General features: G+C 40.3%; 66 protein-coding genes and 3 pseudogenes (2 of these 69 only partly in view). 23 read left to right on the top strand and 46 right to left on the bottom strand.

The genetic code is table 11. The features are described 5' to 3' along the window. Window positions 1-71 carry the start of a S41 family peptidase gene (locus ACWIUE_RS01300; protein ID WP_454134152.1) on the bottom strand. It extends 1276 nt beyond the left edge of the window, so 71 of the gene's 1347 nt are visible here — the first part of the coding sequence; its start codon is at window positions 69-71; the stop codon falls past the left edge of the window. 345 nt (window positions 72-416) lie between these two features. Between ACWIUE_RS01300 and ACWIUE_RS01305 the strand changes: the two genes are divergently transcribed. Next, entirely contained in the window at window positions 417-1151 is a 735-nt protein-coding gene (locus ACWIUE_RS01305; RefSeq protein WP_454134153.1) for an outer membrane beta-barrel protein, read from the top strand. Here the strand turns inward: ACWIUE_RS01305 and ACWIUE_RS01310 are convergent. Then, a complete protein-coding gene (locus ACWIUE_RS01310; protein ID WP_454134155.1) occupies window positions 1060-1437 on the bottom strand; it encodes a hypothetical protein in 378 nt (125 codons plus the stop codon). The two genes, ACWIUE_RS01305 and ACWIUE_RS01310, sit on opposite strands and share 92 nt — an antisense overlap. Before the next feature lie 97 nt (window positions 1438-1534). Beyond that, entirely contained in the window at window positions 1535-2509 is a 975-nt protein-coding gene (locus ACWIUE_RS01315) for a L,D-transpeptidase Cds6 family protein (protein ID WP_454134157.1), read from the bottom strand. A gap of 137 nt (window positions 2510-2646) precedes the next feature. On the opposite strand from ACWIUE_RS01315, the gene rplU reads away from it, so the two are divergent. The 3 genes from rplU to obgE all read left to right on the top strand — a co-directional run bounded on the left by rplU (window position 2647) and on the right by obgE (window position 4433). Next, window positions 2647-2958, top strand: a complete 312-nt coding sequence (gene rplU, locus ACWIUE_RS01320) for a 50S ribosomal protein L21 (protein ID WP_454134159.1) — start codon at window positions 2647-2649, stop codon at window positions 2956-2958. Between the two features lie 23 nt (window positions 2959-2981). Beyond that, window positions 2982-3245 carry a 50S ribosomal protein L27 gene (gene rpmA / locus ACWIUE_RS01325; RefSeq protein ID WP_454134161.1) on the top strand — a complete coding sequence of 88 codons (264 nt, stop codon included), beginning with the start codon at window positions 2982-2984 and terminating at the stop codon, window positions 3243-3245. A gap of 147 nt (window positions 3246-3392) precedes the next feature. Next, window positions 3393-4433 carry a GTPase ObgE gene (obgE, locus tag ACWIUE_RS01330; RefSeq protein ID WP_454134163.1) on the top strand — a complete coding sequence of 347 codons (1041 nt, stop codon included), beginning with the start codon at window positions 3393-3395 and terminating at the stop codon, window positions 4431-4433. A 102-nt stretch (window positions 4434-4535) separates the two neighbouring features. Here obgE and mnmA read toward each other — a convergent pair whose 3' ends face one another. Both mnmA and ACWIUE_RS01340 read right to left on the bottom strand, forming a co-directional pair. After that, a complete protein-coding gene (gene mnmA, locus ACWIUE_RS01335) occupies window positions 4536-5570 on the bottom strand; it encodes a tRNA 2-thiouridine(34) synthase MnmA (protein WP_454134164.1) in 1035 nt (344 codons plus the stop codon). Window positions 5571-5910: 340 nt separating this feature from the next. Beyond that, a complete protein-coding gene (locus tag ACWIUE_RS01340; RefSeq protein WP_454134166.1) occupies window positions 5911-6822 on the bottom strand; it encodes a methylenetetrahydrofolate reductase in 912 nt (303 codons plus the stop codon). A gap of 154 nt (window positions 6823-6976) precedes the next feature. Between ACWIUE_RS01340 and ACWIUE_RS01345 the strand changes: the two genes are divergently transcribed. Next, the gene (locus ACWIUE_RS01345) at window positions 6977-8629 is read left to right on the top strand and encodes an N-6 DNA methylase (RefSeq protein WP_454134168.1); all 1653 of its coding nucleotides are present in this window, start codon (window positions 6977-6979) and stop codon (window positions 8627-8629) included. A 60-nt stretch (window positions 8630-8689) separates the two neighbouring features. Here ACWIUE_RS01345 and ACWIUE_RS01350 read toward each other — a convergent pair whose 3' ends face one another. From ACWIUE_RS01350 to ACWIUE_RS01390, 9 genes are all read right to left on the bottom strand, one after another. After that, the gene (locus ACWIUE_RS01350) at window positions 8690-10180 is read right to left on the bottom strand and encodes a hypothetical protein (RefSeq protein ID WP_454134169.1); all 1491 of its coding nucleotides are present in this window, start codon (window positions 10178-10180) and stop codon (window positions 8690-8692) included. Continuing rightward, window positions 10096-10707: a hypothetical protein gene (locus ACWIUE_RS01355; RefSeq protein WP_454134170.1), complete on the bottom strand. Its 612-nt coding sequence runs from the start codon at window positions 10705-10707 to the stop codon at window positions 10096-10098. Before ACWIUE_RS01355 ends, ACWIUE_RS01350 begins: the two co-directional genes overlap by 85 nt. Further along, entirely contained in the window at window positions 10700-11191 is a 492-nt protein-coding gene (locus ACWIUE_RS01360; protein WP_454134172.1) for a GtrA family protein, read from the bottom strand. The genes ACWIUE_RS01355 and ACWIUE_RS01360 overlap by 8 nt, the downstream gene beginning before the upstream one ends. Beyond that, a complete protein-coding gene (locus ACWIUE_RS01365) occupies window positions 11175-12410 on the bottom strand; it encodes a glycosyltransferase (protein WP_454134174.1) in 1236 nt (411 codons plus the stop codon). The genes ACWIUE_RS01360 and ACWIUE_RS01365 overlap by 17 nt, the downstream gene beginning before the upstream one ends. Beyond that, entirely contained in the window at window positions 12388-12594 is a 207-nt protein-coding gene (locus ACWIUE_RS01370; RefSeq protein WP_454134176.1) for a glycosyltransferase family 2 protein, read from the bottom strand. Before ACWIUE_RS01370 ends, ACWIUE_RS01365 begins: the two co-directional genes overlap by 23 nt. An 85-nt stretch (window positions 12595-12679) precedes the next feature. Beyond that, a complete protein-coding gene (locus ACWIUE_RS01375; RefSeq protein WP_454134177.1) occupies window positions 12680-13717 on the bottom strand; it encodes a 4-hydroxythreonine-4-phosphate dehydrogenase PdxA in 1038 nt (345 codons plus the stop codon). An 88-nt stretch (window positions 13718-13805) separates the two neighbouring features. After that, window positions 13806-14573: a pyridoxine 5'-phosphate synthase gene (locus ACWIUE_RS01380; protein ID WP_454134179.1), complete on the bottom strand. Its 768-nt coding sequence runs from the start codon at window positions 14571-14573 to the stop codon at window positions 13806-13808. Further along, window positions 14567-15574 carry a phosphoribosylformylglycinamidine cyclo-ligase gene (gene purM / locus ACWIUE_RS01385; protein ID WP_454134181.1) on the bottom strand — a complete coding sequence of 336 codons (1008 nt, stop codon included), beginning with the start codon at window positions 15572-15574 and terminating at the stop codon, window positions 14567-14569. The genes ACWIUE_RS01380 and purM overlap by 7 nt, the downstream gene beginning before the upstream one ends. A 45-nt stretch (window positions 15575-15619) precedes the next feature. After that, entirely contained in the window at window positions 15620-17215 is a 1596-nt protein-coding gene (locus ACWIUE_RS01390; RefSeq protein ID WP_454134182.1) for a sensor histidine kinase, read from the bottom strand. Between the two features lie 169 nt (window positions 17216-17384). On the opposite strand from ACWIUE_RS01390, the gene ACWIUE_RS01395 reads away from it, so the two are divergent. After that, window positions 17385-18971 (top strand): inorganic phosphate transporter, encoded by a 1587-nt coding sequence (locus ACWIUE_RS01395; protein ID WP_454134184.1) that lies wholly within the window; start codon window positions 17385-17387, stop codon window positions 18969-18971. A gap of 275 nt (window positions 18972-19246) precedes the next feature. On the opposite strand, the gene ACWIUE_RS01400 is transcribed toward ACWIUE_RS01395, so the two are convergent. Beyond that, window positions 19247-20446: a replication-associated recombination protein A gene (locus tag ACWIUE_RS01400; RefSeq protein WP_454134185.1), complete on the bottom strand. Its 1200-nt coding sequence runs from the start codon at window positions 20444-20446 to the stop codon at window positions 19247-19249. Here ACWIUE_RS01400 and ACWIUE_RS01405 point away from each other — a divergent pair. From ACWIUE_RS01405 to ACWIUE_RS01435, 7 genes and pseudogenes are all read left to right on the top strand, one after another. Next, complete coding sequence (locus ACWIUE_RS01405; protein WP_454134187.1) at window positions 20437-20601, top strand: hypothetical protein; 165 nt, start codon at window positions 20437-20439, stop codon at window positions 20599-20601. The genes ACWIUE_RS01400 and ACWIUE_RS01405 overlap by 10 nt on opposite strands. A gap of 254 nt (window positions 20602-20855) precedes the next feature. Then, a complete protein-coding gene (locus tag ACWIUE_RS01410; protein ID WP_454134189.1) occupies window positions 20856-21434 on the top strand; it encodes a hypothetical protein in 579 nt (192 codons plus the stop codon). A gap of 268 nt (window positions 21435-21702) precedes the next feature. Beyond that, window positions 21703-22425: pseudogene (locus tag ACWIUE_RS01415) on the top strand (DUF3944 domain-containing protein); the annotation flags it as partial. Between the two features lie 506 nt (window positions 22426-22931). Beyond that, complete coding sequence (locus ACWIUE_RS01420; RefSeq protein ID WP_454134191.1) at window positions 22932-23069, top strand: hypothetical protein; 138 nt, start codon at window positions 22932-22934, stop codon at window positions 23067-23069. Continuing rightward, entirely contained in the window at window positions 23047-23382 is a 336-nt protein-coding gene (locus tag ACWIUE_RS01425) for a hypothetical protein (protein ID WP_454134193.1), read from the top strand. The genes ACWIUE_RS01420 and ACWIUE_RS01425 overlap by 23 nt, the downstream gene beginning before the upstream one ends. 9 nt (window positions 23383-23391) lie before the next feature. Further along, window positions 23392-24210 carry a hypothetical protein gene (locus tag ACWIUE_RS01430; RefSeq protein WP_454134194.1) on the top strand — a complete coding sequence of 273 codons (819 nt, stop codon included), beginning with the start codon at window positions 23392-23394 and terminating at the stop codon, window positions 24208-24210. 20 nt (window positions 24211-24230) lie between these two features. After that, the gene (locus ACWIUE_RS01435; RefSeq protein WP_454134195.1) at window positions 24231-24419 is read left to right on the top strand and encodes a hypothetical protein; all 189 of its coding nucleotides are present in this window, start codon (window positions 24231-24233) and stop codon (window positions 24417-24419) included. A gap of 24 nt (window positions 24420-24443) precedes the next feature. On the opposite strand, the gene ACWIUE_RS01440 is transcribed toward ACWIUE_RS01435, so the two are convergent. Next, window positions 24444-24779 carry a hypothetical protein gene (locus tag ACWIUE_RS01440; RefSeq protein WP_454134197.1) on the bottom strand — a complete coding sequence of 112 codons (336 nt, stop codon included), beginning with the start codon at window positions 24777-24779 and terminating at the stop codon, window positions 24444-24446. 32 nt (window positions 24780-24811) lie between these two features. Here ACWIUE_RS01440 and ACWIUE_RS01445 point away from each other — a divergent pair, with 32 nt between their 5' ends. Continuing rightward, window positions 24812-24961: a hypothetical protein gene (locus ACWIUE_RS01445; RefSeq protein WP_454134199.1), complete on the top strand. Its 150-nt coding sequence runs from the start codon at window positions 24812-24814 to the stop codon at window positions 24959-24961. A 151-nt stretch (window positions 24962-25112) separates the two neighbouring features. On the opposite strand, the gene ACWIUE_RS01450 is transcribed toward ACWIUE_RS01445, so the two are convergent. From ACWIUE_RS01450 to ACWIUE_RS01460, 3 genes are read right to left on the bottom strand one after another with little or no spacing between them, the layout of a single operon-like run. Further along, the gene (locus tag ACWIUE_RS01450) at window positions 25113-25463 is read right to left on the bottom strand and encodes a heat shock protein transcriptional repressor HspR (protein ID WP_454134200.1); all 351 of its coding nucleotides are present in this window, start codon (window positions 25461-25463) and stop codon (window positions 25113-25115) included. 36 nt (window positions 25464-25499) lie between these two features. Further along, a complete protein-coding gene (locus ACWIUE_RS01455; RefSeq protein WP_454134201.1) occupies window positions 25500-26414 on the bottom strand; it encodes a DnaJ C-terminal domain-containing protein in 915 nt (304 codons plus the stop codon). Then, window positions 26359-26634, bottom strand: coding sequence for a hypothetical protein (locus ACWIUE_RS01460; protein WP_454134202.1), 276 nt, complete (start codon window positions 26632-26634; stop codon window positions 26359-26361). The genes ACWIUE_RS01455 and ACWIUE_RS01460 overlap by 56 nt, the downstream gene beginning before the upstream one ends. Here ACWIUE_RS01460 and ACWIUE_RS01465 point away from each other — a divergent pair. From ACWIUE_RS01465 to ACWIUE_RS01480, 4 genes are all read left to right on the top strand, one after another. After that, entirely contained in the window at window positions 26619-27323 is a 705-nt protein-coding gene (locus ACWIUE_RS01465; protein WP_454134204.1) for a hypothetical protein, read from the top strand. The genes ACWIUE_RS01460 and ACWIUE_RS01465 overlap by 16 nt on opposite strands. Before the next feature lie 104 nt (window positions 27324-27427). Further along, the gene (locus tag ACWIUE_RS01470; protein WP_454134206.1) at window positions 27428-28396 is read left to right on the top strand and encodes a hypothetical protein; all 969 of its coding nucleotides are present in this window, start codon (window positions 27428-27430) and stop codon (window positions 28394-28396) included. Next, a complete protein-coding gene (locus tag ACWIUE_RS01475) occupies window positions 28341-28697 on the top strand; it encodes a hypothetical protein (RefSeq protein WP_454134208.1) in 357 nt (118 codons plus the stop codon). The genes ACWIUE_RS01470 and ACWIUE_RS01475 overlap by 56 nt, the downstream gene beginning before the upstream one ends. Before the next feature lie 37 nt (window positions 28698-28734). After that, the gene (locus tag ACWIUE_RS01480) at window positions 28735-28938 is read left to right on the top strand and encodes a hypothetical protein (protein WP_454134209.1); all 204 of its coding nucleotides are present in this window, start codon (window positions 28735-28737) and stop codon (window positions 28936-28938) included. 7 nt (window positions 28939-28945) lie between these two features. Here ACWIUE_RS01480 and ACWIUE_RS01485 read toward each other — a convergent pair whose 3' ends face one another. The 9 genes from ACWIUE_RS01485 to ACWIUE_RS01525 form a co-directional block, all read right to left on the bottom strand. Then, window positions 28946-29221 carry a hypothetical protein gene (locus ACWIUE_RS01485; RefSeq protein WP_454134211.1) on the bottom strand — a complete coding sequence of 92 codons (276 nt, stop codon included), beginning with the start codon at window positions 29219-29221 and terminating at the stop codon, window positions 28946-28948. Between the two features lie 35 nt (window positions 29222-29256). Continuing rightward, on the bottom strand, window positions 29257-30426 hold the full coding sequence (locus tag ACWIUE_RS01490; protein ID WP_454134213.1) for a pyridoxal phosphate-dependent aminotransferase: 1170 nt from the start codon (window positions 30424-30426) through the stop codon (window positions 29257-29259). A gap of 46 nt (window positions 30427-30472) precedes the next feature. Next, a complete protein-coding gene (gene hemB / locus ACWIUE_RS01495) occupies window positions 30473-31447 on the bottom strand; it encodes a porphobilinogen synthase (RefSeq protein WP_454134215.1) in 975 nt (324 codons plus the stop codon). 19 nt (window positions 31448-31466) lie between these two features. Continuing rightward, a complete protein-coding gene (locus ACWIUE_RS01500) occupies window positions 31467-32717 on the bottom strand; it encodes an ArsS family sensor histidine kinase (RefSeq protein WP_454134217.1) in 1251 nt (416 codons plus the stop codon). Between the two features lie 75 nt (window positions 32718-32792). Continuing rightward, entirely contained in the window at window positions 32793-33461 is a 669-nt protein-coding gene (locus tag ACWIUE_RS01505) for a response regulator transcription factor (protein ID WP_454134219.1), read from the bottom strand. Beyond that, entirely contained in the window at window positions 33439-33984 is a 546-nt protein-coding gene (locus ACWIUE_RS01510; protein WP_454134220.1) for a CiaD-like domain-containing protein, read from the bottom strand. Before ACWIUE_RS01510 ends, ACWIUE_RS01505 begins: the two co-directional genes overlap by 23 nt. Next, the gene (locus ACWIUE_RS01515; protein WP_454134222.1) at window positions 33974-34216 is read right to left on the bottom strand and encodes a hypothetical protein; all 243 of its coding nucleotides are present in this window, start codon (window positions 34214-34216) and stop codon (window positions 33974-33976) included. Before ACWIUE_RS01515 ends, ACWIUE_RS01510 begins: the two co-directional genes overlap by 11 nt. After that, complete coding sequence (leuB, locus tag ACWIUE_RS01520; protein WP_454134224.1) at window positions 34209-35309, bottom strand: 3-isopropylmalate dehydrogenase; 1101 nt, start codon at window positions 35307-35309, stop codon at window positions 34209-34211. Before leuB ends, ACWIUE_RS01515 begins: the two co-directional genes overlap by 8 nt. A 20-nt stretch (window positions 35310-35329) precedes the next feature. After that, entirely contained in the window at window positions 35330-35833 is a 504-nt protein-coding gene (locus ACWIUE_RS01525) for a 3-isopropylmalate dehydratase small subunit (protein WP_454134226.1), read from the bottom strand. Window positions 35834-35898: 65 nt separating this feature from the next. Between ACWIUE_RS01525 and ACWIUE_RS01530 the strand changes: the two genes are divergently transcribed. Continuing rightward, window positions 35899-36423 (top strand): hypothetical protein, encoded by a 525-nt coding sequence (locus ACWIUE_RS01530; RefSeq protein WP_454134228.1) that lies wholly within the window; start codon window positions 35899-35901, stop codon window positions 36421-36423. A gap of 7 nt (window positions 36424-36430) precedes the next feature. Then, window positions 36431-36571 (top strand): hypothetical protein, encoded by a 141-nt coding sequence (locus tag ACWIUE_RS01535; RefSeq protein ID WP_454134230.1) that lies wholly within the window; start codon window positions 36431-36433, stop codon window positions 36569-36571. Window positions 36572-36622: 51 nt separating this feature from the next. Here ACWIUE_RS01535 and ACWIUE_RS01540 read toward each other — a convergent pair whose 3' ends face one another. The 4 genes from ACWIUE_RS01540 to ACWIUE_RS01555 all read right to left on the bottom strand — a co-directional run bounded on the left by ACWIUE_RS01540 (window position 36623) and on the right by ACWIUE_RS01555 (window position 41725). After that, window positions 36623-37213, bottom strand: coding sequence for a zeta toxin family protein (locus ACWIUE_RS01540; RefSeq protein WP_454134232.1), 591 nt, complete (start codon window positions 37211-37213; stop codon window positions 36623-36625). Between the two features lie 4 nt (window positions 37214-37217). Further along, the gene (gene cysS / locus ACWIUE_RS01545) at window positions 37218-38741 is read right to left on the bottom strand and encodes a cysteine--tRNA ligase (RefSeq protein ID WP_454134234.1); all 1524 of its coding nucleotides are present in this window, start codon (window positions 38739-38741) and stop codon (window positions 37218-37220) included. Then, complete coding sequence (locus ACWIUE_RS01550) at window positions 38728-40896, bottom strand: lipid II flippase MurJ (RefSeq protein ID WP_454134236.1); 2169 nt, start codon at window positions 40894-40896, stop codon at window positions 38728-38730. Before ACWIUE_RS01550 ends, cysS begins: the two co-directional genes overlap by 14 nt. A gap of 199 nt (window positions 40897-41095) precedes the next feature. After that, window positions 41096-41725 (bottom strand): type II secretion system protein, encoded by a 630-nt coding sequence (locus ACWIUE_RS01555; RefSeq protein WP_454134238.1) that lies wholly within the window; start codon window positions 41723-41725, stop codon window positions 41096-41098. A gap of 166 nt (window positions 41726-41891) precedes the next feature. Here ACWIUE_RS01555 and ACWIUE_RS01560 point away from each other — a divergent pair, with 166 nt between their 5' ends. Beyond that, window positions 41892-42077 carry a hypothetical protein gene (locus tag ACWIUE_RS01560; RefSeq protein ID WP_454134240.1) on the top strand — a complete coding sequence of 62 codons (186 nt, stop codon included), beginning with the start codon at window positions 41892-41894 and terminating at the stop codon, window positions 42075-42077. A 453-nt stretch (window positions 42078-42530) separates the two neighbouring features. Here the strand turns inward: ACWIUE_RS01560 and ACWIUE_RS01565 are convergent, their stop codons facing one another. The 4 genes from ACWIUE_RS01565 to ACWIUE_RS01580 all read right to left on the bottom strand — a co-directional run bounded on the left by ACWIUE_RS01565 (window position 42531) and on the right by ACWIUE_RS01580 (window position 46852). Continuing rightward, on the bottom strand, window positions 42531-43799 hold the full coding sequence (locus ACWIUE_RS01565) for a homoserine dehydrogenase (RefSeq protein ID WP_454134242.1): 1269 nt from the start codon (window positions 43797-43799) through the stop codon (window positions 42531-42533). Window positions 43800-43933: 134 nt separating this feature from the next. Further along, entirely contained in the window at window positions 43934-45130 is a 1197-nt protein-coding gene (locus ACWIUE_RS01570) for an LL-diaminopimelate aminotransferase (RefSeq protein ID WP_454134244.1), read from the bottom strand. A 28-nt stretch (window positions 45131-45158) separates the two neighbouring features. Next, window positions 45159-45974 (bottom strand): hypothetical protein, encoded by an 816-nt coding sequence (locus ACWIUE_RS01575; protein ID WP_454134246.1) that lies wholly within the window; start codon window positions 45972-45974, stop codon window positions 45159-45161. Further along, window positions 45968-46852 (bottom strand): hypothetical protein, encoded by an 885-nt coding sequence (locus tag ACWIUE_RS01580; protein ID WP_454134248.1) that lies wholly within the window; start codon window positions 46850-46852, stop codon window positions 45968-45970. Before ACWIUE_RS01580 ends, ACWIUE_RS01575 begins: the two co-directional genes overlap by 7 nt. Window positions 46853-47227: 375 nt before the next feature. Between ACWIUE_RS01580 and ACWIUE_RS01585 the strand changes: the two genes are divergently transcribed. After that, window positions 47228-48736: a hypothetical protein gene (locus ACWIUE_RS01585; protein WP_454134250.1), complete on the top strand. Its 1509-nt coding sequence runs from the start codon at window positions 47228-47230 to the stop codon at window positions 48734-48736. Here the strand turns inward: ACWIUE_RS01585 and ACWIUE_RS01590 are convergent. Then, window positions 48708-48842 (bottom strand): hypothetical protein, encoded by a 135-nt coding sequence (locus tag ACWIUE_RS01590; RefSeq protein WP_454134252.1) that lies wholly within the window; start codon window positions 48840-48842, stop codon window positions 48708-48710. The genes ACWIUE_RS01585 and ACWIUE_RS01590 overlap by 29 nt on opposite strands. A 35-nt stretch (window positions 48843-48877) precedes the next feature. On the opposite strand from ACWIUE_RS01590, the gene ACWIUE_RS01595 reads away from it, so the two are divergent. After that, complete coding sequence (locus ACWIUE_RS01595) at window positions 48878-49117, top strand: hypothetical protein (protein ID WP_454134254.1); 240 nt, start codon at window positions 48878-48880, stop codon at window positions 49115-49117. Here the strand turns inward: ACWIUE_RS01595 and ACWIUE_RS01600 are convergent. The 9 genes and pseudogenes from ACWIUE_RS01600 to ACWIUE_RS01640 form a co-directional block, all read right to left on the bottom strand. Next, window positions 49074-49931 carry a TrmH family RNA methyltransferase gene (locus ACWIUE_RS01600; RefSeq protein WP_454134256.1) on the bottom strand — a complete coding sequence of 286 codons (858 nt, stop codon included), beginning with the start codon at window positions 49929-49931 and terminating at the stop codon, window positions 49074-49076. The two genes, ACWIUE_RS01595 and ACWIUE_RS01600, sit on opposite strands and share 44 nt — an antisense overlap. Beyond that, a complete protein-coding gene (gene rsmI, locus ACWIUE_RS01605) occupies window positions 49918-50748 on the bottom strand; it encodes a 16S rRNA (cytidine(1402)-2'-O)-methyltransferase (RefSeq protein WP_454134258.1) in 831 nt (276 codons plus the stop codon). Before rsmI ends, ACWIUE_RS01600 begins: the two co-directional genes overlap by 14 nt. Before the next feature lies 1 nt (window position 50749). Beyond that, complete coding sequence (rpmE, locus tag ACWIUE_RS01610) at window positions 50750-50953, bottom strand: 50S ribosomal protein L31 (RefSeq protein ID WP_454134260.1); 204 nt, start codon at window positions 50951-50953, stop codon at window positions 50750-50752. Between the two features lie 93 nt (window positions 50954-51046). Beyond that, window positions 51047-51316 carry a glycosyltransferase gene (locus ACWIUE_RS01615; RefSeq protein WP_454134262.1) on the bottom strand — a complete coding sequence of 90 codons (270 nt, stop codon included), beginning with the start codon at window positions 51314-51316 and terminating at the stop codon, window positions 51047-51049. A gap of 8 nt (window positions 51317-51324) precedes the next feature. Then, a complete protein-coding gene (locus tag ACWIUE_RS01620; RefSeq protein ID WP_454134264.1) occupies window positions 51325-52581 on the bottom strand; it encodes a glycosyltransferase in 1257 nt (418 codons plus the stop codon). A 74-nt stretch (window positions 52582-52655) separates the two neighbouring features. After that, window positions 52656-53459: a glycosyltransferase family 2 protein gene (locus tag ACWIUE_RS01625; protein ID WP_454134266.1), complete on the bottom strand. Its 804-nt coding sequence runs from the start codon at window positions 53457-53459 to the stop codon at window positions 52656-52658. A gap of 891 nt (window positions 53460-54350) precedes the next feature. Continuing rightward, a pseudogene (locus ACWIUE_RS01630) lies at window positions 54351-54663 on the bottom strand (glycosyltransferase family 2 protein); the annotation flags it as partial. Between the two features lie 111 nt (window positions 54664-54774). Further along, window positions 54775-55047, bottom strand: a pseudogene (locus ACWIUE_RS01635) (glycosyltransferase family 2 protein); the annotation flags it as partial. A gap of 42 nt (window positions 55048-55089) precedes the next feature. Continuing rightward, window positions 55090-56107, bottom strand: the 3' portion of a protein-coding gene (locus ACWIUE_RS01640; RefSeq protein ID WP_454134267.1) for a glycosyltransferase family 4 protein. 284 nt of this gene lie beyond the right edge of the window; only the last 1018 of its 1302 coding nucleotides appear in the window; its start codon lies beyond the right edge, outside the window; the stop codon is at window positions 55090-55092.

Raw genomic sequence — 56107 nt, forward strand, 5'->3', positions numbered from 1 at the left:
TTGCCTACCAAAATCGCACTTACAATAAAAGCAGTGCCAAAACCTGCGAGTAAAAATCTGTAATATTTCATTTTAGTCCCTAATGTGTGTGATTTAAGAGCCATTGCTCATTACAAAATTTAGATTCAAAGGCGGGATTTTACCACAAATAAAGTTTAAATTTAATTAAAATTTTGCTTTATTTTGCATAAATTTTCACTTTGTCAAAATGGCGTTAAAAAATCATTAAATATTGGACGATATATCGCCTACATTTATTTAAGGGGTTTGTAAGAAAATATGGCGGGCGTTACGGGTAGGCTATTTGCTCCACTTGATTTGATTGTCAAAGCATTGCTAATTTTTGCGCTGGGGGGGGCATTTTAGGCAATGCACTCGTTGCCAAAGAGCCTACAAATTGGCTTTTTGGCTTTGGAGTGGGTGCTGGACTTAGCACGATTGAGCAAAAATATTCAGATTCTGCGTTTGTCAAAAATATAGGCAATGGTGCTTTCAATCAAAATCAAGTCATAACCGCGACAAGCGCAAAGGATTGGGGCGTTGCGTGGGAATTTTTAGTCGGCTACAAGCATTTTTTAAATGATTGGGTGGGATTTCGCTACTATGGAAATATAGGGATTCAGCATTATCAACCCGTATCATTTGCTTCTAACAAGCAAGAAATTGGCTTTGTGGATTATACGCTAAATGCGGACTTGCTAATCGACTTTTATGAGACGACGCACTGGGCTATTGGAATGCTAGGCGGAATGGGCTTTGGCGGGACTAGCTTTGATAAAAATGCCGTTAGCAAATATCTAGCGCAATATAATTCGGCTGGACAGCCCATTGGCTTGGCAGATGACGCAAAGCATTTTTTTAATGTGAATGCTTCTGTGGGGCTTCGCGCTGTGATTTTTCAAAAGATTCGGCGCACGGGAGCTAGAGTCTGTGATGATTTCGTCAATGGTAAGCGCGTATGCCGTGTGCCTATCTTTTACATAGGACATAATATCGAGATAAATGCGAAATTTCCATTGCTTGACTACAAAGCTACGCCAAACCCTGATGTAATTAGGGCTAATGGTGGTGGCACGAATTTTGCCGACCGCCCGGGATATACGATAAATAATCCGTATAGGATAACGATTCGCTATATCGTGGATTTTTAAAAACGCGATTGTCTCGTGGCAGATTTCGCGGGAGTTTGAAAAATTCTCGCTCGATGGACTCCCAAGTCCTATCTTCGCTCGAATTTTTCGGCACAACCCACGAACTCCACTCACGATACTTCCGCGCTAGATTTGTGTGAAGAATCCAAAATATTTCGTCATTGCGAGATTCTGCGAAGCAGAATCGTGGCAATCCATACATTAGATTCTGTGATTTTTGCGTGTGATTCTGTGAAGTTTTTGTGTAAGATTCTGCGATTTTCGTGCGAATCGCAGAATCTCGCACAGATTTTTGATTTAGATTCTATGAAATGCGTATTATAGATTCTGCGTTTTTCGTGCTAGATTCTGCGAAATCGCAGAATCTACTCGCTTTTATCGCCCTATCGCTCTACTAAAATTTTCATTTTATTCGCACTCACCACCACATACAGCTCTTTTGTGCCGTTAAATTTATATCCACCCTTTGCTTTATAGTCCTCCAAAAAGCGCACACGATACAAATCTAGCCCCGATTCGTTTGGATATGGCGCAATATTTATGTCGCTAAAATCGATTGTTTTGCTCTCATTTTTAGCAAACACGCTTTTCTTAAAGTCCCTAAACTGCGCGATTTTCATACCATCAAAGCGCGTGAAATTCTCATCATAAAAGCTCAAATACGCCTCCAAATCATTCTTTACCCACGCATCGCGCCACACAAAAAGCCCTTGCAAAATCACCGCTAGGGCGTCTTTGGAGGTTTCTTTGACTTCGTTTGGATATGTGATAAGAATCGCCTTTTTGTAATCAATCGCGCTCTCATAGCCCAAAAGCGTCTTATTATCAATCGCAATGCAACCTTTGGTAAATTTGTCTCTATCGCCATTTAGGGGCAATCCGTGAATCCAAATCCCGCCACCCGTCTTTTTTTGCAATCTATCATAGAGATTTGGATATGAAGTCGCAAACGCCAAAGGTCCGTAATATTGGTCTAAATTCGTCAGTTTATGTGTCAAATCATACGCGCCAATCGGCGTTGCCAAATCGCCCTCTTTAAATTTATCGCTTTGTTTTGAGCCAAAAATCGCATTTGTTTTGTTTAGCAAGTTTATTTTGTCGCCTTTAATTTCATAAAGGGCGAGATTCTGCGATTTTTTAGAAGCGACAAAAATAAAATTCATATTTTCAAAATATCCAAAACTTGTGTCTTTTTTTGCAAGATAATTGCTCCAATAATTTTTGTCTAAAAAGTATTTTTCAAGTGTGGATTTTATGTTTGCAATCCCGCCTTTGCGGTATTCATCGACTAAATTGTAAATGTCATTTGCGCCTAAATTCACACAAAAGATAAGCCCTAAAAATGCAAGTTTTTTCATCGCAGTCCTTTACGAATCGGTGTTAATTTTTAAAAAAATGCGAAATTATACTATAAATTATAAACTTTTTAAGAAAAAAATAAACCAAATTATTATAAAATTCACGCTTTTTAATTTCAAAATTGAAGGACAAGCCAATGCAAGCAATATTTAAGAATGGAGGCAAACAATACAAGGCGCAAGTAGGGGACATTCTGCTACTTGATAGATTAGACCTTGAGCCAAAATCAAGCATTGAAATTACGGAAGTTTTAGCGATAGTAGAGGGCGAGAAAATCGCCGTTGGGACGCCATTTGTGGCGGGTGCTAAAGTTAAAATCGAAGTTATCAATCACGGGCGCGGAAAAAAAGTCATCACTTTTAAAAAGCGCAGACGCAAGGACAGCAAGACGAAGCGAGGATTTAGACGCGACTTTACACGCGCTAGAATCGTGGATATTAGCAAGTAGAAATTTATAGAAAGGATTAAGGTATGGCACATAAAAAAGGACAGGGTAGCACCCAAAACAACCGCGATTCAGCGGGACGCAGACTTGGCGTAAAGAAATTTGGCTCGGAGTTTGTCCGCGCAGGAAATATCATCATTAGGCAACGAGGCACGAAAATCCACGCAGGAAGCAATGTCGGACTTGGCAAAGACCACACGATTTTTGCGCTAGTTGATGGCGTGGTTAGCTTTTCGCGCAAGGACAAAAATCGCAAAAAAGTCTCCGTCATCGCAAGCGAGGCAAACTAATCATATTTTGCAAAGTGTCGCAAAAGTCCGCTAGATTCTGCGAATTTAGTGAGATTTGCAGAATCTTATGAGATTTAAGTGCGTGAATTGCGCTAGATTCTGCGATTTGTGGATTTAGATTCTGCGAGTTAAATATAAGAATGCAAAATGTTTGTTGATAGCGTTGATATTTTTGTGAGTTCTGGCAATGGAGGCGCGGGGGCGGTTAGCTTTCGGCGCGAAAAATTCGTCATTCAAGGCGGACCTGATGGCGGAGATGGCGGAAAAGGCGGCGATATAATCTTTGAAGTCGATAATAACGCCGATACGCTTTCAAAATTTCGTGGCAAAAAGCACTATAAAGCCCAAAACGGCGCACAAGGGAGCAGTCGCAACTGCAAAGGCAAAAACGGCGCAAATCTCATCATAAAAGTCCCGCTAGGCACGCAGATTTTTGATTTTGAGGGCGATAAACTAATCGCAGATTTGGATAGGACAGATTCGCAACTCACGCTTTTAGTCGGCGGAAAAGGCGGACTTGGCAACGCAAGATTTAAAAACGCCACGAATCAAACGCCCACCTACGCGCAACGCGGGATAAAAGGGCAGAGTTTGCATATCAAATTAGAGCTAAAACTAATCGCCGATGTGGGGCTAGTGGGCTTCCCAAATGTCGGCAAATCCACGCTAATTTCAACGCTATCAAACGCAAAGCCCGAAATTGCGGATTATGAATTTACCACGCTAATCCCAAATTTGGGCGTTGTGGAAGTGAGCGAATTAGAATCGTTTGTGATGGCGGACATTCCGGGCATAATAGAGGGCGCAAGTATCGGGCGGGGGCTTGGATTGCAATTTTTAAAGCATATCGAGCGGACGCGATTTTTGCTATTTGTGCTAGACTCCACGCGCCAAAATAGCCGTCAAAATAGCCACCAAAATAATAGTTTGGTAGCGCAGTTTGAAAGTTTGCGAGGCGAATTATCGAAGTTTTCAAGCGAACTTTTTAGCAAAAATTTTGGCATTGCCATTTCAAAAAGCGACATTGCAGAGCAAATCAATGCGAATTTTTTGCGCGACATAGCGGATTTGGAGGCGCATTTGAATGCTTTGCAAAACCCACAAAAATTTATTTTGCAAATTTCAAGCATTCAAAAAAGGGGACTAAAAGAGCTAACTTTCGCACTATTTGAGGCGATAAAGGCGTGATTTTAGCGAAACTATATAAATGATAGCGGACTTTTGTGTCCGTAAGCAAACGAAGTGCAGTTTCTTTCAGTAAATACAAATTGTGCCTACAAACACGTGAATCTAAATTGACGACTCTATAAACCCACCTCCCAACACAATATCATCTTTATAAATCACCAGTCCCTGCCCGTTTGCTACGCCATACACGGGCTCTAATAGCGTTGCGCGAATCTTATCGCCACTAAATGCCAGATTTGCGCGAACCGCGTTGCTACGATAGCGAATCTTTATGCGATACTCGCCGTCCTCTAAATCACACGGCATAAGCGACTTTGCGCGTATTTCGCGTTTTAGCAAGTCCGCCTTGTCGCCTACGATGATTTCATTGCGCCCCGCGTCAATTTTTACCACATACTGCGCCTTTAAGGACAGCGGAATGTCTAGTCCCTTGCGTTTGCCGATGGTGTATTGCATATAGCCTTTGTGTGTGCCGATTTGTTCGCCTTGCAAGTTGCGAATCGCGCCTTTTTGCTCGATATTTAGCTCATTTTTTAGCGTGTCAATGTAGTCTTTTTCCACAAAGCAAATCTCTTGCGAATCTTTATAGTCCGCTAACTCCCCAAACCACGACATTTTGGCAAATGCTTCTTTTTTGACATTTTCTTTGAGTTTGTCGCCAAGCGGGAAAATGAGCCTATCTTTGGCAAACTGCGAGATTCCAAAGAGAAAATAGCTTTGGTCTTTGCTTTTATCCACTGCCTCTTGAATGTAGTTTTTGCCCTGTATGCGCTTGATTTGCGCATAATGTCCGCTTGCGATGAACTCACAGCCCAACTCCAAAGCCTTTTCTAATCCAAGCCCAAATTTTATATTTGGATTGCACATCGCGCAAGGATTTGGCGTCTGCGCGTTTTTATACGAAGCTATAAAATAATCATAGACTTTTACCTTAAATGCCGTTCGCAAGTCGATGACGCGAAAATCGATATTTAGATTCGCCGCGACTTTTTGGCATTTTTGGATAAAAAAATCGTGTTTTTTGTCGTTGTTGTGTAGCTTCAAATAAATGCCATAAACTTCGTAATTTTGGCGCAATAAATACGCGCTGTATGAGCTATCTATGCCACCGCTCATAAGCAAGGCAACTTTTTTCATTATAAATCCTTGTGATATTATTTAACCCGCGTATTGTAGCAAAATGATTTAAGATTATTGTATAATTTCGCTCGAGGTTGCACTAGAGAGTTGCGACCTCCCTAGTGTAGCCTCAAATCCAAAAAAGGAGGTGAGGCTATGAAAAGCAAGATTTCCAGAAAAATCTTGGTAGTAATTATACTAGTATTTTTTGTGCTAGTCAATAGGTGCTATTAAGATAAGCCAAGCCACTAGATTCAAGCGACTAGTGGCGGGTCTTGCTTGAACTCTCTAGCTTGGCTAATTTGTAAAGCATTGCTTCTTTGGCGGGGCAATTTGTTCTGGGGTATGCAATTTCGCATTATACTACAATCTGTTCTGCTATTTCTATCTTATTTCCGCACATAAAGTGAATCTTTGGGTGCAAAGCGGAGATTTCTTTATATAAATTTTTACTTAATTCAACTCCGATTCTGCGCTCAATCTCCAAATCCCCATTTGCGTCCCGTAGCGCGTCAATCCACGATTGTGGCATAAAACAGCCCGGTAATTTGTGATATAAAAATTCCGCCGTTTTTAGGCTAGTTATTGGATAAAATCCAAAGATTAACTTCGCATTTGTGCCTAAATCAGCGTTGATTCGTGCCATCATCGCAAGTAAATCTTTGGCGTTTTTGGCGTCAAAAATGGGTTGCGTGATTAGCGCAAGTGCGCCAAGCGCGATTTTTTTGCGCATTTTTTTGGCGATATTTTCCATATCATTTGCGTAAGCATTTGCCACAGATAGCGGGTAGATTCTGCGCCCAAAATCCTTGATTTTCGCACCGCCCAAATCCACGCCGTTATTTAGTGCGCGGATAATTTCAAGTAGCATAAAGCTATTGCCCTCAAAAACCGCCTTTGCTTGTGGATTGTCGCCTAATTTTATCGGGTCGCCACGAAGCACAAGAAAGATTCGCACTTCAAATTCATTTAATCCCAAAATCTCGCCTTGAATCGCAATGGAATTTTTATCTCTCGCGCTTATCGTGCAAATGGCGGGTTTGTTTAAAAAATTTTGGACTTTTATGCTTGCTAAAATCGCGCTATGTTTTAGCCGTGAGAGTGGCGAATCCGTGCATACAAAGGCATCGATTTCCCCAAAAACCGCGCTTTGTTTTATGCTTTTCAAAATTGATTCGACACTAAATGCCTTTTGCGGGACGATTTCATAGCTTAAAAACGCAGAATCTCCAAGCATTTTTTCCATCACTAAATCCACTTTTTCCTTCAAATCAAATCCTTTTTGGCGTCTTATATTTCTAACATCAACCGCCATAAATTTACGATAAATTACAAACACAAATCGTATTTGATAAATTTTAATTCGCAATTCTATAATAAAAATTATATAATATCAAGTTAATTTCACTTTTCAAAGGACGCAAATGCAACAAATGCTACTTATGTTTAACTATCTCAAACGCTATCACAGCGACATTTTGGATGTGCTTTGCATTGCGCTTGGGTTTATAAATCTCAAAATCCACGCGCCAGATGACATTCGCATTTTGCTAAATCGCGCCAAAAAGCGCAAAGAAATCGGATTTGATATAAATATCGCCTTGCAGAATCTGCTTGGAAATCTCTATGTCGCGCCAAATAATAATGTAAATTTCATTAAGATTCTGCGAATGGTAGATGAGATAAATCCCACAAATAGCGATATTGAGAGTTTTATCAACACCATCTCACAAAAGCAAACGATAAATAAACTCTACGCATTTTCCACGCCATTAGAAATCAATCATCTAATCGCAGATATTTTGGATTTGAGCGAAAATGATGAGATTTATAATCCCTGCTATGGGATTGGTTCGCTGTTTCTCGCACTCACGCACAAAGCACGGCATTTTAGCATTTATGGCGAGGAATTAGATATGCAACTAGACCGCGTGGCGCGACTGATTTTAAAGGCGATAAAAATTGATGCGAGTAATTTATTTGTCAATAATATTTTAAAAAAGCAGATTTTCCCGCCAAATCGCAAGTTTAGCAAGATTATCTGCCACCCGCCACGCGATATTTATATAGGCATTTTGGATTTGAAGCATAATGAGCGATTCGCGCAGTGGGGACTTATCACAAAAAGTGTGCCTGAACTTAGTTTTATAATAAATGGCATTTCGTATTTGAGGGACAAGGGCGTTTTTATTTTGCGAAATCAAATACTCAAAAAAACTTCGGTGGAGGAAAAGTTTAAGGAAATCCTTTGCCAAAAGTGCCTAATTGAGGCGATTATCGAACTGCCAAATAATATTTTCCCTCACGATAGCGCGGAATTTTCGCTGATGGTGATTTCAAAAAATAATGATGGCATTTTGCATATTGATGCGTCAAATTTCCACAAAAAAGAGGGGAAATACAATCACTTAACAAACACACAGCAAATTTTAGAGATTCTGCGAAATAGGCAAAATTCGCAGTATTCTAAATTCACGCCGTATTCGCAAATTGACATTGATGATTTGCGCGTGCAAAACTATCTTTTGCAACAAAAGAAAACGCCAAAGCACAGCATAAAAAGCATCGGGGTAAAGATTTTTCGTGGGGTGCGGATTTACAGCACAAAAGAGTCAAACGCGCAAAGTTACACGAACATCGGCATTGTGAATTTTAATGAATATGGATTCATCGACTGCGAGGCGATTGAGGCGCATATCGGCGATAAAGATAAGATTGAGAAAAATAAATTACGCGCATTTGATGTGCTTTTGTCCTTGCGCGGGGTGCATCCAAAGATTACGATTGTAAATAAAAGCAAAAATCCAATGGTGGCAAACGCCGGCATTATCGTGCTTCGCGCAAAAAGCGAGGATGAAGCGTATGGATTATTTTGCTTTTTGTTTAGCAAAAGGGCGCAGAATCTCTTGCGCGATTTGTGCGTAAAAAGTGAGCGAAAAAGTATCAATATAAATGAACTTTATGATATCGAAATCCCGCAGGACTTTGCGCGTGGCGCAAAAGAGAAGTTTATGGAAATAAACAAAATAGGAAGCGAGATTATAAAACTGCATAAAAAAATTGAGAATTTGCGCTAGATTCTGCGATTTTTGCATAAAAACGCAGAATCTATGATTTTTTTGTGCGCATTGCAGAATCTATGAGTTTTTATTACATTTCGCAGAATCTGCTATAACCGCCACGAAACCTACAAGCGCAATTATGCTAAAAATCGCCACAGGACTCATATAACGCGAATGTGTAACGATTGCCATACCAGCGATGATTGTCGCACTTGCAAATGCGGTAAGCGCACTTGCAAAGGTAAAGATTAGCAAAGATTTATCGCACTCACATTTGCGCCACCGCACAATCAAAAATCCACTTGTTACAAACAACACAAACCCCAAAGCCACGAAAATAGCGTGATTTAGCACGGGCAGATTTTCATAAAGAAACGAATAGATTTTCTCTCTCACGGGGCTAAAAGTAATGCTCCATTCATTTTTGGGATAGTTTTTAAGCGACTCTGTGCGCCATTTATCTGGCTGTTGTTGAATTGTTTGTGGCGATTTTACAACAGAGCGAACAAAGCCATTTATATCATCATCGCGTGGATTTTGCCACCACATTGCTTTGAAAAATCGTGCTTCGTGCATTGTATAATTTATAGGGTGCTTTAAAATGGCTTTTATCCACGAAAATGTCAGTCCATTTAGCGTGCCATAGCCAAACATTTTCCCACCAAATCCACTATACAAATCGCCATTTAGTGGATTGCTACGATAGGCTTTTTTGACATCATCAAAATTTGCACCCTTTTCATACCACAAATCTTTAAAGCAAGATTTATCATCGCTAGGCACACAAGCTCCAGCGATTTGCAATAAAAGCAAATGATTTTGCGGATTTGAACCTTTGGAAAAAGCTTTTGGAAAACCACTTACAATCGCCAAACACAAAATCGCGCTTAAAATGATGAGTTTTGCGCTGAATTTGCAAAATATCGCAGAATCTAAACCACGATTTTTTAGCCATAAATAAATAATGATAAAAAATGCAGGGAACGCGCTAAAAATGGCATTATGTCGCCATAAAAGTCCTAAAAATAAAAGCACAAATATTAAAATCCAAAGCAGAGTGCAAATCTTTTTGCCTACAAATTCCCCTGCCAAAATCAAAAATAAAATAATGCTATACGCACAAAAGATAAAATTTGCCATCAAAATATAATTCATCGAAATAAAATTACCCAAATAAATATTACCGACAAATGCGATAAGTAGCGGAGCAAGGCTAAAAATGCTTTTATATCGCAGATAAAATCCAGCAATCAAAAACCAAATCCCCAAATAAAGCATTAGATTATTTAGCAAAAAGAAATAAAATGTGTGTGTGCCAAAAATTAGCGATAGAAGCCCAATAAATAGGGAGTTTGTAATGGGTCCATAATTGCTCGTATCAAAATTTAGCACACGAAAAGTATCAGAATCCATTATAAATCCCGGAAATCCTAGCCAAAAGCTAAAAGCGCAAATCCCAGCACATAGCGCAAATGCAAATCCTAAAAAGGCGTAGTCTTTGCGTGTGAGTGCGATTTTTTGCATAGATTCAAGGCGTTTTGGTGGCAAAGAGCGCAATAAATCCACACACACACACGCCACAGCGCAAAAAATACCATTACAAAAACTAAAATATTGACAAAATACCTTACCAAACTTCGCATTAGCGGATAAAAATCCACTTTGTATTCTACAACGCCAAGCGATTCAAGTCCCAAAGCTCCCAAATCCTGCGTGGAGTTAAAAAATACATTGCGCCCACCATAGCTAAAATCTTTAAATGTGCTCGAATCTATCTTATCATTCCACGCAAAATTTAGAGCATTTACCTTTGAGATAGATTGAGAACGAAGCAAAGCCGCAAGGCTTTGAAATTGTATCCGCGCTGTGTAGCTAAACTCGCCCTTAATTTCGTTGCGCTCTAGCGCAGTTTTTTGCTCGTGCAAGGACATTTTCGCGCTGTAAATCTTGCCACTTGTGGCGATATTTAGCGCACACGCGCCTATTATTCCCACCGCAAAAATCGCACTTAAAACGATTAAAAAGACTTTTAGCCACTTTGGAAGTGCGAAAAGTGATTTTAGATTCGCCATTTTTGTCCTAAAATTACTCATTTTTTCGTCCTTTTTTTGAGATTTGATGTGAATTATTGCCCACCCCCAAACCCCCTCCGCAAGGGAGGGGGTTTTTGGGATTTTGACTACGATATACGAATCGCTTTCTTGCAAAAAAGCTATAAAATGCCACCAAAAACGAAGCGATGATTTTGCCAAGCATTGCATTTGCGCCAAAAAACTCCACACAAAGCCACAAAATCACGCTATTTAGTGCGATTCCAAAGATATTGATTGCATAAATCGCACTTATTTCACGCCCCAAACTCAAATGCGAACACCCAAAAATCGCCCTTTTATACACAAAGAGCCCAAGCGCAGAGATTGCCACAAACATTATGACACTTGAAATTAGATAGTGAATCTGTGCGATAAAAGTAAGCACGTAAAATCCCGCCCACTCGCAAAGCGTAAGGATTCCGCCCAAAATCAAATACAGTGCGAATTGTCGCTTTGTGGAGTGCATTTTAGTTTCGCTTGTCATTGCGAGAATCGCATAGCGATTCGTGGCAATCTATGTTTGATTCGTGGATTGCTTCGGGCTGTCGCCATCGCAATGACGAATCTGTGCCCTTATTTGCCAAATAAAAAAATCGCCTATTTTCCCTAATCCCGCGCACAACCAAATGTGCCAAAAGTCCCGCGATTCCAAGCACCACGCCCACTACGCCAAATCCCACACAGACAAACGCCGTAGGGAAGCGTGGCACTTTTGAAGTCTGCATAAACTCTACCACCAAAGGCACACCAAGCGCAAATGCGACTATAAAACACGCAAATGACGCGATTCCAAAGACAAATAATGGGCGTTCGGTAAAAAATAGTTGCATTATCATCGATAAAATCTTAAATCCGTCCCTAAATGTGCGGAGTTTTGAGAAGCTACCTGCAACCCGTGAGCGATAAGGTGCTGTGATTTCACCGATACGCAAACCGCTTTGAAGTGCAAAGACGCTGAGCTCTGTCTCAATCTCAAAGCCTTTGCTTGTGGCGGGGAATGTTTTGACAAAGGCGCGTGAAAAAATGCGATAGCCACTTAATAAGTCCTTTAAGCTAACGCCAAAGAGCATTTGCGCGATTTTGGTAAAAAGTGCGTTGCCAAAGCTATGCCCCTTGCGGTAGAGATTCGCGCTATCTGCGCTTCGGGCAATATTTAGCATATCTAAATTTTGTTCTTTAAAGATTTGCAATGCGCGGGGCAAAATGCTCGTATCGCACTCCAAATCCGCATCAATCATTATATAAATATCAGCTTCTATGAGTGCAAACGCATCGGCGATAACCGCGCCTTTGCCTTGCGTGGGAGTGGAGCGAAGGTAAAGTTTGGCGCGATTGTCTTGTGGTGATAAATCGGGGAGATTTGCCACTCGCTTCGTCAATCCGTAGGATTTGCGAGCGAAGCGAAGCAACCATTGACTATCAGTCTTATTTCCTTGCTCGTGGCTGCACAACCCCGATTTCTCACTCACAATACTTCCGCGCAAGTCATAATTGTCATTACGAGATTTGCTTGCAAACCCTGCATCGCGTAGCGATTCGTGGCAATTCGCAGAATCTCTATTTCGTGCAAAGGCTGAATCGAATTGTTCCCCCTCCCTTGCGGAGGGGGCTAGGGGGTGGGTAGAATTTAATTTAGATTCTGCGATTTTTGTTTGATTCGCAGATTCGGCATTATTGCATTTAGGCGATTCCCCCCCCCCCATAATCTGTTTGTGTTTGCGCGATTTGCGCTATTTTTGTTCTAACCAAATCCGCGCTTTTGTCCGTAGAATTATTATCAAAGACATAAATTTTAGCATTCGGCAAAGTCGCAAATATTTCATCGATGACTGCAACAATGCTTTTCTCTTCGTTGTAACAGGGGATAATCACAGCGATATTTTTCATCTTTCTCTCCAAAAATTGCGATTATAGCAAAGATTCTGCGAATTTGCTAGTGGGATAAAATACCTTGTGCGAAGCGCAACATATTTCAATGCTTTGCAATAAATCTTACCGCTTCTTTATAGCTGTCTATCCCTGCAATCCCCTTGTATGCTATGTCAAAGCCTGTGCCGTGCTCGACAGAGACGCGCAGGATTGGGATTCCTAGCGTTACATTGATACTTTTTTCTGCGTATAGGGCTTTTAGGACGCTTAATCCTTGGTCGTGATACATTGCGACAAAGACTTTGAATTTCGCGCGATTTTGGGCGCGAAACGCCGAATCAGGCGCAACTACGCCTTTATAAACTTTTGCGCCAATCGCCTTATTTGCCGAAGCAAGCGCATTTTGGATAATCTCATCTTCGCTCCCCAAAACTCCGCCATCCCCCGCGTGTGGATTTAGCCCCAAAACAAGCGCGGATTCAAAGCTAAAATGCGCGTGAAATGAAAGCAAAAAATCCCGCACCGCATTAAATTCGATATGCGAAGCCACCGCATTTAGCGGGATATGGTCGGTAAAAAGCGCGACAAACATTTCATCACACCCTAGCATCATAATGCCATTTTGGCGCGAATATTGCGAATCGCTGTGCGAATCTTGTGAGTTTTTGCGCAAAGTTTGCGAATTTTTAGCCAAATCACTCCGCGAATCTGCACTTTTTGCCCCAAAATGAGCGCGTAAAAACTCCGTATGCCCGACAAAATCAATCCCAGCGCATTTCCACGCAAATTTGTTAATCGGTAGCGTTAAAATGGCGTCCATCTCGCCACTCTCTACCGCGCTCACGCCTTGCGTAAAGCTCACAAAACTATATTCGCCACTCTCTTTGGTGGCGGTGGATGGGCAAATCAGCGTGTTTTTGGCAATCGATTCGCGCAAATTGTTAGAGCAAAAAGGGGCGATTTCGCGCACTTCAAAATCGCGTGGAATGTCGTATTTTAGCAACTTTGACGCACATTCAATCACGCTCAAATCCACAAAATACACAGGCTTTATGATTTTGCTAATCTCACTATGCGCTTTTAGCGCGATTTCCGCGCCCACGCCGTTTATATCGCCTATGCTTATGGCAACTTTTTTCAAATTTTCCCCTTTAAATGTCGTAAATTGCGATAGATTCTCGCTTTTAGATTCGTATAATCGCCAAAATCACTCACAATTCGCACAAATTTTAGGTGCGAATCAAATCTAACATTTCTTTAATAGCTCGCTCAAACCCCACAAATACCGCTCTTGCGACAATCGAATGCCCGATATTTAGCTCTGTGATTTCATCTATCGCCACAATCTCACGCACATTTTGGTAGTTTAGCCCGTGCCCTGCGAAAACTTCAAGCCCTAATTGCTTTGCTTTTTTTGCCGAATCACGCAATTCTTTTAATGAATCGCTTAAATTTTGCGCTAGATTCTGCGAATCCATTTCGATTCGATTTGGAGTGCGATTTAGATTTGTGTTTTTTGCCAAATATAGATTTGCAAATTTGCCCGTGTGAAGCTCGATAGCGTCCGCCCCAAGCGACTTTGCGAACTCTGTGTCAGCAATTTTTGCATCGATAAAAAGCGAAACTTTTATGTTAGATTCGCGCAGTTTTGCAATCGTAGGGCGTAGATTTTCGCCTAGCTTCAATCCGCCCTCTGTGGTGATTTCCGCGCGATTTTCAGGCACAAGCGTAACGCTGTGTGGCTTTTGCGCTATCAAAAAGTCGATAATCGCGCTATTTGTGCTTGATTCGACATTCACGGGCAAGGGCGCAGATTCGATGATACGGCGCACATCAAAGTCGCTTATATGCCGTCTATCCTCGCGCAGGTGGATTGTTATTTGGTGCGCCCCCGCATTTTTTACCGCAAAAATCGCCTCTAATGGGTCTGGCTCATTTATTTTCCGCGCCTCACGCAAAGTCGCAATGTGGTCGATATTTACGCCTAATCTTACCATAGCTCTACCCCGCTTCCTTGCACTATTTCGCCGATTATGTAGCCGTCTGTTTTGCTTATCACAAAGTCCGCATTGTCCTTGTCTGCGACTAAAATCATTCCCACGCCCATATTAAATGTGCGATACATTTCGCGTGAATCTACGCGCTGTGCGATGATTTTAAAGATTTCGTGCGTGCGAATCGCGCTTTTTTCTACCTTTGCGCCGATATTTTTGCCAAAAATGCGTGGCAGATTTTCCACGATTCCGCCCCCTGTGATATGCGCCAAAGCCTTTATTTTGCCACTCACGCGCAAAAAATCGCTCACATAAATTTTTGTAGGTTTTAGCAAAATATCCACAAGTTTTTCGCCTCCCACTTCATCATCAAACTTCATCTTTAAGGCGTTGAAAAGCACTTCACGCACGAGCGAGTAGCCATTTGAGTGAATGCCACTTGAAGGGAGCGCGATTAAAATATCGCCTTTTTGCAAAGCGCGGGGCGTTTCTATGTCGCTTCTATCGGCGATTCCTACTGCAAATCCCGCCAAATCAAAGTCGCCTTTTTTATACATACTAGGCATTTCCGCGCTCTCTCCGCCGATAAGCGCACATTTTGCTTCCTTGCAACCCTCTGTTATGCCACCTATCACGCAAAGCGCGGCGTCTTTATCCAAATGCCCTGTGGCGTAGTAGTCCAAAAAAAACAGCGGTGTGGCGAAGTTGCAAATCAAATCATTCACACACATTGCCACTAAATCAATGCCGATTGTATCGAATCGCCCCGCGTCTATGGCGATTTTTAGCTTTGTGCCTACGCCATCTGTCGCGCCTAAAATCACGGGATTTTTGATATTTTTTAGCAAATCGCTATCTAGCGCGTAAGCTCCCGCAAATGAGCCGATTCCGCCCACCACGCGCTTATCAAAGGTGCTTTTTGCGAGTGCCTTTATCCCGCCTACAAGCGCGTTGCCCTCATCGATATTTACGCCAGAGTCCTTGTAGCTGATATTTTTTGCCATATTTTTGCCTTTTTTTGAAATTTTATATGAGATTGAGCGCAGAATCTACTTAGATTCTGCACCAAAGGTTACAAAATCCCCCCCCCCAACTTCATTTTTTATGCCGTCTTTTGGGAGAGTGATTTCAATCCTAAATCCATCCTCCGTATTCATCGCCATAATCTCGCCATAAAGCAAATCTTCGACAAAAATCTTACACGCACTAAGTCCAAGTCCTGCCCTGCCGGCGCGAGTTGTGTAAAACATATCGAAACTTCGTTTGAGATATTCTTCCTCGATGCCACCGCCATTATCCTCGATACTCAAAAGCACGCTGTAATCGTTCAAATCCTCTAATTGCACATTTATCTGCCCGTAAAAATTGCTTCCCTTAACGATGCTTATATGCTCTAACGCGTTGCTAAATATCGTGACAAGCACCGCTTTTAGCGCGTTTTTATCGCAGTAAATGCTGTGAGTTGCTGTTTTTTGCGTGAAATTTATGTGGTTATTGTTGATTAGCGATTGCGGGAAAATTGTCTTTTTTGTGGTGGCGATGAGTTCAGCGATATTTACCATTGTTTTAATGTCTGTTTGACTATAAAAATGTATGCTTTGATTTATGGAGTCAATGATTGCGTTATGCAAATCGGCGATTTTGATGAGTTCGCCTCGCAGTTCGTTGTGATGGTTTGCAAACTCATCGATATTGCTTTTAATTAGGCGCAGAATCTCGTTTATTTTATTTAGCGTCAAATAAAGCATTTGGATTTTTTGCATTCGCTCATTTTCCTTAATCTTTATAATGCGCTCTCTATCGCGCTTTCTTATGTGCTCTTTGCGGATTGAAATATTGCGAATGCTTAAATTTAGCAGAGTTTTATTATTTAGCGTAAAAATATTTGCGTAAATCTCCACAGGCAGTGCTTCATCGCCCATTAGCGTTTCAAATAAAATGGGTTCTTTGCCAATCCCATCAAAGATAATATCCACCCGCTTTTTCTCGCTATTATTAAATAAATCCAAAAACGCAGAATCTGCCCCTTTTGGCGAGATTAGATTATAAAAACTAGGACTTGCCACATAAAGCGCGCCAATTTCGTCATTTTTAATCTCATATAGCGCAAGTGCGTCATTGATATTATCAAATGCCGTTAGGATATTTTCGCTTGTGCCGACATTTTTCATCATCTCACTGCTTAAAAATGCCAAAATATCATCGATTGCTAGTTCAACTATCAAATGCCCTACAACTTCGCCTTTGGTGCTGATATTTCCCTTAAATGTGTAAAAAGTCTGAATTTGATTGTCAATTTTTGCTTTGATGATTTTTGAGTTTTCAAAATTAAACTCTTTGATAATATCGCCTAATTTTGAGTTCATCCGCCCATTACTAACCAAATCCACGCCATTTATATCCGTGATACGCACGGAAAATGGAATTAGCGATAGCAGTTTTTCAAACACATCTGCGCGGATTTTAAAACCTGATAGATTTAGGATTTTATGCTTATTTTCACGCTTATAAATATAAAATGCCACAACGCTAAAAATAAACAAAAGCAGCGCACTAAAAATATCCACGCTAAATAAATACACGCTAAAAACTACATTCAGCGCGAAAAATAACGGAGCGGATTTATCTAATGTCAATCGTTTCATATTCGCCTATCTTTTTAAAAAAATTCTGCGTATTTTAGCGGAAAAATTATAATTTTGACTTTAAAATTGCTAGATTCTGCGAAAAAATTTTGGCAGATTCTGCGAAAAATTAAGCAGATTCTGCGTTTGAATGTGCTAAAATCTTTGCATTTCTAAAAGGGGTAGGAATATGGATATAAAAAATTTTAAGCAAATCGAAAATGCCACGCAGTTTGGCGTGAAAGATGTCCGCAAAATCGGCATTGTGCTAATCTTTATGTTTTTTGCGTCATTGTTTGCGGTGCTTTTTAGCGAGGCGAGTAATCACATTTTGCTAATTGTTAGCGTGGTTATCGGTATGTATATGGCGATGAATATCGGGGCAAACGATGTCGCAAACAATGTCGGTCCCGCCGTTGGTTCAAAGACTATGACAATGCTAACTGCCATAATCATCGCTGTGATTTTTGAGGCAAGTGGCGCAATTATCGCGGGGGGCGATGTTACAGATACGATTCGAGGTGGGATTGTCGCACAGAGCGCATTTAGCGACAAAAATATTTTCATCGCCGTAATGCTCTCCGCCTTAATCGCTTCTGCGCTGTGGCTAAATATCGCTACTTTCGTAGGTGCGCCCGTCTCCACCACGCATTCAATCGTAGGCGGGATTATCGGCTCATCAATCGCTGCGGGGGGATTTGGCGTGGTGCATTGGGGCGTTATGCTAGGCATTGCCGCAAGTTGGGTGATTTCACCTGTGATTGGTGGCGTGGTGGCGGCGTTATTTTTGATTGCCATCAAGCGCACCATAACTTACAAGCAAGATAAAGTCACCGCCGCAAAAAAAGTCGTGCCGATTTTGATTTTCATCATCTCATTTGCCTTTATTTTGTATCTAATGCAAAAGGGATTATCACGCGTGATTCAGTTGCATATATTCGCACAGCTTGGCATTTCGCTAGGTTTATCAATCATCATTTTTGCGATTACAAAACCGCTAATTATAAAAAAAGCAGATTCACTAGGTAGCACAAAGACGACTATTACAAAGGACGCAATCGGCGACTTTTTCACTATACCGCTAATCTTTGCTGCGGCGTTGCTTAGCTTCGCACACGGAGCAAGCGATGTATCAAATGCCATCGGACCGCTTGCCGCGATAAATGAAGCAATTAGCAGTGCGGTAGATTCTGCGATTAGCGCAAAATCTGCCACGCCACTTTGGATAATGATTTTAGGCGGACTTGGGATTTCAATAGGACTAGCACTTTATGGACCGCGTCTCATTCGCACGGTGGGGAGCGAAATCACAGAGCTAGATAAAATCCGCGCATTTTGCATTGCGCTCTCCGCTTCAATCACGGTGCTTGTGGCAAGCGCGCTAGGACTGCCTGTAAGCTCCACGCACATCGCTATTGGCGCGATTTTTGGCATAGGATTTTTACGCGAATACCTAAAAGGCAATTATAAAAAGATGGAGAATGAGATAATCCAAGCGCACAGGGGCAAAGACGCGCTTGTGGTGCAGAGATTTTTAGATGAGTTTAAGGGGGCGAGTATCGAGCGAAAAACGCAGATTTTAAAGGATTTGAAGACAAAAAATTCGCCATTTAATAAAAAGGACAAAAAGGCGCTGAAAAAAAGCGTAAAAGATGAGCTAGTAAAGCGCAGTGCGATTAAAAAAATCATCGCTTCGTGGCTCATCACCGTGCCTGTGAGCGCGATTGTAAGCGCAGTGGCGTATTTTATCATCGTGCAGTTTGCGGATAAGTTTTAGATATTGCGTTTTATATATCGCAGAATCTTGGGGTAGATTCTGCGAATTTTTGACTTTTTTCACACTAGATTCTGCGAAATTTTGACTTTTTCGCACTAGATTTTGCGAAATCGCAGAATCTAGCGGGATTTTTCGCACGAGAGATTCTGCGAATCAAATAAAAAAAACGCAGAATCTACTCTAAAATCGCAGAATCTGCCGTATTTTTACAAAATCTATCGCCCCTTAATTCGCGCAAGTCGCTTTAAAATTTGCCCCTTGATTCACGCAAATTTTTAATTTTTGCCCTTAATTTTCGCCAACCACTCTTTTAGCGTTTTTTCAAAGCCTATGTCGCTAAATTCTACGAATTTTGCATTGACATTTTTTGGCAAATACTCTTGCTCTACAAATCCGCCAAATGCGCCACTTGTAGAATTGTGCCTATCGTGCGGATAGCGGTAATTTTTGCTAAATGGTTTGATATGCTCTGGGATTTCTAGCGTGGGGTGCGCTTTTACAAACTCTAACGCGCTATCAATCGCCTTATACGCGGTGTTTGACTTTGGCGAAGCGGATAAATAAAGCACACATTGCGCCAAAATTATGCGCGATTCAGGCTGACCTATTTTTGCAACGCTCTGCATTGTGCTATTTGCAAGATTTAGCGCGTTTGGATTTGCATTGCCTATGTCCTCACTTGCGAGTATCACAAGCCTCCGTGCGATAAACTCCACGCTCTCACCCGCATTTATAAGCCTAGCCAAATAGTAAATGCTGGCATTTTCATCGCTCCCGCGAATGCTCTTTATCATCGCGCTAATTAGCTCATAATGCGTAGTTGATTCGCCCACGCCCTCGCTATTTGGCTTAATCGCCCGAAGCGATTTAAGGCTGGGCGATTTTTCACCCTGCATTGCGATATGCAAAAGATTTAGCATAGCCCTTGCATCGCCATTGCACGAATCTAGCAAGTAATCCCGCGCATCATTTTCTAGCGTCAAATCGTGCGCTTTTAGGCGCGAATCAAGGATTTCATTTAGCTCATCGTGGCTCAAAGCGTGAAATTCAAAGATTAAAGAGCGCGAACGGATAGCCGAAGTCAGCGCGAAATAGGGATTTTGCGTAGAAGCACCGATAAAAATCGCACTAAAATTCTCCATAAAAGGTAGCAAAACTTCCTGCTGTGCTTTGTTTAGCCGATGAATCTCATCGATAAAAATTAGCGGTTTATTTAGTGAATCTTTTGCACCCACCACGCATTTTCGCAAGTCATCGATTTTTAGCGAAGTGGCGTTGAACTCTAAAAATTCGCCCCCGATTTCATTGCTGATGATTCGCGCAAGGCTAGTTTTGCCACAGCCCGGCGGTCCAAAGAAAAAAAGGTGGATTAAATCTTTTGATTCAATCATCTTAGCAATCGGTGCATTTTCGCCAAGTAGGTGCTTTTGCCCGATAAATTCGCTTAAATTTTTTGGCTTTTGAAGTGCAAACATTTTGGATTGTCCTTTTAGAATTAAAAAATGTGATTGTAGCAAAAATGCGCTTTTTAGATTCTGCGAATTTGTGTTTGAATCGCAGAATCTGGCAATTTTTAAGTTTTATTTATATAAAATCCGCAAATTTTCTAAAAAAGGGCATTTATGCGTAAAAATATTTTTGAAATGTATCGGGGGGGGGGGATTTTACTCTCTAAACTCTCTAACTAATTTTTTATCCGTTTTCTTATTTAATCAAAACTCACACATTCAAAAAATCCACTTTCAAATCATTGTTAGATTCTGCGCTAGATTCTGCGAATTTTCTTGTTTTACCACCGCCAGATTCTGCGAATGCAAATGCTTCAAAAACTTCATAGTCCGCGATGACTTTAAACTAATATTTTAACATTTAAGGGACAAAAAAATGGCGGAGTTAAAGTTAGGCGATGAAATTGTGGCAAATATCGATGATTTGCGAAAGTATTATGAATTTATGGAGATTTTGGAGTGTTTTAAAAGTGGCGAATTAGCGCAGTGGATGGCGCAAAATGGATATATCGATGAAGCAAATGCGCTTCATTCTCTGCCAAAAGATTTGAGCGTGGGGCAACTTCACTTAAAACTATATGAGATTTTAAATGGCGCAGATTCTGCGTTGCCACTTTTAAGGGACTATTTTGAGGCGTTTGATAGGTGGATGCAAAAGCAAGATGAGCTGAACGCATCGCTAGATAGGGCAATAGAGGCGCGTGATGATGAAAACTTGGAGTTTGAAATAGAAAAAGCTGTGGCAGAGGCGGATAATCTTTGCAAAAAGTGCTATGAGATAGCAGAGCCATTAGCGCAAAATACGGGCAGTGCAAAAGAGCAGTGGGGCAGAGCGAAGCTGAATTTTCAACTATCATCATTGGCAGAATCAATAAAGATGATAAATCTATCAAAGCAAATCGCATTTAATAAAAGATGTGTCGCTAGAAATTTGGAGGGCATTTCCGCCCCATAGCAGACAAAAATGCTTAATAAAAATGCGTAAATTAGGCAAAAAATAGTCCGCGATGACTCTAAACTAAATTTGAAAACTATGGAGGTGCGAATTTAAGAAATGCAAAATAATTTGGATAAATCTTTGAGTTTTGAATGCACAAAATGCGGTATGTTTTATCAAAGGCGGAGTTTTATAAGCTAAATGCGAAGTGTTGCAATGCTTTGCAAGAGCAACACGGCATTAGCGAAAATTTTAGAATAAAAATTACATAAAAAAGGAGTAAAAAATGGCATATAGATATGATAGTGATTTAGAGTTTTTGCGCTCTATGACAGATAAGGATTTAGAAGTGCTAGTGGAAACACTCACAGGTAAGGACAGGACAAATGCGACTGAAAATCTAAGCCAACAAGACGGATACAAAAGACATTATCCAAATCATAGCAAATATATTGATGAGATTATGGAGGAATTACAACGCTTTGGTGGCAATACTTTTGTTACTTATGTAGTAAGGTGGGGTAAAGGTGTGCTTTATAAAGAGGTGCTTTGTGATGTGTGCGACAAAATGAAAGTCAATTACAACAAAGAATCATCGGTAGAGCGAATTGAAGGCGAATTATTTTCAAAGATTTTGAAGGATTCTATGGATAAAATGAGCGAAGAAGAGATAAAAACCTTTGCCAAAGAAGCAGGATTTGATAGTGCAAAAGGTTTTGGCAAACAAGCGGTATTTATAGCTATGCAAACGGCAATAAAGGCTGGTGGCTTTGCTTCTTATCAGCTTGCGCTAATAGTGGCTAATGCTGTGGCAAAAGCAGTGCTTGGCAGAGGACTAGCTTTGGCAACAAATGCGGGACTTACAAGGGCAATAGGCGTATTTGCTGGACCAATAGGCTGGGCGGTAACGGCACTTTGGACTGCGTGGGATATGGCTGGACCTGCATATAGGATAACTATACCTGCCGTAATACAGGTAGCATTTTTACGACAAAAGCTTAATAATGCCGTTGATATATTTTTGACAGGCGAAATGGGTGTTGGCAAAGATACGATATACCACATACTTAAAGATGGTAAATTTGGCATTTGGGACTCTACGCCAAACTTAAACATAAATAAGTTTGATGCTTGTGGGCGAATGTTGCGTATTATCAATACCGCTGGTGCTAGGGACAATGATAATGAAAATATTGAAGCGCGTAGAGAGTTGAAACAAGGTGCAAGATATGTCTATGTTTTTAATGCTAGCGATTATTTCACAAATGAAAAGATTAAAAAGCAAGTGCAAATGGACTTGAAAGCACATAAAGATATGTGTAGCAAAAATGATTGGAATCTCAAAATCATCGGCACACACAAAGATATATGCCTTAAAAACAGCATAAGTGAAGCTGAAATTCAGGCACTTGCTAGTGAGATTGGCGGTGAAACTCAAATTTTAGATTTAACCACCTATAACGATTCGCAAATGCAAGAAAATCTTTATAAATTTATCATAGGTAAGGATTAGCGATGATAAGTGCAACTATACAAGGCAAATATAAGGAAAATCGTGGTGAGCATATCACCGCACAAGATGGCAAACTAATCACAGGTGAAGCGCAAAAAAAAGTGTGTAAATGCGATTTTGAAAGATTGTCAAAAAGTTAATGTAAGCGCGGAATATTATTGCGAACTTGAAAACGGCAAACTTTTTTGCGCTTTGTATCACCCTGAAAATGATGATATAGGGCGGAGGCGAATCGCGCTAATCGTGTGGGACAAGGACACTTCAGACGAAATCATACAAAAGACGCTTGAAGTGATGGGACTTGAATACAATCGCTTTTTGGAGCTAAAAAGTGAATTTGAAGCGAGACTTGAATCTAACAAACAAGTCGGCACAAACAAAAATAAACTTGTTGCTATAATAGGTGGCGTAGCGTTGATAGCATTTGTCGCCTATTTGCTAATCAAAAAATAAGGAGTAAAAATGGCAAAAGAACAAGAAAAAGTTTTGATTATAGATGATAAGACGCAAAATGCGATGAGGTTAGACCCTGAATATGCGGACTTTAAGGCGGAATTAGAAAAAGAGGATTTTAAGGTAATCTGCCTTGATGATAGGCAAAATATAGAGTTATTTAGCGATACACGCAAGCCTATTGGCGATTATCAAGGCATAGCCGTTAGAAGCGATTTATACAAAACTGATAAATGCTACTACCCTATGTTAGATTTCGCGGAGAGCTATTTTGAGCATTTAAATTTAATGATGGAGGATATGGCAGCTTGTATGGGTGCTAGCTTGTGGGAGTTTAACTATTTGGAGGAACAATTTGAATCTAGTAAGCAAAGTAGTGGTTTTGACGCTAGTGTGAATGTAAATATCGCAAACAAAGGCGGTGGCGGCGTAGGATATGCGCAAAGTAATACAAGTGGCAATAGCGATGAATCTAAATATTCCAACACCACCAAAGCCAAATTTGAAGCAAATAGAAAAAAATCTCCACAAGAATTTGAGGCATATATCAAAGAGCAAGAAATTGATATAGATGTATTTGACCCACACTTCAAAGACAGAATACAGAGATATATAAAAGGCGAAGAAGTGTTAGATTTGGAAAAAACGATTGATAAAAGCAAGCGCATTTCGCAGTATGTCAAAACCTGCCACAAATTAAGTGCAAATGCTAAAATATGCAGAATTTTTGATGCGAAATTTAAGTTAGATTTAAAATCGGAGCTAAACACCGAGCGCAAATATCGCACAAAGTTATTTTATAGAATGACTTTTGAGAATAAAAGGTAGTTTGGCAGAAAAGGACAAAAATGGCGTGGGCAACACCAAAGAAATGCCATAAATGTGGCAAGGTAAAGATGATAGGCGACTGCATTGTGGGATTGCCAATTTGCGACTCTTGCAAAAACAAAGAGTTTGGCAAAAGCAAAGCACAAGGCACAAAATCCACGAATCTAAAAGAGATTTTTAAAGAGTGGTTTGGCAAGGGCAAAAAGTGATTTGTGGCGATTCGCAGAATCTGCCTAAAATTTGCAGAATCTTGCGCGAATCGTCATTGCGAGATTCTGCGTTTTGCGCTTAATTCGCAGAATCTGCGACTGATTTGTCATTGCGAGATTTGCCAAAGGCAAATTGTGGCAATCTATTTTTATTTTTTTCTGTGAATTGCTTCGAATTTGACAAGTCAAATTTTCACATTGACGGAGTTTTTGAGATTTTACCCACCCCCTTAATCCCCCTCCGCAAGGGAGGGGGAGAATTTGAGATTCTGCGAATCGCAGAATCTTGGATTGCCACGAAAATCCTACGGATTTTCTCGCAATGACGAAATTTTTTTTTAGATTCTTCGCTCGTTTCACTCGCTCAGAATGACAATAAATCGCAGAATCTAATGAATTTTAGGGTAGATTCTGCGTTTTTCGTTAGATTCTGCGATTCACCTCGCAATGACAAAAAAACACACGAGATTCTGCGATTCGCAGAATCTAATAGATTGCCACGACTTGCATTTGCAAGTCTCGCAATGACGGATTTTTTTTAAGATTTTTCGCTTCGCTCAAAATGACAATTTGAAGTGCGAATCGTAGAATCTAGCGCGAAAATTTTGATTTTTTTGCCTTTTTGCTAAATCCGCGAAAGATTCACCCAAAACAAGCGAAGCGTAGTTTCTTTAGTAAAGACGAATTTCTCTTTCACTTCTCAAATATTATCACTTCATACGAATTGCGCTTCACGCTCACATTGCTAGAATTATCCGTGCGCTGTTGTTGCAGATTTTCGATTGTGATGTCCAACTCATCTAGCTTGTCTTTTAGGCGCAGGATTATATCCACACCCGCGAGATTCACGCCCAAATCGCGTGTGAGACGCAAAATCACCTTAATTTTGTCAATGTCTTTTTGCGAGTAAAGGCGCATTTTGCCATCCGTGCGACTTGGCTCAATTAGCCCCTCTTTTTCGTATTGACGCAAAGTCTGCGGGTGAATCGACAAAATCTTTGCCACCACGCTTATCAAAAATACAGGTTCTTCGTAGCTATACATTTTCGCCCCCTTTTTGTGAGATTTTCGCCACAATCTTTAATCTGGCAGTTTTTCGCGCATCGCTTCAAGCAGTGATGAATCAATGCTCTCAATCGGCGGATTTTCAATATTTGCGATGAGATACAAATCGCCGATTGTGCCACTTTTGCGATTTTTTAGCCCTTGCTCTTTGACGCGAAATTTTTGGTTGTTTTTCGTATTTTGCGGGATTGTAAGGCTTAATTCTTTATAAGGCGTTTGCACTTTGATTTTGCCCCCAAAGAGCGCGGTTTTTAGCGGAATCTTTATGCTTTTCATTAGCGCGTCATCTTTGATTTCATATTCGCTACTTGGCGCGATATTCACACGCAAAAACAAATCCCCCGCGCCATTTCGTGTCCTTTTACCCTTGCCTTTTACGCGCAGTTTTTCGCCATTTTTAATCCCCGCAGGGATTTTTATATCAAAATCATCATAGCGATACACTCCGCCACGCAAGGCAGATTCAAAGGGGATAGTAATGTCTTTTTGAATGTCAAGCGATTCGCCAAAAGATTCGCCAAAGTCAAATCCGCCACTTGAAAAGCCACCGCTAAATCCACCCGAACTAAACCCGCCCGAACTAAATCCGCCAAATCCGCTGTTTGCGCTAAATCCGCTATTTTGACCGAATCCTCCGCCAAAAATTTGACTTAAAATATCATCTAAATTTATGTTTTGATTACTTCTAGCAAAGTCGCTAAAATTCTGTCCGCCAAACATTGAATCGCCAAATCTATCGTATTGTGCGCGTTTTTTCTCATCGCTCAAAATCTCATAAGCCGCGTTAATCTCTTTGAATTTTTCCTCCGCGTCCTTTGCTTTGTTGATGTCGGGGTGATATTGGCGTGCGAGTTTGCGATAGGCTTTTTTAATCTCATCTTGTGAAGCGTTTTGTGCCACGCCTAGCGTTGTGTATAAACTTTTTTCCAAAATAAAACTCCATATTTTTATAAAATGTGAGTGAGATTATAGCATAAAAGTTTAGTTTGGTATTATAAAGTTTTATGAGATTTAGATTGCCACGATTTTGCGAAACGCAGAATCTTGCAATGACAAAATCGCAGAATCTCGCTTCAAAAAACCACTTTTTTGCTACAATTTTGCCTTTTATTTTATTTGGGAAAGGATTTTGCGATGCAGATAAAATCAAAATGGGATTATTTTTTTGCCTTTTTTGTGGCATTTTATGCGTTTTGCATAGTTTATAAAAGTGCGCCACCGCTTATGAGTGGCGATGATATTAACTTTTATGCGGATTTATTGGAGGGTAGGGCAGTGTGGCACGGCGTGGATTTTGATTATAAGAGATTTTTCCCGCTTGCAGGGTGGAACTTGAATGTTGTCGCGCTAATTTCGACAAGTCCCTATGCCTTTATGAGTGGCAATGCGCTTGTGTTTGCCATCACTGCGCTTTGCTATTATGCGCTGTTACGGAGATTTGCGGTGGCGAAAAGTTTGATTTTTATTAGTTTTGTGGCGCTAACTTTAAGTGTGGGATATACAAAAATCATCACGCAAATCACATTCCCGGAAATGACGCAAATAATGTTTCTAATGATATTTTTGCTATGTGGGCGATTATTTTATGAAAATTGCGCGAAATTCGCAGAATCTGTTATGGATTTAACCCACCCCCTAGCCCCCTCCGCAAGGGAGGGGAAATTTGCAGATTCTGCGAAAAACACAATAGATTCTGCGAAAAACACAATAGATTCTGCGTTTAGGGCGAAAGTCGCAGAATCTAAAACTTTTAATATATATATATATATATATATGCGTTACTTGCGCTCATCTTTGCAAACGCGCTTATTTATCTCAAAGAAGTTTCATTTATTTTAATTAGCGGATTTGGATTTTTTCATCTACTTTTTTCTTTTTTAAATCAGTATTTTTCCCACCACAAGCGACCTTCAAGGCAAATCATCATTTTTGATTTTGCGCTAATGATTAGCGCGGTGGCGTTTTTGGTGGCGTATTTTTATTTCACAAAAAATGCGCAAAATAATTACACGCAGTTGGAAAATGTCTTTTCTCCCACGAGGACTTTTGTCGTGGCGATTTTGAGTGCGCCATTTATTAGCATTTGCGCGCCTCTTTTGCTACTTTGTAGAATCTACTTTTGGCGCAAGGAAGGGCGCGTATTTAAACCTTTTAGCGATAGTTTGCTAATTATTGCGCTTTTATATTTTATGGCGTTTTTGGTGCTTGGGATGGGGAGTTTTCACTACTTTATGCCTGCGAATTTTGTGATTTGTATATACGGGCTAATTTTTTTACGCGATTATGGGAGCAGAATCTATAAAAGCATAATTTTTTGGGCGGTGAGCGTGCTTGTGGCGGGGATTTTGCTGACAAATACCATTCCGCAAGGATTGCATTATTTTAGTTTAAATAAAGTGCAAATGCGAAATCTATCGCAGGCAATGGAGTTTTTGGCGGATTATATTAGCGAAAATAAAGGCACAACGCTTTATTTTGATGGATTTTGTCGCGGGAGGGATAGGTGCTATTATTTTTGGCAGTATGGGGTGGTTTTCGATATTTTGCCACGCATTTATAAAGCGAGTGATTTTGATATCAGGTCAAATGAGCCAAATGGCAAAAATTTCACGCCAAATCCAAATGCAAAATTTAGCTTTTTCCGCGATGATATTGTGAGTGTGCCACAAAGTGGGGATTTGCTGATTGTGAGTTTTATGAGTGATAAGGCGATTTCGCGTGAATATTTGGTAGGTTTGGAGCGTGAAAATGAGCTGATTTTCAAAAGTGGGAATTTTGGTTACATTCCGTCATATAATTTGATGAGTTTGGGCGCGTGGATGCTTGGCAAAATGGGCGTGAAACACGCATTAAGCAATGTGGGAAATCCATTTAAGACGCCAAGTCAAATTTATATTTTTAAGGTGCGGTAGAGATTCTGCGAGATTCTGCGAAATGTTTTGGATTCTGCGAGATTCTGCGAAAAACGCAGAATCTAGTGCAATTTTTTCGTCATTGCGAGGCGCACGAAGCGAAGCGAGTGCAACGAAGCAATTCGCAGAATTGAATAAAGAAACTTCGGCTTCGCCTTGTTTTGCGAGCGAAGCGAAGCAACCATCCAAATCAAAATTAAATTCGTGCGAAGCACCCAAATCTCGCCCGCTTCGTGGTGCAAAAAATCGGGAGCAAACGAGCAGTAGTGCGAGTGCCGATTTTTTGCTAGAAGCGGATTAAGCGAGGCTCTCCCCCTAAAAGCGAAAAGCGGCAGCTTTTGGGGACACAATTTAATAGTCGGGGGGAGCGGGGAGGGGGGTGTAGCCCTTTTGCGAAAAAAATAAGCGAATCTAATCCAAAAAATGGCGCAGATTCTGCGATTCGCTTTAAAATCGCAAAATCTAATAAAAATCACGAATCGATAGTTCAAAAGCAAATCAATGCAGATTCATCGCAAGTAAGCGATTCGTCTAAACCATAGAGTCTCCCTAATGGATTGCCACGAAGTCGCCCAAAGTGCGACTTCTCGCAATGACGGAGAGTAATGCAGATTCTGCTATCGCAAAATCTCGCAATGACGAAATGATAGTAGATTCTGCGGTTCGTAAATTCTCACAATGACGAATATTACAACAATCGAAGTAATTGCGGTATGGCTTTGCACGGCGTGGCTTCCGTTGCGAGGAAATAAGACTTTGTGTGTCTATTGACGAAGCAATGGGAGCAACGCCGTGTGAATTGCATACCCAAGAACAAATTGCCAAATTGCCTCCAAGAACAAATCGCCCCAAAAAACAGCTTACAGCCCCAGCACATATTTTTCGATTCGCTTTATGCCTTCGATGATTTGCTCTTCGCCACACGCAAAAGAAAATCGCACGAATCCCTCCATACCAAACGCCACGCCCGGCACCAATGCAACGCCTTGTTTTTCTAACAAATCCTTGCAAAATTCCATCGAATCGCGCTTTATTGCCTTGATGTTTATGAAAAGGTAAAATGCGCCCTGTGGCAGTCGCACTTCAAGCGATTTGATGTCATTTATCATTTTGTGCGCCAAATTTCGCCGTCCCTCAAATGCTTGGATAAAGTTTTCTGCGTCCATTTCGCATTCGCCTTTTAGTGCGGGGATTGAGGCTCTTTGTGCGATTGAGTTGATATTTGCGGTGCTTTGGGATTGCAAATTATTCATTAAGCGAATCAATTCTTTATCTTTGGAGGCGGCATATCCCACGCGCCATCCTGTCATTGCAAAACTTTTGCTTAAACCATTTATGGTGATTGTGCGTTGCAACAAATCATCATTTATCGCGCCTATCGAAGTGTATTTGAGATTGTCATAGACTAATTTTTCATAGATTTCATCGCTGATTATTACAATATCCGTGCTTTTGATAACGCTATGAATCGCCTCTAATTCGTCCTTGCTATAAATCATACCTGTGGGATTTGATGGCGAAGTTAGCACCAAAATCTTTGTCTTTTTTGTGATGGCGGATTCAAGCTGTTTGGGCGTGATTTTAAAGTCATTTTCTTCGCTTGTCTCAATGATGACATTTTTGCCCCCAAAATATGTCGTTAGCTCGGGGTAAGTAACCCAATATGGCGCAGGGATTATCACTTCATCGCCCTTATCCACAAGCGCGGCGTAGGCGTTGAAAAGTGCGCCTTTTGCACCATTGCCTACGATGATTTCGCTTGGCTCATAATGCAGGGCATTTTCGCGCTCCAATTTCTCGCAAATCGCGCTTTTGAGTTCGTTGATACCTGAAACCTGCGTATATTTGGTAAATCCGCTATTTATGGAGCGAATCGCCTCATCTTTTATGCCCTTTGGCGTGTCAAAGTCTGGCTCTCCCGCTGAAAAGCTCAAAATATCCTTGCCCTGCGCTTTTAAATCCCGTGCTAGTGAGCTTATCGCAATGGTTAGCGATTCGTTTAGTCGTTTCACTCTGTTTGAATATTTCATTTTTTGTCCTTTCGTTTAAAATTTGCCTTGATTTGCGCCTAAAATATTAGATTCGCGCCAAAATATCCGCCACTTCTTTTGCGTGGTAGCTGATGATTATATCCGCTCCCGCGCGTTTAAATCCGTGCATAATTTCAAGTAGCATTTCATCATATTCGATTAGCCCCGCTTTTGCGGCGTTTTTAAGCATTGCGTATTCGCCACTGACATTATACACGGCAAGTGGCAAAAGTGTGCGTTCTTTTATATCGCGCACAATGTCTAAATACGCCATTGCAGGTTTTACCATCAAAATATCCGCGCCCTGCGCTTCATCTGCCAAAGATTCTGCGATAGCCTCGCGTCTGTTTGCGGGATTTTGCTGATAGGTTTTTCTATCGCCAAAAGTGGGCGTAGAGTTTGCCACATCGCGAAATGGTCCATAAAATTTACTTGCAAATTTCGTAGAATAGCTCATAATGATTTTATCGCTTAGATTCGCCGAATCTAGCGCATTGCGAATCGCACTCACTTGATTATCCATCATTGCACTTGGCGCGATAATATCTACGCCACTTTGGGCTAAAATCACCGCTTGTTTTGCCAAAATTTCTAGCGTTTTGTCATTATTCACAATGCCATTGCTATCTAAAATCCCGCAATGCCCGTGCTCTGTGTATTCACAAAAGCACAAATCCGCGCTTATGATTATTTCATCACCAAATCGCGCCTTTATTTCGCGCGTAGTTTTTGCCACAATCGCGTTTTCGTGGAGCGCACTAGAACCGACACTATCCTTAATATCTGGGATTCCAAAAAGCATAATGTGCGAAATGCCACGATTTAGGGACTCTTCGCATTCTACCAAAATATTATCAATGCTTAATTGATAGATATTTTCAAGCGAAGCAATCGCATTTTTCACACTTTTGCCCTCTGATTCGATTACAAAAAGTGGGTAGATGAAGTCTTTGATATTTAGGCGATTTTCTTGTAAAAGGGTGCGAATTTTGGCGTTTTGTCGCAGTCGTCTTAATCTCATTGCTTACCTTTGAAAAAAATTATGAAATTATACAATTTTTTATGTAAAAATAATGGTAATTTTGCTCGTATTTATGTGCGAACTCATAGCCTTGCGCAAAAGTCGTATTTTTGATGATATACATTCCTAGCCCCAAGCCACGCGCAGAATTATTCGCGCCATCATCGTAAAATGGCTTAAAATATTCATTTATGTCATTTTTAAAAGGTGCGCCTTTGTTTTGGACTACCAAATCATTGTTTTTTACAAAGATTCGCACCTTTTTATCGGTGGAGTATTTGAAAGCATTATCTACAAGATTTTTGAGGCTCAAACTCATCAGCTCAAAGTCGCCCAAAATCACGGCATTGCGATTTTCTAAAATGACTTTTCTAGGGCGTTCATATTCGATAATCAGCATTTTATTGACTTCCTGCATTAAATCCGTGATGGCAAATTCGCTCTTATTTACTTTGTAATTATTCGTATTTATTTTTTCAATCGCGGCAAAACTATCGATAATCTCGCTTAATCGCTTGAAAATGCCCTCCAATCGCCTTTTATTTTTCTCATCCGCAGAATCTAACCCATCAACCACCAAAAATCCCTTTGTTATGGGCGTTTTTAACTCGTGCATTATGGAGCGCAGAAATAGCGTCCTTGCCTTTGTCATCTCGCTAATTGTGCCTACTGCGTTGCTAAATTCCTTGCTTAATATCCCAATCTCATCATCTTTATTTGAGATAACCTTAATCTCCATCGCACCTTGCGAGAATTTCCGCACTTCCTTTTGCAGTGCAAAAAGTGGCAGAAGCGAATCTAACACGATAAAATAAAAAAACACAAGCGTAATAAACGCAATAAGCGCGATTACATAGTAATTTGCGTAGTTTGGATTGTCTTTGTAGTCGCTATAAAGTTGCGTTTTGCCATCAAGCGTATCATAAAGTGCGATATAAAAATGCCCGCCAATTTCCTTTAAAGTCGCGGCAATCGTGCTATTTATCCCGCGCACAAGGAAATATTTGCTATGCCCCTGCCGTAAAATTTCGCTATTATATTCCTCAAAAAAATTCGCCCCTTTTAGAAAATCATCTATTGTTTTTAAATCCGCTCCGTTTATAATTAGCGTATCAATGCCGTCAATTATCGTCCCATACCGCTCTTTTATGCTTTGCTCGTAGCGGGACTTTTCCATATCGATAAAATAAATCGCAAAGCACACAAAGCAAATCACGCTAAAAATAAATAGAAGCGTTACTTTGGTAATAATCGAATTTTTTAATCGCAAATCTTTCCTTTAAATTCGCAGAATCTAACAAAGATTCTGCGTTTATAGCGCATTTCGCAGAATCTAGATTCTGCGTTATAAACTAAATTTATATCCCATTCCTCTAACCGAAATAATATATTTTTGCTCTTTTTTATCGCCTAATTTACTTCGCAATCGCCCCACAATCACATCAATGCTTTTTGAATCCTCCGCTTTTTTAAGCGATTTGCAGGAATTCACAATATCTTCGCGCGAAAAAATCACATTTGGTTTATTTAAAAACATCGCCATCATCTCAAACTCCGCTCGCGTGAGTTTCAACCGCTCGCCTTTGAAATATATCGCCTTTTCATCTTTATTTAGCGCGAAATCATTGCTTGTGGCGTCATTTGTAGGGATTATGCTATATCGCCGCAGCACACTATAAATCCGCGCCAAAAGTTCCTTTGGATTATATGGTTTTGGCAAATAATCATCCGCGCCATATTCAAGTGCCGTAATTTTATCATCAATATCGCTTCGCGCGGAGGAAATGATGATTGGGATATTTTTGGTGCTTGCCACTTGCTTGCAAACATCCAAACCATCCATATTTGGCAAAGTCAAATCTAATAACATCAAATCATACTTCCCGTTACTAAGTGCCTTAATACCCAAAATCGGGTCGGTGTAGTTCTCCACGCTAATATTATGCTTTGTCAAAAATTCGCTTAAAATCTCCGCTAACTCGCAGTTATCCTCAATCATCAAAATTTTTATCATCGCAAACCTCCATTTCTTTTAATCGCTCTTCAATAACATAAAGTTGATATTCCAAATACGCAATCACCATTTCAACCTTCATTTTCGCCGACTCATCATCGCCCACATTTCGCAGTCCCTCAAAAAGCACAAGCGACTTTTCTCGCAACTGCAATAATAGCGCAGATTCTGCGTTTTGGGGTGATTGTGCTTCCTCTTTTATGTCGATGAAAATGTTAGATTCTGCGAATTTGTTGCTTTTGATAGAATCTTTTGTGGGATTTTTGTTCGCAGAATCTTTTGTGAAATTTTTCACAGAATCTGTTGTGAAATCTCTTGCAAAATTTGCATTTTTCGCAGAATCTCGCAAAAACGCAGAATCTTTCGCAGAATCTTTGTTCGCAAAATCTCCCACATTCGCAGAATCTTTATTAGATTCTGCGAATTTTGCGCTAGATTCTGCGATTTTCTCATTAGATTCTGCATTTGCCAAATCTCTGCCAAACTCGCTAATTGTCGCTAAAATCGCCTCTTTAGTTTCCAAGCAGCCACCTCTCTAATTCGTAAAGTTCATCTTTTGTGTTTGATTTTTTGAAATAAGTTAGCATATTTTCGTTGATATTTTTAGCGGAGATTCTGCGCTGTGAGATTCTGCGGAGGGCAGATTCTGCGGATTTATCGCTTGGATTTTTTTGCAAAATATTGCGATAGATTATCCTTGCTTTTTCCTTATCTCCGCGCATTTCATAGACACTTGCCATTAAATGTTTATCCATTTTCTCTAACCTTTTTTGCCACCAAATCGCCCATCGCAGAGCACAAGATAAAATCATTTGGATTTAAATCTTTTGTGCGAAGTCCGCTATTTAGCGCAGAATCTACCGCTTTTAAGATTTTTTGCGCCGAATCTATCTCGCCTAAAAACTCTAACATCATCGCGCTTGAAATAATTGTCGCTAACGGATTTGCGATATTTTGCCCTGCAATATCTGGCGCACTGCCGTGAATGGGCTCAAAAAGCCCTATTTTTTTAACTGCGCCATTTTCGCCAAATTCGTTTAATGGAAATTCGCCAATACTCGCACTTGGCAAAAGCCCGATAGAGCCACCAATCACGCTTGCTTCATCGCTCAAAATATCGCCAAAGAGATTTTCGCTCAATATCACATCAAAGGCACTCGGGCGCAAAATGATTTGCATACTCGCATTATCCACATACAAAAATTCTAACTCAATATCGCTATAATCCCTCACCACTTCGCTTACAACCTCACGCCAAAGGACACTTGTCTCCAACACATTTGCTTTATCAACGCAGGTAACCTTTTTTTGCCGATTGCGTTTTTTTGCCAAATCAAAGGCAAATCTTGCGATTCGCTCAATTTCGATTCGATTGTAGCGCATTGTGTTAAATGCTTCGTTTTCGCTTTTAGCGCGTGGTTCGCCAAAATAAATCCCGCTAATTAGCTCTCTAACGATTACAAAATCGCTATTTTGGATTCGCTCTTTTTTAAGCGGTGAAGCGTCTATTAGCGCGTCATAAATTTTTATGGGGCGCACATTTGCATAAACGCCCAATTTTTTTCGAAGGCGCAAAAGCCCTGATTCAGGGCGCAAATGCTTTTCTAGCGTGTCCCATTTTGCCCCGCCGATTGCGCCAAACAAAATCGCATCGCTTTTTTTGCAACCATCTAGCGTAGATTGTGGCAGTGGGTCGCCGTGTGCGTCATATCCTGCGCCACCGATGAAATATTCGCTATAATTTAATGCGAAATTTTTAGGCAATGAATCTAGCACTTTTAACGCCTCATCAACCACCTCAACGCCTATCCCATCGCCTTTTAAAAGCGCGATATTATAAGTTTTCATTTGTAATCCTTCATAAATTGCTAATTTTGCATTTTGCTTTGTGCGTATTGCATAAGCCCACCCGCGCTTAAAAGCTCCAACATAAATGGCGGAATGGCGTTAAATGCGCAAGATTCGCCCCTGCTCTGATTGAAAATTTCGCTATTTTTTAGGCGAATCTCCAAAATATCGCCCTCTTTTATGTTTGCAACCTCGCTGCATTCTAATGCCAAAAGCCCCGTGTTAAAGGCATTTCGATAAAAGATTCGCGCAAAATATGGCGCGATTACGACATTTACACCTGCTGCCTTAATCGCAATAGGCGCGTGCTCCCTGCTACTGCCACAGCCAAAATTTTCATCAGCCACGATAATATCGCCTTTTGCAACGATTCGCGCAAAATCCGCCCTTGCGTCCTCCATCAAATGTTTTGCAAGTTCGCGCTCATCGGTGGTATTTAGATAACGCGCTGCGATGATTAAATCCGTGTCGATATTTTTGCCAAAACGCCACACTTTGCCTGTTATGGTAGATTCTGCGTTCATTTTTTGCCTTTAAAAAAATTTGGTTATAATTCTAGCATTTTTTAATAATTTTTAAAAGGTGCAAAATGGAAAATAAGTTAGAAAATTTAGCGGACACGATGTTTGAGCTAATGGAGGATATTTCAAAGTTAGAAGAGACGATAGAGAAGGGCAAAAAGGACTTTGAAAGCGTGAAAGAAATGGTGGATTCGCTAAAACAAGCGCAAGATTCTGCGAATTCTGCGGGAGATTCTGCGCCAAATGCGTCATTAGATGAGATTTTGGAGCGAGTAAATAAAATCGAAAAAAGCATCACAACAATCGCAAAGAGCGAGAATATCGCGCATCTATCGCAAAATATTGATAAGCGAGTTTTGCTAAAAAGCGAGATTTCAAAATATCAAACGATGATACTTGTGATTTTGCTGATTATGACGCTTGGTAGCGTGGCGTTTTTTATGATGGAGCTTGCGAGCTCGCTAAATGCGACTATTGCGTTTTTGGCGATGGTGGCGTTTTTCGTCATTGCGCTAATTATCATAAATGCAAATTTGAAAACCTCCATCGCAGAGGAAAAAATCACACCAAAAAAGGCAGATTCTGCGAAGTAATCTCTTTTTGGGTGCAAAAGGGGAGATTCTGCGAATTCTGCGAAGTAGTTTAGGGCAAAGTAGATTCTGCGAATTTTGTGTAAGATTCTGCGAAATTTGCGTAAGATTCTGCGAAATAAATCTTTTTTTGTGGCGCATTTTTACATAAACAATTTTATGCACCTAAAAATTGCTTTCCCCAAAATCGATTTTCTTAAAATTATTTTCCCAAAATTCCTTGTAGGGTAGGGCGATTCTCATAAATCCACGCATTTTGTGGCAAAATTTTATCTACAATGCAGTTATTTTTCTTTTTAAAAATTAGTTTTTTTGTCAGCCCACTATTATCAAAAAGCAAAATTTCATCACAAAATCTAACGACTTTTAGCAAATTTTGCAAGGATTCATCAAATCTCTTATCAATTATCGCAAAATCTATCCCGTGTCCGCCTTTGGCAATGCACATTTGGACGCGCTCTTTGGCGATTTTTGCGCTATTCACGCCAATATAATAAAGAGAAATATCATAATTTGCAACTTTTAATTCGCTAAATAGATTCACTATGCTTTTCCCGCAAAGTGTGGTTTCTTGATTAAAATCACTGCGATTTGCAATGCAATTTTGGCGGAGTTTAAGGGCGATTTTGGCGGCTTTGAATTGCTCGTGCGGATTTTTCCAGCTACCAAAGCTACTTACAAATTCATTAGCATCTATGCGAATCCCAAAGAATTTATCACGCAAAAGTTCATCATAATATATTGTGCTTTTCCCTGCGCCGTTTATTCCAGCAAAAATAAAGGCTCGTGGCATTATGCTATCCCCCGTATTCCCAAATGACGCCGTCTTTTGTGTCCAACAAATGAATATTTTTTGCCTTTAAGTCATCGCGGATTTTATCGGCAAGTGCGTAATTTTTCGCCTTTTTTGCGTCATTTCGTAGCTCAATTTGTGCTTTGATATATTTTTGCATTTCACTATCCGCACCCAAATGAAAATAATCGATAGGATTTTTCGCGCCCACGCCTAAAATCTCCACAATGTAGGCGATATTGCCACGCGCCTTTTGCGCCAAATCTAAATTTTTGTCCTTTGGATTTTTGTCAAAGTTTTCGTTATACGCCGAAATCATCGAATCCACCGCGCTTAAAGCAATGCTGATATTCATATCATCATTTAGCGCGTCCAAAAATTCGCCCCTAAATTTTTCATCAATCGCATTTGATTCGCCAAAATCCGCGCTAAAATTGTCATTCTGAGCCGTAGGCGAAGAATCTCTTTTGTTGTTTTTGAGATTCTTCGCTACGCTATCGCTTCGCTCAGAATGACAAATGTTTGATTCGCCCAAAATCCCGCACACTCTTTGCTTGAATCGATACAGCTTATCCAAGCGTTTTTTACTATTTTTCAAATCATCATCGCTAAAATGCAGTGGCGCACGATAATGCGTATTTAGCAAATAGTAGCGCAAAATCTCTCCATCATAGTGTTTCAACGCATCGCAGATAAAAAAGCTATTTCCCAGCGATTTGCTCATTTTTTCGCCGTCGATATTGACAAAGCCGTTGTGAATCCAATATTTTGCAAGTTCTACGCCATTTGCCAAGCGACTTTGACAGGCTTCATTTTCGTGGTGCGGGAAAAGCAAATCGCTTCCACCCGCGTGAATGTCGATAGAGTAGGGCGAATCGTGATATGCCAAATGCGTCTCAATCATCGCGCTACATTCGATATGCCAACCCGGGCGTCCGCGAGAGTAGGGCGATTCATAAGCTATGCCTTCTTCAAAAGCTTTCCACAGCGCGAAATCCCGCGCGTCCTCTTTTTGCTCATTTTCGCCGATTCGCGAAATCTGCGCTTCCAAATCCGCCCTGCCACTTAAAGAGCCATACTTTGAATCCACGCTCACACGCATATAAATATCGCCGTTACGCGTTTTGTATGCGAGATTTTTGGCGAGTAGCGAATCTATCATTTTAAAAATCGCCTCCAAATTTTCGCTAACCTTTGGCTCTAAATTCGCTCTCCTCACGCCCAAAGCCTCCATATCGCGCAAATAATTTGCAATGTAGGTTTTTGTGATTTCCTCCGCACTTTTGCCTACTTCGGCGCATTTTCGCACGATTTTGTCATCAATGTCGGTAAAATTTCGCACAAAAATGACTTTGTATCCGTTTGCCTCCAAGATTCGCGATAGTAAATCAAAGGCGATGGCACTTCGTGCGTGTCCTAAATGCGCATTGTCATAGACCGTGGGACCGCAAAGATAGATTCGCGCCTCGCCCTTGCGAATTGGCTCAAAATGCACTTTTACCTTTTTTGCGCTATCAAACAACTGCATAAAATTCTCCTAAAATCGTTTTTACCAAAAATAAAATTCCGCATTCTACACAAAGTAAGATTATAAGATAGACAAAAAATTTGGGTTTTGCGATGATTTTGCGAAACTTTGCAAATCCAAAGGCGCGAATTGTAAGCGCAAAGAGAATGAATCCAGCAATCGATGAGCTTAACGCCAATCCAAATGCGCCAAAAAATTGCATTAGCACAATAGAGCAGAGGACGCCACAAAATAGCGAGATTGCCGAGATTTTGGCGGCTTGCGCTTGTCTTTTTAGCGAATAAAGCCACAGCGCAAAGATTCGCGCCAAACCATAGGGCAAAAGTCCGATGAGATAAGCCATAAAGACATTTGCGACTTGAATCGTGTCTGTGCGCGTGAATTTCCCGCGCTCAAAGAGTAGCCAAATAATTTCATCTTTTAGCATAATCCCGCCCACCACGCACACGCTCAAAGCAAAGATGAGTAGCCAAAAGCCTTTTGTGAGTAATGTTAGTGATTGCGATTCATTGCCGTTGCGTAAAGATTTTGCCACCATTGGAAAAAGTGCCGTGCTTGTGGCGATGGCAAAAAGCGCGAGTGGGAGCTGAAAAATGCGATTTGCATAGTAAAGATAGCTTACGCTCCCACTTACCAAAAAAGACGCCAAAAGTGTATCGATAAAGGACGCGATTTGCGCAGTGGAGCTACCGAGTAGGGCAGGGAAGAATTGAGCAAAAAAGGATTTTATGTCTTTTTGCGCGTTTGTCTTTTGCAGTAGATTTTGCGTTTGATTCGCAGAATCTGCATTACTCTTCGTCATTGCGAGATTCTGCGAAGCAGAATCGTGGCAATCTATATTATTATTTTTTTTGGATTGCTTCGTTGTGGCTTCGCCACTGCCTCGCAATGACGAAAAGGGGGTAGATTCTGCGTTTTTCGTGCGATTCGCAGAATCTGCATTTTGTTCCCCCCCCCTTGCGGAGGGGGTTAGGGGGTGGGTAGATTCTGCGTTAGATTCTGTATTAGATTCTGCAATTTTCTGCATTTTTTTCGTCATTGCGAGATTTTGCGTAGCAAAATCGTGGCAATCCATTTTGTCATTCTGAGCCGTAGGCGAAGAATCTCTATTTAGATTCTGCGATTTTGCGCTAGATTCTGCGATTTTCTGCATTTTTTTCGTCATTGCGAGATTCTGCGAAGCAGAATCGTGGCAATCTATATTATTGTTTGTTTGGATTGCTTCGGCACTTCGTGCCTCGCAATGACGAAGTGAAGTAGATTCTGCGCTTTTTGTGTGAATCGCGGAATCTGCATTTTGTTCCCCCTCCCTTGCGGAGGGGGCTAGGGGGTGGGTAGATTCTGCATTTGCAAATTTTGCACCACTAATATTTTCAGACTTTAACCAACCCCCTTTGTCCCCCTCCGCAAGGGAGGGGGAAAATGTGGGTGAATCCTCCGCAATGGAGGGGGAAAATGTGGGTGAATCCTCCGCAAGGGAGGGGGAAGTTAAAGACAAATTGCGCCAAATATCACGCATACCTAGCCTAAACAGCGCAAAAAATCGCAATTTATACAGCGAATAGCAATGCAACAAAATTTGACACACTCCGCCCACCAAAACGCCATAGCTCAAAAAATACACGATTGTATAAGCGTCCTTATCCCGCGCCACAAAGAGCGCGACAATCATTGCGATATTTAAAAGCGCGGTGTTGTAGGCACTCACCCAAAAATTATTTTTATACTGCAAAAGTGAGCTAAAAAAATTCGCGCTAAAAATTAGGCATAAATACCAAAAATTTATCGCTACGATGGGCTTTGCAAGGGCGATTGTGCGCTCATCAAATCCATAGGCCAAAATTTTGGTAAAAAACCCGCTAAACGCGCATACGATGAGACTAAACACCACCAAAAACGCAAAAAATATCCCAAAAATCGCCACGCAAAACTGCCCTTTTTTGCGCGTGGCAATAAAGCTAGGCAAAAAGCTCTGCGTAAAAGCACCTTCGCTAAACACGCGCCGAAAGAGATTTGGAAACTTAAACGCCACAAAAAATATGTCGCTGTAAATCCCAGCCCCTAGCACACTTGCCATACTCAAATCCCGCAAGAATCCAAACACACGCGAACACAAAATCCCGCTACTATTCGTCAAAAACGCTTTTTTAAACAAGGGCAATCCTTAATTTTGGTGGCAGATTCTGCGAATGATTTAGTGGCAGATTCTGCGATTTGATTAAAATGCGGATTTTATAATAATTTTGTGGAAATTATCGTTGTAGATTCTGCGATTTGGAGAGATTCTGCGAATTTTACAAATTTCGCAGAATCTAAATTCCCCCTTGCGGGGGAGAAAGTAGAATTAAAAAGAATTAGAATTCCACCGTGCCTGTTGAAGCAAGTGGGACTAATTTATTGCCTACGCCACCAGAGCTTTCATAGCTTTTGCGAAGCAAAGAGCAAAAGTCGTTATTTGCAGCATTTGCAGATATGCCGGTGTTATGTCCGTTATTTTGTCCTGAATTATTTGGCGCAAAAACCATAATGCCATCAGTCGTATCGATACCCAAAATAGCACCGCAACCGCCCTTCATCGCCTTTCCACCTTGGATGGTGTTACCTATTGGTTGCACTGTTCTTTCGCCCGGTATATCTCGTCCTATTGCGGTTCTATTTGCTGGTAAATTACCGCCATTTGGTTTCTGCCACCTTGCGCCATCCAATCCTGCCACTTCGATTATCCAATCACCCCAATCTTTGCTTGGAGTTTGCCCTGCGACTGGTTTATTTGGATCTGGTGCTTTGCTCTGCGTAGGGTCGATATTATCGGCAAAGACTTTCGCCACAATCGCCTTTTGTGCGCTTGCCAAGTCGCTTCTTGCAGTTGCTACCTGCGCATCTGTCCTAGTTGCGACAAATCTAGGCACCGCCACCGCCGCCAAAACACCAAGTATTACGATAACGAATACCAACTCAATCATACTAAAACCACTTCGTTTCATTTTGAACCTCCTGAAAATTAAATTTTGATGAAACGAGTGAATTTTGACAAATAGTTAGTAAATACAAAATAAATTTTGCAAAATAAAAAAAAAAAAAAAACGATTTTTGTAACTTTTAGTAATGATTTTTGGGTGGTTTTGGGATTTTTGGAGGAATTTTGAGGTTTTGTGTGGAAATTTTCGTGTTAGATTCTGCGAATTGCAGAATCTAATATGTGGATTGCCACGAGAATTCGCATTCGCTCATTCTCTCGCAATGACGAAATGGCGCACTAGATTCTGCGATTCGCACAAAAATTCGCAGAATCTACCGCAAAATCACAAAAATTCGCAGAATCTAATGCGCGAATAATAGAGTAGTGTTTTTATGTAAAAGTTTGAAAATTGTGGTTTTCAATACTAAAATATAGTGGATTTTGGCAAATACCTAAAATTAACGCAGATTCTGCGATTTTATAAAAATTTGGATATTTGGCGCAAAAATATTAAATTCTGCGATTTTGCCATTTTGCAGAATCTTAAATATTAGATTCTGCAAATTCGTTAAATTTCAGCGTTAGATTCTGCGAATCATACCAAAACGCAGAATCTAATGCAGAATCGCAGAATCTAAAAAGAGATTCTTCGCTATGTGCTTCGCACTTCGCTCAGAATGACGGATTTAATATAGATTGCTTCGTTGTTTTCGCTATTGCTCAAACACCTCGCAATGACGAGTTATTTTAGATATTTTTCGCTTCGCTCAAAATGACAATGGAGAATTTTTCTAGCTCCCGCGAAATCCGCTAAAAGACAAACACGCCATTTAATCCTCTTCGATTCGTATCATAAAAGGCTTTTCACTCACCACTTCAAGCGCACATAGCGAATCGATAGCCTTTTTCATATCGGATTCGTTGCTTTTGTGAGTGGAGAGCAATAAAATCGCCTCTTTTTTATCAAGCGATTCGCGTTGGATTAGCATTTTTATCGAAATATTGTGCGCTCCGAGTGCCGCAGTGATTTTTGCCAAAGTCCCCGCTTTGTCCGCGACTTTTAGGCGCAGATAGTATCTACTCTCAATGCTATCGATATTTTTTAGCTTTAATCCGCGTCCCAAAGGTGCTTTGAATCCCAGCATAGGCGCACTTTTGCCACGCACGATTTCTATCAAATCGCCCACTACCGCACTTGCAGTCGCATTGCCTCCCGCACCTGCGCCATAATACATAGTCTCCCCTACCCTATCGCCGATGACGCTAATGCCATTCATCACGCCCTGCACTTTGCTAATCATCTCATCGCTGTCAATCATCGCCAAATGGACGCGAATCTCTACTTCCTCCCCTACCCTTTTGGCTATGGCAAGTAGTTTTATCGTGTAGCCAAACTCTTTTGCGAAAAATATATCATCTTGCGAAATGCCAGAAATGCCCTCAATTAGGATATTTTCAGGCTTTGTGTCGATGCCAAATGCAATAGAGCTCAAAATCACTAGCTTGTGTGCCGCGTCAAATCCGTCAATATCTAAGCTAGGATTCGCCTCTGCGTAGCCCAAACTCTGCGCCTCTTTTAGCGCGGATTCAAAGCTTATGCCTTCATTTGTCATCTTTGTCAAAATGTAATTGCAAGTGCCATTTAAAATGCCTCTAATATTTTGGATATGATTCGCGCTCAAACCATCGCGCAAAGCCTTAATTATAGGGATTCCACCCGCTACACTTGCCTCAAAGCAGATTGTCGAATCTTGCGCAATATTCATCAAATCATAACGATGATAAGCAAGCATTGCCTTATTTGCGGTGATAAACGCCTTGCCTTTTTGCAAAGCTTTTTTTGCGACTTGATAGGCTTGCTCTACACCGCCCATAAGCTCGATTATCACGCTTATTTCATCATCATCCAAAATGTCATCAATATTTTGGCTCAAAGGGATTTGCGATTTTAACTTGCTAATGTCCTTTGCCACGCCTTTTTTTATGATGATATTTGCCCCAGCACGCGCAGAAATCACATCTTTGTTTGCCAAAAGTAGCTCAACTACCGCGCTTCCAACATTTCCTAATCCTATAATGCCGATATTTATGGTTTTCAAAGTTTTGCCTTTAAGTTTTATTTTTTAGATTCTGCGATTTGTCATTTTGAGCGCAGCGAAAAATCTCAAAAAAAAATAGAGATTCTTCGCTTCGCACTTCGTGCTTCACTCAGAATGACAATGTGACGCAGAATCTAAGTCATTTTTTTAAGATTCTTTGCCGCTTGGCGAATGCGCTTTTCATTTTCAATTAACGCAATTCGCACAAATCCCTCGCCACTCTCGCCAAAACCTATGCCCGGGCTAAATGCCACCTTTGCTTCTTGCAATGCTTTTTTGCAAAATTCCAAACTTCCCAAATGCGCGAATTTTTGCGGGATTTTCGCCCAAATAAACATAGTCGCCTTTGGCATTGCGATGTCCCACCCAGCAGCATTAAAGGCGGACACCAAAACTTCGGCGCGTTTTTCGTATTTTTGCTTAATCGCCTCTACGCAATCTTGGTTTTCATTTAGCGCGATTGTAGCGGCAATCTGCGTAGGCGTGTAAGCCCCGTAATCTAACCACGATTTTATTTTTTGCAACGCTTCAATCATCTTTTTATTGCCCACCACAAAGCCTACGCGCCACCCAGCCATATTGTAGCTTTTTGAAAGCGTGTAAGTCTCCACTGCGACATCTTTTGCGCCCTTTACCTCCATAATGCTAGGCGTCCTAAAATCCCCAAAGCAAAGCTCCGCATAGGCAATGTCGCTAATGATATAAAACCGCTCTTTTTTAGCTAACGCGACTAATTTTTCATAAAAATCCTTATGCACGACAATCGTAGTGGGATTGTGCGGAAAATTTACCACCAAAAATTTGGGCTTTGGATAGGCGTTGCGAAGCAGATTTTGCAAATCGCTAAAAAACGCATCATAATCCAAAACCATTTCAGCGTCCCATTTTATCGGCAGATTGATAACATTTGCGCCGTTCAAAATAAAAGCGTAGTAGTGAATAGGATATGCCGGAGAGCAGACAATCGCATTGTCCCCTGCGTTTGTGATTGCTTGAATGAGATGAACATAGCCCTCTTTGCTCCCCATAGTCGCGCAAATCTCGGTATCAGGGTTTAGCTTTGCGCCGTATTTGCGCTTATACCAATCACTCATCGCAAGGCGGAGCTTGTAAATGCCCTTGCTAACGGAGTATCCGTGATTTTTGGGCTTATTCGCTGCTTCGCATAGTTTGTCAATGATATGTTGTGGTGTCGCACCATCGGGATTACCCATACTAAAATCAATCACATCTTCGCCATTTTGGCGCATTTTTAGCTTTATCTCATTGATTGCGGCAAAGACATATTTTGGCAATCTTTTGATTTTTTCAAATTCGATTTCGCTAAACATTTCGCCCTCCCCTATTTAAGATTCTGCGCTATCGCAAACGCACATTTAATCCCGCCTTTAAGTTGCTATTTGGTGCTAAATCGCTAATTTTCACAAACTTCGTATTTTCGATAATGCTAATGTTAAAGTCCCTGCGGCGGCTTAATTGCTGAATGTCTAAAATATTTAAATTTCTATCAAAAAAGACAATCTTTGGGGCAAAGCTTTTGTTCGCAATGCTTTTGACTTCTAATCGCCCCAAGCTCCCCACTTCAAGCCAATACTGCCCACTAACTTCGATAATGTTTAGATTATTACCCTTTGCCAAAAATGTCGCATTTTGGATTTTTGAATCCGCCAAATTTAGATGATACTCCCACTCATTTTGCGAAATGCGATTCACATTCACCGCGACAAAACCGCTTTTTTGCAACTCATTTAGCAAAATAATAGGGTCAATAATATGCTCGGTATTTAGCGAAATGCGGATTTTGGAGACTTCGCTCTCATAATCCGCCTCGCTAGGGATAAAGTAAGAGTATCCCATATAGCTCAAACTTTGATTTATCGTTTTTAGCAATAAAAGCGGACTACTCTGCGCGACAAAAACGGCACTAAACTCGCGCGGTGAAGCAAACTTCAACTTTAACAATCCATTATTTTGTAGCAAAGAAATCACTTGATAAATATCCAAATTGCCACCTTGATAAAAGTTGCTCTGCGGGGCAAAAATCTTATTTATGAAACTTTTATTGCGATTGTAGTCCGCCTCGCCGATTAGATTTATGATTTTTTCATCTAATGGACTTAGATTTTGCGCATTTAGCGTGGCAAACAGGATTGCCAAAAATAGCACTCTTACCATTCTTCGCCCTTATTTAATTCTAAAAATTGCTTGTGTGTGAGCTCTGTGACGCCACTTTCGGTTTTATAAAGCAAATATTTTTGGTTGCCGCCTAAAAATTCTCTTTTGAAGTTTGGCGCATCAATGCTAAAAAAACTATGCCCCGTGCGGATAATCTTATCATCATCTAGGGTAAATGTGCGCTTTTTGTCGATTGAGAATTGTTGCTTTTTGTGCGTTTTTAAGTCGATTATGCCTACCCAAAGTGGCTCATTTGGGATGATTGTGAGTTCGTTAAAGGTAGATTCAGCGGGGATTATGATTGTTGTTGCGTTTGCGGGATTTGCTGAATCTAGCGTATTTTGGGTGTGATTCGCCGAATCTAGCGCATTTTCATTTGTAGAATCCGCAGAATCTATCGCAGAATCTGTGATATTCGCCGAATCTATCGCAGAATCTGTGTCATTTTCAGTAGAATCATTCGCCAAATTCGCCCCATTTTCGCTCAAAGCCACCACAGAATCCGCCGAATCCACACTAGATTCCGCAATAAAGTTTTTATATATAAATAGCGCACCAAAAATCACCACAAACGCCACAAGCAAGGCGACTAAAATCACATTTGATTTATCTTTTTTCTCAACTTTTATATTTTCTATCTCTTTGATAAGCTCATCTTGCGCCTTTGGCTCGCTGTGGTAGTTGTTTAACGCCTCCATCCACTCGCTCATATCCACTTCAAACTCTCGCTCGATAATCTGCGTAAATCCCCGTGCGTGCGCCTTATTGAAAGCTTCGTATTTGTAATTTAGAATATTTGTGATTTTTTCTTGCGTGATTCGCGTCTTACTAGCGATTTTCTCAACGCCCACTTTTTGCAACTCATCAATACATTTCATCGCCCTTGCGCCCTTTCTATGAAATAAAGCAGAATTTTAGCAAAAAATATGCCAGATTCTGCGAATTTTATAAAATATGCTAAAATTTTGCCTGATTTTTCACCAAAGGATTAAAATGCTAGCAACGCCAAACGCCACGAGAGAGAGAGAGAGAGAGAGAGTAACCGCCGCAATGTAAATTTCGCAGAATCCACTGCATTTCATTTAGATTCTGCACCCTACGCACATTTCGCAGAATCTACGCTAGATTCTGCACCCTACGCACATTTCGTAGAATCTACGCTAGATTCTGCGAAGTCAAATGCACCAAATCGCAGAATCCACCTCCAAAAATACGGACTTTTAGCGATTTTCCTGCTATTTTATTGTGCTATTTTGGTGGCGTTTTCGCGCTACACATTTAACTTGGATGATATTTGGATGTGGTTGAAAATCTATGAAAAATCTCCCATTTTAGACCAGCAGTTTAATCCGCAAATCGGGCGATTTTGGATTTTTGGATTGCAGGATTTGAATTTTTTAATGCAAATTTCATCATCGCCATATTTATTTTTTAGCGTAAATGCGCTTGGCGTGGCGATTTTTGCCTTTATTTATGCAAAGATTCTGCACTTTACAAATGCAAATTTTATTTTTAATCAACTTTTTGTGATTGCGCTGTGCCTATCTTATGGATTTTGCGTGGTGAATTTTGGCATTTGCTATCCTGAAAAGTTGCTAATTATTTTTCTTTGCGTTTTTATGTTTGCAAGTTACTTTGTGATTTATCGCAAATCCCACTTTTTGCTTGGCATTATCGCGCTAAATATCGCGCTGTATTTTAAAGAACCCGTTTTCCTCGTTGCATTTGCGGTGGGAGCGATATTTTTAGCGCATAGCATAAAAGCAAAAAATCTTTTTTTGGCAAAATATGCGTTGTTGATTTTATGCAGTGGCGCACTTTACGCGCTTTTATATCTCATCTTAATATTCCCAAATATGGGGAAACATTACGGCAGATTTACGGAAAATACGGATATTGCGTTAGAGACGATGAGAGGATTTGCAAACTATGGCATAAATGATAGTTTGATAGTGATTTTTCTCTCAACTCTCGCACTTCGCAGAATCTATGGCATTTTGATTAAAAAAGAAGCGCTAGAAGTGTATTTTGACGCATTTTTGGGCGGGGCGGTGATTTATTTTGCGGTGTTTATGAAATTAGCGATTTTTGAGAGTTATTATCTTTTGCCCTGCTATGTTTTAGGTGGGGCGAGTGCGATTTATTTCACCAAAAAATACTTTAAAAATATCTTTGTAAAAATCGCTCTTTTTGCCTCCCTCGCGCTATTTTTTACCTCAAATATGCCAAGTGGCATTTACACGATGATAAATTTAAAGGCGATGGGCGTGCAGTTCCACCAAACGCTAGAAAAAACCGCAAGTTACATAAATTCGCACCCCAAAACAAACATTTACTTCGATGGCATCGGGCGCGGGCGGGAAATGTATGCGGAGTGGTATGCCTCGTATTTTGGCGAATATTTGCAAAAATTATATGGCGCAAAAGACTTTGATTTACGCACAAAAGAGGCGAATTTAAAGGATTTTTCGCTTGATTTAAAAAGTGCTTGGACTTTAAAGAACTCTCTTGCGATTAGCACCCCGCAAAAGGGCGATTTAATCATCCTAAATAACACGACAATTTATGAAAATCGCTTGGAGGATTTAGGGCAAAAATATGACTTGCTTTTCACAAGCGACTTCCCTACTCTGCCCTACTTTGCGCTAAAACCGATGATAAAATATCTAAATAAAGCAATTTTTGGCGCGAAGCACGATATTTTGGGGCATCAAAATATTTTCAAATATCCGCTTAGAAGTTATATTTTTGTGGTGAGGTAGAGTTTTGTGGATTTTTTTGCGGATTCTGCGATTTTATATTGTCATTCTGAGAGAGCGAAGCGACCGAAGAATCTCTATTATTTGTGAGATATTTCGCTACGCTCAATATGACAATTTAAAGCGTGAAACGCAGAATCTAGTGTGGATTTTTGCAAAGATTCTGCGAAAAATTTCCCAATCCCTTGCAATGAGGACTTTACTTTTTATTCCCCCTCCCTTGCGGAGGGGGCAAGGGGGGTGGGTAAAATTATTTTAGATTCTGCGATTTTTGTTTGTTTCGAAGAATCTAGTGCGGGTTTTTGCAAAGATTCTGCGATTTTTATGCGATTCGCAGAATCTACTTCGTTAGCTCATACAGCAAAATTCCCGCTGCTACGCTGACATTTAGCGAATCAAAGTTTTGCATTTTTATGCCTAAATTTAAGTCCATTCGCCCTAAAAGTCGCTTTGGTAGCCCTTCGCCCTCGCTTCCTAAAAATAACGCCCATTTTTGCGGGACTGCGAAATTTGACGCAAGATTTTCCCCACTCATATCCGCGCCAAATAGGCTAAAATGCGCCATTTTTAGCTCATTTGCCAAACTCAAATAATCTTTATAAATGATATGCGGGACACCAAAAAACGCCCCGCTACTACTCCGCGCAACGCCACTTAAATTTAGCGCGTTTGTCGAAATAATGCACTCCACGCCAAACGCAAGAGAGTTACGAAAAATCGCGCCGATATTCCCCACATCGCTAATCCCCACAAGCACGAGAATCTTGCTAAAATCGCTAAATTTTTTATATGTAGATTCGCCCTGCTCTACGCGCAAAATGAAATTTTGATGATTGCCACCCTTTGCCAAACTCTGCATTTTTTTAAAATCAGCGCGGATTATGGGTTTTTGAAGCCTTGCAAATCGCGCAAATATCGCCCTATCAATGTCCTTGCCAAAATAGATTTCCTTAATCAAATCGCTGTGATTTTCAAGCACAAAAAGGCAGGGCTGTTTGCCGTAAATAATGAAGGGATTTTTTGTGTGCGATTCGCGTGAATCTATTTTGTCATTGCGAGATTCTGCGCTTTTCTTGTTTGTCATTGCGAGATTCTGCGAAGCAGAATCGTGGCAATCTATTTTGCTCTCATAATTTGGATTGCTTCGTTGCACTCGCTTTGCTCGTGCGCCTCGCAATGACGCATTATTTTTTCGCATTTAATATCTCATCATAGCATTCTTTGACGCTGCGCCCATCGATTTTTGCTAGTAATTTTGCTTTGATTTTGGGCGGAATGTCTAAGTTTTTAATGTCGATTTTATTTAGCCCCCTACTCTCTTTTGAATTGCTCAAATTCTCCGCACCTTGCACCACAAGCACCCATTCGCCATTTAGATTTTCACCTTGCAATTTTTCATAAACCGCGCCAATCTCGCCAAAATAGAATTTTTCGTGCATTTTGGTTAGCTCTTTTGCGATGAAAATCGCCCTATTTGGCGCAGATTCGCATAGCAATTTTAGCGAATCCAAAACGCGCTTTGGCGATTCAAAGATAACGCAATGCAGTGGCGATTGAAGCGCGTTTTGCAAAAAAACGCGCTTTTCATTTAGCTTATGCGGGGCAAATCCCAAAAAGCTAAATCCGCCCTCAAATCCACTCAATGCGTAAGCTAAAACTACGCTACACGCACCGCTTACCGCACTATAAGCAATATCATTTTTTTGCAAAAACGCTACTAATTTCGCACCCGGGTCGCTAATGCAGGGCATTCCCGCATCGCTTAAAAACGCGACATTTTTAGCAAAAAAATCCGTGCCAAATTGCGCAAGACGCGCAATTTCATTATGTGAATGAAACGAAGTGTAGTTAAAATCCGCCTTTTTTAGTAATCCACGCGCATTGAGAAGTGCGATGAGTTTTTTTGCGATTCGCGTATCTTCGCACAAAATCTCATCGCAGGATTCAAGCGTTTGGAGCGCACGGAGGCTTATATCAGCGATATTGCCAATGGGCGTAGGGACTAAATAAACCAAATTATTTCATTTTGTATTTTTGCTTGAATTTTTCCACGCGTCCCGCGCTGTCGGTAATTTTGTCGCTACCTGTGTAAAATGGATGGCAAAAGCTCGAAATATCGACTTTCATTTCGCTTTTGTTGCTTAAAACTTCGATTGTCCGTCCGCTCGTAACGCAGGTTACTTTGCAGGGAACATATTGTGGGTGAATGCCTTTTTTCATTTGTCTGCCTTTCGATTTGTGATAAATTTTCGATAAAAAGTGCGGATTTTACAAAAATTTTGTTTAAAAAATTATTAAACGCACTTAAAAAATTCATCGCTTTTTTGTTAAAGGCAACTCCACACATTCCTTGCACCCAGCGGTGTTTGTGGTAATTATCGCTTTGCCAAGTGCGAGTGCTTCTAACATTATGCGTGGCATCCCTTCTTTATAACTAGGTAGCACCACGCAATCACACAGCGCGATAATTTCCCGCACATCGCTAAATACGCCTAAATATTTTATAGTGCCTTCATTCTCCCAGCGCAGAATCTGCTCTTTGCTAATGGCGGATGGATTATTCACATCGCAGTTTCCAAGCAAATAAAATTTTATGTCAATCCCCCCCCCCCGATATTTGCTTCTTTTATCATTTTTGCTGCTTCTACAAACTCGCCCACACCTTTATCCCAAAGCATTCTAGCAATTAGCACAAAGCGGATTTCGCCCTTTTTTTTGGGTGGCAAAACCTCCCTTTTTGGCGTAAAGTTTGGATTAAAATGTTCCAAATCAATCCCCTCGCTATTTAGCAAAAACGCGCTAGATTCTGCGATAATTTTGCGTTTTATAAATTCACTTTTGTCATCATTATTCAAAAACCACACTTGCTTTGTTTGCAATAAAGCGATTTGATACATTTTGCAAACGATTTTTTGCAAAATGCGTTTTTTAAGATTATCGCCAATAAATACATATCCAAGTCCCGTGATTACAGCGATATTTGGGATTTTTAGCATATTTGCGATAAAACTCCCATAAATCACGCATTTAATCGTATAGCAAAAAATCATTTTTGGTTGAATTTTACGCACAATGCGATAAATCTGCATTGCAGTTTTTAAATCTTTGAGCGGATTTAGACTTTTTGAATCAATTTTTATATTATGCAAAGTAAAACCGCAATGTGCCAGATTCTGCGATGCGCTGTCAAATGGCGCGATAATGTGGATTTTATAACCATCATTTTGCAGGGATTTTAAAATAGGGAGGCGAAAATTCCACATTCCAAAGCAGGTATTTGAGATAAAGACGAGATTTTTATTGGATTCTGCGATTTTTGTGTGAATCGCAGAATCTGGCGCAGATTCTGCGATTTGCGTGCTATGTGGCAATAAATTAAAGATAGTTTTTTGATAAATTTTTATAATATTTTTGATGTCAAACTTTTTTACAAACTCTGCGCCATTTTCGCCCATTTGTTGCAATAAGTGCGGATTTTCGCATAAATAATTTATGGCATTTTTTAGCGCAGTGCTATTTTTGATTGGCACTAAAATGCCATTTTGCCCGATATAAAAATCATCGCTTTCTTTTAAAGGCGACGCCACGCATTCCTTGCAACCAGCGGTGTTTGTGGTGATTATCGCCTTTTTAAAGGCGAGTGCTTCTAACATTATGCGAGGCACTCCCTCTTTATAAAAACTAGGCAAAATAATGCAATCACATAGCGCGATAATTTCCCGCACATCGCTAAATACGCCTAAATATTTTATAATGCCTTCATTCTCCCATCGCAGAATCTGCTCTTTGCTAATGGCGGATGGATTATTTGGCGCACAATCGCCCAAAAGATAAAATTTAGGCAGCATAATGCCACCTTGCTAAATTCGCAGAATCTAAATAATATTTCGCAGAATCTAGCGTAGATTCCGCGAATTTAGTGCTATTTAATGCAAATTGGGGGGGGGGCAAATAAAGTGCGGTAATTTATATCTTTAAGTTTTGAGATAATTTTTAGCAAAATGGCGATAGAAGCGCATTTTACGCCATTTTCTTTGGCGGATTGCAAGCATTCTAAATTTGCTTTGATGATATTTTTAAGACTTTTATTTGAAGTGCCACCAAGCGACATTTTCACAAAAATTTCATCAATATAAAGACTTTTTAATTTATATTTAAACAAAAAGCGAAGCATCAAATCATAATCCGCGCTAATCTTATAGCGCAAGTCAAATGCCCCATATCGCGCAAACACTTCCCGCCTCGCATAAAAACTAGGATGTGCTGGGTGAAATCCACGCATAAAATTAGCATCGCGAGGCAAAGTGCCGCACATATTTCGCGCTATGTTGCCACTTTTATTTACATAGCAAATATCTGCGTAAATGATATCCACCGCATTTGGTTTGCTAAATCCCCAAGCAATGAGATTTGCAATATGTGGCGAAGCAAAGCAATCATCTGCATTTAAAAATCCCACAATTTCGCCATTTGCGAGATTTATCCCCTTATTCATCGCATCATAAATGCCTTTATCACTCTCACTAATAAATATTAAGGAAATGCCTTTTTGCTCGTATAATTTATGCGCATTTTGGATAATCGCTAAACTACCATCATCGCTTTTGCCATCGATTATAATGTGCTCGATATTTTTATATTCCTGCAACAGCACAGAATCTATCGTGCGGAGAAGCGTTTTAGCAGAGTTTAGTGTCGCTGTGATGATGGAGATTTTAGGAAGCATAGCACTTCCTAAAAAGAATTAAAGTTTGATAACTCCAAAACTTATAATGTAGGCAAAAATGCGAATAAAGGTGAGATTTCGCTTCCAAAATACAAGCGAAATAAAGCAAACTTGCAAATAAAATGGCAGAATGCAAATTATACTTATACTGCCCCCCCCCTAGTAGCGATTTTGCCCACTTATGGATTTGTGGTGGCAGATTCGCAGAATCTAACGCACGCAAATTGCCAAAATTTCGCATTTCTAAAATCATAAGCGATTTTAGATTTTTACGCATTGTGCGGGCGATTTGCGAGTGCATTTTGGAAGTGCAGTTTTGCATTTGTATTTTTAATGCTTTTCGCACAAGTTGCATTTGAGAAATGCGCTCTATTGCCTTTTTGCTATCCTGCGTGGCGGAAGTGGTATTTAGGCAATAAATATAAAGTCTTTTATTTACGCCAACGCAACTTTTTGCAAAATTTGTAATGGCAAAAAATTTTAGCATATCCTCTGCCATTGTGAGATTCTGCGAAATGGGCGAAAGTGCCTTGTGCGCCTTTTGCAAAAGTGAATTTTTATAGCATTTATCCCAAATGGTAAAACGCGGAAAATGATAACTTTTTAGAAAAAAATTATAGGCGATTTCGTCATTTTGCAAAGGTTTGCGCGGAAAGTGGGATGGCAAAATGTAGCGGATTTTATGTTTTAGATTATTTAAGAAACCAGCATTTTTATCGCCTAAAAAATGCGTTTTAAAGTGGATAATATCTGGCGCAGAATCTAAATCAAAAGTGGTAGATTCTGCGATTAGATTCTGTGAAATTGCGTTAGATTCTGCGATTAGATTCTGTGAAATTGCGTTAGATTCTGCGATATTTGTTTCATTTGTAAAATCTACCGCACCAAATGCCACTTCGCACGCATCTAATGCCAAATAATCATCTGCATCCAAAAATAATAAATAATATCCACTTGCTTCTTTTATGCCTTTCATCCTTGCATTAAAAGTGCCTAAATTATAAGGATTTTTTATAATTTTTATGCGTTTATCTTTTTTTGCAAAAGATTGCGCGATGTTTATAGAATCATCACTTCCGCAATCATCAATTAGCAAAATCTCAATATTACTAAAAGTTTGATTTATACAAGATGTTAAACATCGTGCAATGTATTTTTCAACATTATAAATGGGGATGATAATTGAAATGCAGGGATTATTCATATAATCCCCCCCCCCAATTAGAATGTTTCTAAAAAGTTTTATGTTTTTTAGAAAAGCATTCGTGCCACAAATCGCCCTATGTAAAATCTTGCAGGTAAATTGAGAGATAAAGTCATCTGCATCAAGTGGCAAAATATAATGCCCCTTTGCGTGCTTTTCGCCTACTATTCTTGTGTGGAACAATCCTAAATTATAAGGATTTTTTATAATTTTTATGCGTTTATCTTTTTTTGCAAAAGATTGCGCGATGTTTATAGAATCATCACTTCCGCAATCATCAATTAGTAGAATCTCAATATTGCTAAAAGTTTGATTTATACAAAATGTTAAACATCGTGCAATGTATTTTTCGACATTATAAATGGGGATGATGATGGAGAACATTTTAACCAAACCGCACCTTTAAAAATAAAATTTACGATTGTATCAAAAAGCATATAAATCTATCAAATTTTTTATGTAATTTTCATTTTGCGCTAAAATCTTTTCTCGTTCCACAAGCATTTCATCAAAGCACCGCTTATAATCCATCAAAACTTCGCCCATCACTTTTGCAAGTGCAAATTCATTATTTACCTCAAAGGTAAATCCATAAGTTTTATCTATCGTTTCACGCAACGCGCCGATATCACTTGCCACAGGCACAGCGCCCGCTAAAATGCTTTCAATAATCGTCAGTCCAAAAGTCTCAAACCACAAAGATGGCAAAATGCTAATTTTTGCCCTTGCTAAAATGCCTTTTAGTTTTTTTGGAGGCAAATGCGGCAAAAACAAAATACCATCTTTGTGGTTTCGCAGAATCTTATCTGCCAAAGTTTGGCATTGTTGCATTTCATCACCACTTCCAATAATTAGCAATCTATAATCGCTAAAATCTTTGTGCAATCTCGCAAATGCGCGTATTAAAAGCGGGATATTTTTCTCTTTTGCGATGCGTCCAAAATATACGATTAAATTTTGCTTTTGCGCTAAATTTGGCGATGGATTATAAAAGCGAAGTTCAAGCGGATTTGGAATCACAACGCCATTTTTATACCCCTCCAAATAATGCTTTTTTGCCTGAAATTCGCTTACAAAAATGATTTTATCAAACAAATCTTGCTCTTTTAAAAAAATGCCTTGATAAAACGGCACACGAAGTGCCTTTAAAAACGAGTAGATTTTCCCCCGCCTATCGCAGTTTTGAAATGCGATGTGATATTTTGAGCGATTGATACAAAACTCACAAATATGATTTTTCGCATAATTATATAGGCATAAATTCGCGCACACGCCATATCCGTGCTGGGTAAAGATGAGTTTTGTTTGCGGAAATTTGCGTTTATAACTACGCAAAGCAAAAAGAATGCTTGGACTTATGCGAGAGAGATAATTTTGCGTGTGGATGATATTTGGTCGCACCTCAAATAAAAACTTTTTTAGGCGAGTGAAATTTGTGAGATTA

This window comes from Helicobacter sp. 23-1045, from assembly GCF_053654655.1.

Excerpts from the sequence above, each read along its gene's own strand:
- ACWIUE_RS01315 (WP_454134157.1), bottom strand. The coding sequence starts at position 2,509 with ATGAAAAAACTTGCATTTTTAGGGCTTATCTTTTGTGTGAATTTAGGC.
- rplU (WP_454134159.1), top strand. The coding sequence starts at position 2,647 with ATGCAAGCAATATTTAAGAATGGAGGCAAACAATACAAGGCGCAAGTA.
- rpmA (WP_454134161.1), top strand. The coding sequence starts at position 2,982 with ATGGCACATAAAAAAGGACAGGGTAGCACCCAAAACAACCGCGATTCA.
- obgE (WP_454134163.1), top strand. The coding sequence starts at position 3,393 with ATGTTTGTTGATAGCGTTGATATTTTTGTGAGTTCTGGCAATGGAGGC.
- mnmA (WP_454134164.1), bottom strand. The coding sequence starts at position 5,570 with ATGAAAAAAGTTGCCTTGCTTATGAGCGGTGGCATAGATAGCTCATAC.
- ACWIUE_RS01345 (WP_454134168.1), top strand. The coding sequence starts at position 6,977 with ATGCAACAAATGCTACTTATGTTTAACTATCTCAAACGCTATCACAGC.
- ACWIUE_RS01355 (WP_454134170.1), bottom strand. The coding sequence starts at position 10,707 with ATGAGTAATTTTAGGACAAAAATGGCGAATCTAAAATCACTTTTCGCA.
- ACWIUE_RS01360 (WP_454134172.1), bottom strand. The coding sequence starts at position 11,191 with ATGACAAGCGAAACTAAAATGCACTCCACAAAGCGACAATTCGCACTG.
- ACWIUE_RS01365 (WP_454134174.1), bottom strand. The coding sequence starts at position 12,410 with ATGGGGGGGGGGGAATCGCCTAAATGCAATAATGCCGAATCTGCGAAT.
- ACWIUE_RS01370 (WP_454134176.1), bottom strand. The coding sequence starts at position 12,594 with ATGAAAAATATCGCTGTGATTATCCCCTGTTACAACGAAGAGAAAAGC.
- ACWIUE_RS01380 (WP_454134179.1), bottom strand. The coding sequence starts at position 14,573 with ATGGTAAGATTAGGCGTAAATATCGACCACATTGCGACTTTGCGTGAG.
- purM (WP_454134181.1), bottom strand. The coding sequence starts at position 15,574 with ATGGCAAAAAATATCAGCTACAAGGACTCTGGCGTAAATATCGATGAG.
- ACWIUE_RS01390 (WP_454134182.1), bottom strand. The coding sequence starts at position 17,215 with ATGAAACGATTGACATTAGATAAATCCGCTCCGTTATTTTTCGCGCTG.
- ACWIUE_RS01395 (WP_454134184.1), top strand. The coding sequence starts at position 17,385 with ATGGATATAAAAAATTTTAAGCAAATCGAAAATGCCACGCAGTTTGGC.
- ACWIUE_RS01400 (WP_454134185.1), bottom strand. The coding sequence starts at position 20,446 with ATGTTTGCACTTCAAAAGCCAAAAAATTTAAGCGAATTTATCGGGCAA.
- ACWIUE_RS01410 (WP_454134189.1), top strand. The coding sequence starts at position 20,856 with ATGGCGGAGTTAAAGTTAGGCGATGAAATTGTGGCAAATATCGATGAT.
- ACWIUE_RS01420 (WP_454134191.1), top strand. The coding sequence starts at position 22,932 with ATGATAAGTGCAACTATACAAGGCAAATATAAGGAAAATCGTGGTGAG.
- ACWIUE_RS01430 (WP_454134194.1), top strand. The coding sequence starts at position 23,392 with ATGGCAAAAGAACAAGAAAAAGTTTTGATTATAGATGATAAGACGCAA.
- ACWIUE_RS01435 (WP_454134195.1), top strand. The coding sequence starts at position 24,231 with ATGGCGTGGGCAACACCAAAGAAATGCCATAAATGTGGCAAGGTAAAG.
- ACWIUE_RS01445 (WP_454134199.1), top strand. The coding sequence starts at position 24,812 with ATGAATTTTAGGGTAGATTCTGCGTTTTTCGTTAGATTCTGCGATTCA.
- ACWIUE_RS01450 (WP_454134200.1), bottom strand. The coding sequence starts at position 25,463 with ATGTATAGCTACGAAGAACCTGTATTTTTGATAAGCGTGGTGGCAAAG.
- ACWIUE_RS01465 (WP_454134204.1), top strand. The coding sequence starts at position 26,619 with ATGCAGATAAAATCAAAATGGGATTATTTTTTTGCCTTTTTTGTGGCA.
- ACWIUE_RS01470 (WP_454134206.1), top strand. The coding sequence starts at position 27,428 with ATGATTAGCGCGGTGGCGTTTTTGGTGGCGTATTTTTATTTCACAAAA.
- ACWIUE_RS01475 (WP_454134208.1), top strand. The coding sequence starts at position 28,341 with ATGTGGGAAATCCATTTAAGACGCCAAGTCAAATTTATATTTTTAAGG.
- ACWIUE_RS01490 (WP_454134213.1), bottom strand. The coding sequence starts at position 30,426 with ATGAAATATTCAAACAGAGTGAAACGACTAAACGAATCGCTAACCATT.
- hemB (WP_454134215.1), bottom strand. The coding sequence starts at position 31,447 with ATGAGATTAAGACGACTGCGACAAAACGCCAAAATTCGCACCCTTTTA.
- ACWIUE_RS01505 (WP_454134219.1), bottom strand. The coding sequence starts at position 33,461 with ATGATAAAAATTTTGATGATTGAGGATAACTGCGAGTTAGCGGAGATT.
- ACWIUE_RS01515 (WP_454134222.1), bottom strand. The coding sequence starts at position 34,216 with ATGGATAAACATTTAATGGCAAGTGTCTATGAAATGCGCGGAGATAAG.
- leuB (WP_454134224.1), bottom strand. The coding sequence starts at position 35,309 with ATGAAAACTTATAATATCGCGCTTTTAAAAGGCGATGGGATAGGCGTT.
- ACWIUE_RS01525 (WP_454134226.1), bottom strand. The coding sequence starts at position 35,833 with ATGAACGCAGAATCTACCATAACAGGCAAAGTGTGGCGTTTTGGCAAA.
- ACWIUE_RS01530 (WP_454134228.1), top strand. The coding sequence starts at position 35,899 with ATGGAAAATAAGTTAGAAAATTTAGCGGACACGATGTTTGAGCTAATG.
- ACWIUE_RS01540 (WP_454134232.1), bottom strand. The coding sequence starts at position 37,213 with ATGCCACGAGCCTTTATTTTTGCTGGAATAAACGGCGCAGGGAAAAGC.
- cysS (WP_454134234.1), bottom strand. The coding sequence starts at position 38,741 with ATGCAGTTGTTTGATAGCGCAAAAAAGGTAAAAGTGCATTTTGAGCCA.
- ACWIUE_RS01555 (WP_454134238.1), bottom strand. The coding sequence starts at position 41,725 with ATGAAACGAAGTGGTTTTAGTATGATTGAGTTGGTATTCGTTATCGTA.
- ACWIUE_RS01570 (WP_454134244.1), bottom strand. The coding sequence starts at position 45,130 with ATGTTTAGCGAAATCGAATTTGAAAAAATCAAAAGATTGCCAAAATAT.
- ACWIUE_RS01575 (WP_454134246.1), bottom strand. The coding sequence starts at position 45,974 with ATGGTAAGAGTGCTATTTTTGGCAATCCTGTTTGCCACGCTAAATGCG.
- ACWIUE_RS01580 (WP_454134248.1), bottom strand. The coding sequence starts at position 46,852 with ATGAAATGTATTGATGAGTTGCAAAAAGTGGGCGTTGAGAAAATCGCT.
- ACWIUE_RS01600 (WP_454134256.1), bottom strand. The coding sequence starts at position 49,931 with ATGCGAAAAAATAATGCGTCATTGCGAGGCGCACGAGCAAAGCGAGTG.
- rpmE (WP_454134260.1), bottom strand. The coding sequence starts at position 50,953 with ATGAAAAAAGGCATTCACCCACAATATGTTCCCTGCAAAGTAACCTGC.
- ACWIUE_RS01620 (WP_454134264.1), bottom strand. The coding sequence starts at position 52,581 with ATGCTGCCTAAATTTTATCTTTTGGGCGATTGTGCGCCAAATAATCCA.
- ACWIUE_RS01625 (WP_454134266.1), bottom strand. The coding sequence starts at position 53,459 with ATGCTTCCTAAAATCTCCATCATCACAGCGACACTAAACTCTGCTAAA.